Below are 57671 nucleotides of genomic sequence, written 5' to 3' on the forward strand. Positions count from 1 at the left end.
CGGGTGTGGAAGTGCGGCAACGCATGAAGCTTACCGGTACTAATAGCTCGATTGGCTTAATCGTTCTCATTGACCATGCTCATCTCCACGCAAATGCAACGCATTTGTCGTGACAGCGCAAATGCCAAAGGCATTAGTCGCGTAGATGACTTGTGTCTTCACGCTGTCGCATCCTGCGGATGCTGCGCTGCAGACGGCGCGCCTGATATCGGCGGCTCGGCTTTGCCGGCTGCTGGTGCCAAACGCGCCATCTCCAAAACATCGTGAAAACAAAAACGTGTCACAAAATCCAGCTTCTCATCGTTGCGCTTCGCCGACCTGGTGGTCATAGCGGGGTGGATGCACCCGTTCCCTTTCCGAACACGGCCGTGAAACGCCCCTGCGCCCATGGTACTCCGTCTTAAGACGCGGGAGAGTAGGTCACTGCCAGGTCTGCAAAACGCAACGCTTCTCAGCACAAACCAACCACCACTCAATTCCGCGGGGTGGAGCAGCCCGGTAGCTCGTCAGGCTCATAACCTGAAGGCCGCAGGTTCAAATCCTGCCCCCGCAACCAAAATACCAAAACCATCAAAGTCCAATAACCCCCATGAGGGGCTGAAGCCGTTTGTGCTGCGCGGGTCAAAGCTGACCTTGATCGCATTGTGTAGCGCAATGCGATCCTGACCTACTGAAACCTCAATTGAATGCTGAATTTGACGAACCTTGCTCGTTGATGCCCAATTGTTCTATTCGATCGAGTGTCTTAATACCGACGCGGAGTGAGGCCGCCGTGGCCATCACCATATGCGGCAGGACCAACCATTCGAGTGTCCAAGCTGCGCCCGAGCGTTCCTGTTCGTGTACCATTGCCTGATGTAGGCCCGAGAGCTGGACGGCATTATAGCGGGAGAGGCTTACGAGAATTTCTGCGCCAACCGGGTTCTGCTTGTGCGCCATAGCAGAGGATTTACCTCCACCGCTCGTCATGATTTCCTTTCCGGATTGAGCCATCAGGGCAAGGTCTTGCCCGATTTTTCCGGCTGCCCCCGTCACCGAAGCGAGGCGATGGCCGATCTCGGCGATGACGTCGCGTTGGTTTTGCCATTGCGGAACGTCAGCCAAACCCAGTTTTGCTGCAAGCGCTGTTCTCACGGCAGCGCCGTGTGGTCCGAGCTTGTCGAGAGTTCCAGCTGCGCCGCCGAATTGGACCGGGAACTCAAACTGCTTTAGTGCTGAAAGTTGACGCGTAAGCGGCAGTTGCCAGCTTTGAATGCGATCGTGCACGCTGATCGAAATCGCGGCCTGCATACGCGTATAGGCCATTAGCTTGTTCGATCCGAAGCGCCGATCGAGATCGTCCAGACGTTCGATGATCTGCGTTAGACGATCCAAGAGGATTGCTCGGACCGCCTTCAGCCGAAGCATCAGGCTGGTATCGATCGCGTCCTGACTTGTTGCGCCAAAGTGGACGTATTCCGCTGAGGTGCCGCCGACCGCTTGTCTGAGTTGTTTCACGAGTTCGGGTATCACCACGGAATCCTGTCCGACGGCCACCTTGAGCTTCGCGACATCTGGCTCAAACCTATCGCATGCAGCAACTATGTCCTCCGCCGCTTCTGCAGGAATAAGTCCAAGGCGCGCCTCTGCCTCTGCGAGTGCGGCTTCGAAGCGAAGCATCGCCTTGATATCCGCATCTGCTGAAAGATAGGGAGCAATTTCCTCGTCGCCCAGCAAACCAGACAGAAACGGATGCTCAAAAGGTGAAAACGCCATCATGTCTCCGTCTCAGATGCGCGCCGATTAAATATCGAGGAACACGGTTTCCTTTGGCCCCTGCAGATGGATGTCGAGCGAGTAGGTGTCCCGGTCTTTCTGCGCAATCAATGTTTCTACGCGCTCGCGGTGTTCGATCCTCAAGAGCAATGGGTCAACCGAATTCGCTTCCATCTCGTCGGAAAAATACATGCGGGTATGCAGGCCGATGTTAATCCCGCGCGCGACGATCCAGAGCGTAATATGCGGAGCCATGAGGCGGCCGTCTTTGAATGGAACCTTGCCAGGCTTGATGGTCTCGAACTTGAAATATCCATCCTCACCATTTGTCGGGCAGCGGCCCCATCCGGTAAAGTTCGGGTCGGCGGTGCCGCGCATCTCTGACGGGCTGTTGTAGAGCCCGGCGTTGTCTGCCTGCCAGATTTCCACCACGGCATCTCGAACCAGTGTATCTGCGCCGTCGAAGATGCGGCCGCACACGGTGATGCGTTCGCCAAGAGTCTGATCGTTGATCATCGAATTTCCGAGATCATGATCGTAGATCCCGGGAATATCGCAATAGTTCGGGGTCAGTCCGATATGCACGTAGGGACCGGCAGTTTGCGACGGCGTTTCCTTCAGTCTTTGGAGATCCTGGACCATCAATTGCCCTCCAGCCGGTTTTCAAAAATCGTAGAGCGGCGTCCGCGTAGAACAATATCAAATTTAAAGGCACGCGAATCCATCGGGATCGTCTGACCCCAATCGAGCGGCGCAATCAATTGTTCGATCGCTTTGCGATCCGGGATCGTATTGACGATCGGGCATTTCCAGATCATTGGGTCGCCTTCGAAATACATTTGTGTAATCAGGCGCTGGGCAAAGCCGTGTCCGAAGATCGAGAAGTGAATATGGGCCGGGCGCCAGTCGTTCACTCCGTTGGGCCAGGGATAGGCACCAGGTTTGACCGTGCGAAACGCATAGCGGCCATCATCATCGGTGATGGCACGACCGCAGCCGCCAAAATTAGGGTCGATTGCGGCCAGATAAGTTTCCTTTTTATGACGATACCGGCCGCCGGCATTGGCTTGCCAGAATTCAAGAAGGGCACCGCAAACGGGGCGTCCCTGTTCGTCGAGAACCCTTCCATGGACGATAATCCGCTCTCCGATGGCGCTTTCGCCAGGGCGGGCAAAATTGTGAATGAGATCATTGTCAAGTTCGCCCAAGATCGAATGACCGAAAACAGGACCGGTCACTTCTGAAATCGTGCCATCAAGTGATAGCAAGGCGCGCTGAGGCGAGCGCAGGACTGACGTTTTGTAGCCAGGCGTTAGGGCGGGGGAATGCCAAGCGCGGTCACGCGCAAAAAATGCCCCGGTTTCCGGCCTATGGTTAGAACTTGTGGACATCCTCAGGCCTCCTCATCCGATGTTTTATTTGCATCCAGTTGGTCATAGACGCGTTTTGCGATCTTGATTGCATGGTTTGCGGCAGGTACGCCCGCATAAATGGCGACGTGCAGCAGTGCTTCGCGCACATCTTCCCGCGACGCCCCGGTATTGGCGGTGGCCCGCACATGCATGGCGACTTCATCATCCTGACCGAGCGCCGCGAGAAGCGCGATTGTGATGATCGACCGTTCTCGAGGCGTAAAGTTCGGGCGAGACCAGACATGGCCCCACGCCGATTCCGTGATGAGCGTTTGAAATGGTGCGTCGAACTCGGTGGAGTTTGCAATCGCTCGATTAACATGGTCGTCGCCCAGGACAGAGCGTCTTGTGGCCATGCCCAATCGGTGCCGGTCACTCTCGATATCACTCATTGGCTTCTGCTTACTGCTATGGTTCTACCAAGGAAGTTCTGGATCAGACCTGTCAGTGCTTCGGGCTGTTCGACGCAGGGAATATGGCCTGTACCTTCAATGATTTCACAATGCGCACCAGGGATGAGCCCGGCCGTTCTCCTGATGAGATCGGGCGGCGTTGAACCGTCCTGATCTCCCCCAATGCAGAGCGTTGGCACGGCGATGCGTTTAGCCGCTTCGGTATAATCGGCGTCCCGGATAGAAGCACAGGTAGCTGCATAGCCTTCGTTCGACTGGCGTGCGAGCATATTACAATAACCTTGGAAGGCATGGTTGTCGGGGCTTCTAAAAGCCGGAGTGAACCATCGTTCCATGACTGCATCAACGATACTCGTAATACCGCTTTCCTCGACAGCAGCGATGCGTGCGTTCCACATTTCAGCTGAACCGATCTGGGTAGCCGTGTTGCAAAGGATAAGGGCTTTCACCAGATCGGGCCGTTTGTGGAAGACTGCCTGCGCAACAAGCCCTCCAACGGAAAGGCCGCAGACGACCGCATTTGAGACGTTGAGAAGGTCCAGAAGGCCAATGAGATCTTCTGCGTGATCCTCGATTGAGTAGGGGGTCTTGCCTATATCCGAAAGTCCGTGGCCCCGCTTGTCGTAAAGAATGACAGGATAGTCGCCGGCTAGACGCACGACGATGTCACGCCAGATACGGAAGTCCGTACCGAGCGAGTTTGCGAATACGATGACTGGTTTGTCTGGAGGACCTGCCAAGGTCTGGTAGTGGATTGTGACTTCGTTAATCCGCGCGAACTGCATTGAATTTTCTCCCTCATTTATCTTGGTATATCGATACAGTTAGGTAAAATGACTTTTTTGGTACCTTCTATAGCTTGGAGGTTATGGCTCAATGGGCGAACCAGCAATCAAATTTCGTCACCTTCACGCCTTTATAGAGGTTGCGCGGCTCAAAAGCGTCGTGAAGGCAGCTGGGTTTCTCAACGTGAGCCAACCCGCTGTCACGAAAACCATTCGCGAGCTGGAAGACGCGCTTGGCGTTACGCTGGTGGAACGTGAGGGGCGAGGGATCCGGCTGTCACGTTATGGCGAAGTATTCTTGAAGCATGCTGGGGCGGCAACCGCCGCTCTTCGCCATGGCATAGATTCCGTTTCCCATGAGCGATTGCGAGAAGCGCCTCTGATCCGGGTTGGCGCGCTTCCGACCGTGTCCAGTCGCATCATGCCGCGTGCCATGAATCTTTTTTTGAAGGAGAGAATGGGAAGCCGCGTCAAGATCGTCTCTGGTGAGAACTCAGTGCTGCTGGAGCAATTGCGGTTCGGAGAACTCGATCTCGTCGTCGGTCGGTTGGCCGATGCCGACAAAATGGCCGGGTTCACCTTTGAGCATCTTTACTCCGAACAGGTCGTGTTCGCCGTGCGGGCTAAACACCCGATTTTGTCATCGAACGACTCGCTTTTCTCGCAGCTTTCCCTTTACCCTGTCCTCATGCCAAGCACTGGTTCGATCATCCGCCCCTTCGTTGATCGGCTCCTGATCGCAAATGGCATTTCCGGTATTCCAAGCCAAATTGAGACGATTTCCGACTCCTTTGGCCGAGCTTTCGTGCTGACCAGCGACGCTATCTGGATCATCTCGTCCGGAGTGGTGTTGCGCGATATCCAGAACGGGCTGATCCAGAGATTGCCGATCGACACAAGCGACACGCAAGGACCCGTTGGCCTCACCATGCGGACTGATGTTGTTCCCTCGATTGCAATGTCGTTCTTGCTGCAAACGATCCGGGAGGCTGCAAGCCACCCCTAGCATGATGACGGCTGCCAGTCGGGGCTGCTACGAGAGCACCCCTCGAAGCTCATTGCTCACCTGCTGAAGCGGCGGAAGATAGGCCTCAATCACTGAGGGCATCGGTTCACTCGAGGCGGCAAGCCCTGTGTTCAAGGCCGCTACTACGCTGCCACGCGCGTTTTTCACCGGGACAGCGATAGATCTCAAACTCTGCTCCACCTCTTGATCAACCGCCGCGTAGCCTTGCATACGGACCCGCGCGAGTTCCGTCGTGATGGTCTGGACGTCGTGAAGGGTGCGGTCCGTTCTTCGTTGAAGCGGATGAGACTCCAGAAGTTCACGAGCCTTGTCTTCGGGAAGTGCGGCAAGCATGACACGCCCCATCGATGTGCAATAAGCAGGCAGGCGAGACCCAGGCATGAGCGCGATCGACATCACCTTTCGCTGGGCCGCTCGCGCGACATAGACAATTTCGGCACCGTCCAGAATGGCAACCGACGTGCTTTGATTGATCTTCTCAGACAAGTGATCGAGCCACGGCTGAACGATGCGTGGTAGCGGCATGGAGGCAAGGCAGCCAGTGCCGAGACGCAGGACGCGTGGCGTTACCGTAAAGAACTTCCCGTCATAGGAACAATACCCATGTTCGGCGAGCGTCAGCAGGCATCGTCGTGTGGTTGCACGGTCTAGACCAGCGATCTCTGCCGCGTCCGATATGCTCAATCGCGGTCTTTCGGCCGAAAAAGCTTCTATGACGCGAAGACCCTTCGCCAATCCACCCATCATGTCGCCTTGCTTTATCGTCATTAGGCCCAGGTTCCGATTTGTACGATAATGTAACAAATACACAATAACGCACAAAATTCTTGTGGTCGAGAGCCGCCGAGGCTAGCTTCGGATGAGCTGTAGACTTGGCAAGACCCACACGCGATCAATGGAGTTGCGGATGAATAAAACAACCGAGACCCTGGCGGCGGCTGTATCCGATATAGCGGATGGAGCGAATGTGATGATCGGCGGGTTTGGCGGATCGGGAGCGCCGATAGAGCTTATCCATGCGCTGATCGACAAAGGCCCAAAAAATCTGACGGTCATCAACAACAATGCCGGCAACGGCCGCATCGGCATCGCCGCGATGATTGACGCCGGCATGGTCAGAAAGATGATCTGCTCATTCCCCAAGTCGTCGGATCCACGCGCTTTCACGGATAAATACCTGGCCGGAGAAATTGAGCTGGAACTTGTGCCTCAAGGTACACTTGCAGAGCGTATCCGTGCTGGAGGTGCAGGGATACCGGCATTCTACACGCCGACGGCCTTTGGGACCGAGCTCGCTGTGGGCAAGCCCATTGGGGAATTCGACGGTCGCCTTTATGTTCAAGAGCGGTGGCTAAAGGCCGACTTCGCTCTGATCAAGGCCAATACCGGTGACCGTCATGGCAACCTCACCTACAATAAGGCGGCTCGAAACTTCAATCCGCTGATGTGCATGGCGGCTGCCTGCACAATCGTTCAGGTCTCGAAGATTGTCGAGGCTGGCGAGATCGATCCCGAACACGTCGTAACGCCAGGCATTTTCGTCGATCGTGTTGTCGAGGTTTCGCAGCCACGCCAGGAAGAGGAACTCATTCGAGCTGGAGTAAGCTACGTATGACCATGACCGCACATGAAGAGAAAAAGCTAAGCAACGCCCAGATCGCGTGGCGTGCGGCGCAGGACATTGCTGACGGTGCCTATGTCAATCTCGGCATCGGCTTTCCAGAAATGGTCGCCCGGTACCAGCCGCCGGGGCGCGAAGCGATTTTCCACACGGAGAATGGCATTCTCGATTTCGGTGAAGCGCCGAAAGCAGGCGAAGAGGACTGGGACCTCATCAATGCCGGAAAAAAGGCGGTCACACTGAAGCCGGGTGCCTCGTTCTTCCACCATGCGGACAGCTTCGCGATGGTCCGCGGCGGTCATCTCGATGTCGCAATCCTGGGCGCACTGCAGGTTGCGCAAAATGGGGATCTTGCAAACTGGCGGGTCGGCTCGAAGGGCGTCCCTGCCGTTGGAGGCGCGATGGATCTTGTTCACGGTGCCAAGCAGGTTTTCGTCATCACCGAGCATGTCACAAAGAACGGCGAACCGAAACTGGTTGAGACATGCACGTTTCCTCTTACTGGTGTCGGTTGCATCACGCGTGTCTATACCAGCCATGCGGTGGTCGATATTGTCGATAAACGCTTTGTGCTGCGCGAAAAACTTGCCGATCTCAGTATCGAAAATCTCCAGGCGATGACAGGCGCAAGGCTTCATATCGAGGCTTCCGTGGCCGATCTGATTGTCCCTGAACTGTGAGGAGAATATTGTGGCCGAGGCATTTATCTGCGACTACATCCGCACGCCCATTGGCCGCTTTGGCGGCTCCCTTTCGTCCGTAAGAGCCGATGATCTCGGGGCTATACCGCTCAAAGCGCTCATGGGGCGAAATAGCGGGGTAGACTGGAGCGCGGTTAGTGATGTGGTTTATGGATGCGCCAACCAAGCCGGTGAGGACAATCGCAATGTCGCGCGTATGTCGTTGCTTCTGGCTGGGCTGCCGGATTCCGTCACAGGGACGACCATCAACCGTTTGTGCGGCTCGGGCCTAGACGCAGTCATCACCGCAGCGCGCGCGATCAAAGCGGGCGAAGCTGAATTGATGATTGCCGGCGGTGTTGAAAGCATGAGCCGCGCCCCGTTCGTGATGCCGAAAGCAGAAACAGCATTTTCCCGCACGGCAGAGATTTACGATACAACGATCGGATGGCGCTTCGTCAATCCGACCATGAAGAAGCTCTATGGCGTTGATTCAATGCCCGAGACAGGTGAGAATGTAGCGGAAGACTATAAGATATCTCGTGAAGATCAGGATGCCTTTGCTCTTCGCAGTCAGACTAAAGCTGCCCTTGCCCAGGAAAATGGTCGACTCGCTCGCGAGATCACACCTGTCGCCATCCCGCAGCGTAAGGGAGACCCCGTCGTTGTTTCGGCAGACGAACATCCGAGAGCAACTTCGATCGAGGCGCTTGCAAAACTCGGCACACCTTTCAAAAAAGATGGGGGCACTGTGACAGCCGGGAATGCTTCTGGCGTGAATGACGGTGCAGCGGCGTTGATCATTGCTTCGGAGGCAGCCGCAGTCAAATATGGGCTAACACCGATAGCACGCGTTCTTGCCGGGGCGACAGCCGGTGTTCCTCCTCGTGTCATGGGAATTGGTCCCGCACCTGCGTCCAAAAAGTTGATGGCGCTACAGGGCCTGCAGCAAGATAATTTCGACGTGATCGAACTGAACGAAGCATTTGCCTCGCAGGCGCTTGCCACGTTGCGAGAACTTGGCATTGCCGATGAAGATCCTCGCGTCAATCCGAATGGCGGTGCGATCGCGCTTGGACATCCGCTGGGCATGTCAGGCGCGCGACTGGCTGGTACGGCCGCTCTTGAGCTTTCGTCCCGCAATGGCAACTATGCACTGGCCACCATGTGCATCGGTGTGGGGCAGGGCATTGCGGTTGCACTGGGGCGCGTTTGAGCATTTTTCGTCTAGTTGTATGTGAAGAGATCAGCTCGACTTGCGCAGATCTCCGCGCGTTGTGCCATCTCGATGCCGACAACAACAGGGCAAGCCGTGTTTCATCCCAATGCTGCACCGGCGGTAACCGAACAGTTGGTTGAATTCGATGCGAAATTAAATCAGATCGTCACCTGCTCGCCAAGTTCCAGAACGCGACCGGGCGGAAGTTTGAAATAGCCAGCCGGATCGATCGCAAGATCGGCGAGAACGATATAGAGACTTTCCTGCCATCGCGGCAGACCTGTATTGGGCGTTGCAATCAGTTTGCGGCGGCTCAAGTAAAACGAGGTCTGCATGATTTCGAATCTAAGGCCCTTCTTCCTGCACAAGGTTAGCGCCTTGGTAACGTTGGGCTCTTCCATGAATCCGAAGGTGATGTCGAGTTGGATGAAGTGCTTTGAAAGCACGGTGATTTCAACTCGCTCGCTATCGGCAATGCGCGGCTTGTCCTGTGTCCAGACCGTCAAGATGACATTTTGTTCGTGGATGACGCGATTGTGCCGGAGGTTGTGCAGGAGGACGGCAGGTGCATTGGCGGGAACGCTGGTGAGAAATACGGCTGTGCCCGGCACAATGGAAGGTGCCGCATCTGATTGTCGTTCAATCGAGCGTTCTAAAGACTTGATGAATGCGCTCAGCGGAGCTTCGTTCCGCGCGGCCTTCTTTTTCAGGTATCCCGTCCCCTTCGTCCAGGTCCACATGAGATGCATGATGACGATAGCCATAGCAACCGGCACCCATCCCCCATCATGGATTTTGACGAGGTTGGCCGCAAGAAATACGACTTCGATCAGTACCAGCGGGGCGAGAAGCAAGCCTGTGGTCAGGGGAGTATAGCCCCAAATTGACCGGAGGAACCAAAATGCCATGAGCGTCGTGACCAGCATGGCACCGGTGACGGAGATGCCATAAGCGGTGGAGAGTGATGATGAGTCGCGGAACGAAAAGATCAACAGGATGACGCCGGCGAACAGAATTGCGTTTATCGCTGGTACATAGATCTGACCGGTATGGGTCTCGGATGTAAAACGAATTTTCAAGCGGGGAAGAAATCCGAGGTGGACGGCCTGGCTTGCTAGAGAAAAGGCACCCGTAATGACTGCCTGGCTCGCAATGATCGTCGCGAGCATGGCGAGAATGACCATGGGAACCAAAGCCCAATTCGGGTAGAGGCGGTAGAAGGGGTTTTCGATGGCTGCCGGATCGCTAAGCACAAGTGCGCCTTGCCCGAGATAATTGATCGCAAGCGCAGGGAATACGAGGATAAACCAGGCGACGCTGATCGGCCGGCGCCCAAAGTGCCCCAGATCGGCGTAGAGGGCCTCTGCGCCGGTAACTGTCAGAAAGACGGCGCCGAGGACGATCAGACCTGCCCATCCAACATGGGTAATAAACCAGAGCGCATTGACCGGATTGAGGGCGTGAAGGATCGCCCAGTTGTCCTTGACGTGGATGATGCCTCCCCATGCCATCGCCAAGAACCAGATCGCAGTGATAGGACCGAAAAGTTTCGCGACCGCATCCGTTCCCTTAGATTGTACCGCGAACAAAACAACCATGATGACGGCGGATAGGGGCAGAATGTAAGAAGAAAATGCCGGCGTGACGAGCTTCATCCCTTCCAGCGCAGACATGACCGAGAGAGCTGGAGTAATCATGGCGTCGCCGATAAACAGGGCTGCACCGATAAGTCCTGCAAAGAACAGGACGGGCATGGAGCGACCGGTTTTCTTCATTAGAAGTGCCAGCAGGGCAAGGGTACCGCCTTCACCTTCATTGTCGGCTCGGAGCAGGAAGAGCACATATTTAAACGTTACGATGATGGTCAGCGTCCATATCATCAACGAGATCAGCCCGATGACTTGGTCGTATTGGACGCCGTTCGCTAAAAATGGGCGAAGGGACTCGCGAAAGGCGTAAAGCGGGCTCGTTCCGATATCGCCATAGACAACCCCGATGGATCCCAGAAGAAGGGCCAGAAACTTTCGTGTCTGCGTATCGCTCCCGGGGGTTATTTGATTTGTCATTCGCTCTCCGGGAACAGGTTCGGCTGCAAAGATCAAGAAGGTAGGTTGTACACAATGGAATTTAGGAATTCTAGACGTCCGGCCACGATCGGAAGTGTGACAGAAGCCGTGGCTTGAATCTCCATTTTGCCTGCGATCCAAATCGCTTCCATCCCGAACTCCCGGCGCTCGTTCCAACGCGGGATGTCTCGTTGGACGCTTGCTAGACACGCGAAGCTGTGGCCAAGTGCTGACATGCGCGTTTTTTGGGGGAGAATGATGCGGATGTGGGGCGGAGTGCTGGCAGCGATATTATTGACGGCCTCGAGCGGCATCGCCCGCGCACAAGAGGTTAGCCAAGACATTGTGGATGCGACTATCGGAGAATGGCTGATCGTGTCCGAGGACGGCAGCCTTGGGTGCCACGTTACGCTTGGCAAAGAGAAAACCATCGGCGGACGCATGGTTAAAGAAGGTAATACGTGCGGCGCTCCCTGGCACAATGAGATTGCGGCTTGGGATTTCGCAGGTCCAGGCATCGTCCTGCGCGATGCAACACGAAAAGAAGTCATCGCTTTTGGTGAGCGGGAGGTCGGCCCATGGGTTACCGATATAGAGCGGACGCCTCGCATCTATTTTCTTCCGGAGCCGGGCAACATCGATCGTGCTGCAACTGAGAAAGAAGCGCTCGGCAAATGGGTATTGACCGACAAAAAGGGTAGGGCCCTTTGCCATATCACCCTCTTGGATTCGCCCTCTAAACGCTCCGATGACAGTAAGGGCATAAGGATTGACGGCGATTGCAGCGCAAGCGTCAAAAAGAAAGTGGAGGCTTGGCAAATCGATGAGATCAAACTCGGTATCATCGGTGGCGAAGACTATTCGTATTCTATGAGCCCTGACACTGAAGGCTTCGTGACGGATGATGGTAGATTCCGTCTAAGACGGGATCAATGAGCCCTAGAGACACAGCTTTTCATTCACTGGACGTTCGAATGCTGATCGGCCACGTCATCAGCTGCCGCTTGTTTGGACAGCTCTTTTAAATGTCGTTGTACTGCATTTGATGATGCCATCTGGCTTTGACTTTTGATGGCAAATGGAATGCAGGCGAGGGCGCGAGCACGCTGCATCTAATTCGACCGTTCCAGATGTCAGCTTTTGGATCTGCAACTATATAAGGGCGGAACGAAGAAGCGACCGAGGCCTATGACTCCTATCATTTCTATCCGCAAACTCACCAAACGATATGCCAATGGCTTCGAAGCCCTGAAAGGTGTTGATCTAGACGTAGCGAAGGGAGAGATCCTTGCACTGCTGGGCCCGAACGGTGCGGGCAAAACGACGCTGATTTCCATTATCTGCGGCATTGTCAATGCGAGCAGTGGCAACGTGCAGGTCGGCGGAAATGACATCGTCAAGGACTTCCGTAAAACACGAACGATGATCGGTCTGGTTCCGCAAGAGCTGACCACCGATCAATTTGAAACGGTGTGGAATACCGTAAGCTTTTCCCGCGGCTTGCATGGCAAGAAAGCAAACCCTGGACATATTGAAAAGGTGTTGCGGGACCTCTCCCTCTGGGACAAGAAAGATAACACGCTGCGGCAACTTTCAGGCGGCATGAAGCGACGCGTTTTGATCGCCAAGGCTTTGAGCCACGAGCCTGAAGTGCTTTTTCTCGATGAGCCGACTGCAGGCGTCGATGTCACCTTGCGAAAAGATATGTGGCGCGTCGTCGAGAGGCTGCGCGAGTCCGGCGTTACGATCATTCTGACAACCCACTACATCGAAGAAGCTGAAGCGATCGCCGACAGGATTGGCGTGATCAATGGCGGTAAGCTTCTCTTGATAGAAGAGAAGGCTGCGCTGATGGCAAAGCTCGGACGTAAACAATTGATCTTGGAGCTGACTGACCCTCTTTCGACACTTCCCGAGGGGTTTGCGGCTCACGAACTGTCACTTGAAAACGACGGTTACCGGCTTGTTCATACGTTGGACAGGGATACTGAGCAAGAAAATGCCGCTCAACTTCTGATCCGTCTAACTTCAGCAGGAGTTAGATTTAAGGATCTATCGACACGCCAGAGTTCTCTTGAAGATATTTTTGTTGCTCTGGTAGGAGACGCCAAATGAATTTCGAAGCGGTCAAGTCAATCTATCTTTTCGAGATGGCGCGAACCCGTCGTACGCTGTTACAGAGCGTAGTCTCTCCCGTCATATCAACCTCTTTGTATTTCATCGTTTTTGGGGCGGCAATCGGGACCAAGATACAAACCATGGAAGGGGTCTCCTATGGCGCGTTTATAACGCCCGGTTTGATCATGCTCGCCCTCCTCGGCCAATGTATCAGCAATGGATCTTTCGGCATCTATTTCCCAAAATTCACGGGCACGATCTATGAGGTACTGTCTGCTCCTGTCGCTATGACTGAGATCCTGCTTGGTTACGTGGGAGCGGCGGCGACCAAAGGCTTGTTGATAGGAGTTATCATTTTGTTCACGGCGAGTCGTTTCGTCCCCATCCAGATCGAACATCCTCTAATGGTTGTGGTGTTTTTCCTGTTAACGGCCGTGACATTCAGTCTGTTTGGCTTCTTGATCGGGATATGGGCAGGCAATTTCGAACAACTGAACCTAATTCCGATGTTGGTAGTCCCTCCACTTACTTTCTTGGGCGGAAGTTTCTATCCGATCAGTATGCTGCCACCTTTCTGGCAGACGGTAAGTCACGCCAATCCCGTTCTCTATCTGATCAGCGGATTTCGGTGGAGTTTCTACGGAAAATCTGACGTTAATCCGCTGGTGAGCCTTGGGATGATTGCTGTATTTCTAGCACTCTGTCTTGGGGTTCTTGGTTGGATGTTCAAAACTGGACATCGATTGAGGAACTAATCCATTTGTCGGTAAGATACGGGATGTAGCGTATAACAAAGATGGGTAAGAATACCTTTTTGCCTGAACGTCTAAGGGCGCCTGGGTGGCGTTGACAGCTTGCTCCTGTTTGTTTGGTGGCAAAGAAAAAGTCGGTCAGGCTAGAAAAGAGCTTCAGCCACGCAAACGTTCATGTGAAGTTGCGGCCGGCTTACCGGTTGTCTGAGCTTGCCCCGGCTACTTAAGCTGGCCTTAACCGACGGCGACATCAGTGGACGTGCGATCCAACTCATCCTTGCGGTGAACATCCGCTCTATGGGAAGAGGCGAGAAGCCTATCAAGCTCCTCTCGGTCGGCGCCGAAACGTGCAATATATCGCAGAGCTTGTTGATGGCTGATCTGATAGCGGTCGGCAAGTCCTTCCGCTGTGTAAATTGAGCCCGTCATCACCAGTTCCTTTCTACTCACAAGAAACGAAAAGGACGTCGAAACTGTTCCTCAGAAATGGTTCTAGGCTTCGGCAAATTTCGGTTGACGAGCGCGCATCTCAACCGCCAAAACGGTTTTGACTGCGGCTTTCGAAAAGATCAACTGACGCCTGCCGACGGGAACAGAAGATCCTCGAAACCGTTCTTGCAGAACATCACAGGAATTCTCCACGCATGATTACCTGGACACGTTCCGCGCGTCTCCGACACTTGTGGATGTCGGTCCTTGCGGGCTGCATCTTCTTCAACAATTCAATGTTTGCATTTGCAGCAGAGGGAAAGACCTCAGGACCGTCTGAGGCTCTTTTTCTGATCCAGGTCGTTGTGCTGGTTGTTTTGGGACGACTGCTCGGCGAAGCAATGGTCCGGATCGGCCAACCGTCGATCATGGGCCAGATTATCGGCGGCATCCTTCTTGGGCCGTCCGTTTTCGGACTGCTCATGCCCGGTTTGCAGTCAACGCTGTTCCCTGACATTGCCACCCAAAAGGCAATGACGGATGCGGTTGCGCAACTCGGAATTCTCTTTCTGCTGCTTCTCGCCGGCATGGAAACCGATCTTGCCTTAGCCCTCCGATTGCGCCGTGCGGCGGCCGGAGTTTCCCTTAGTGGTATCGTTGTTCCTTTCGCATTCGGCTTTGGGCTTGGCGAAATCTTGCCGGCAAGTCTCCTGCCGAACCCTGATGCCCGGCTTGTAACGTCTCTCTTCATCGGAACGGCGCTCTCCATTTCCTCAGTAAAGATTGTCGCGTCCGTTGTTCGAGAAATGGACTTCATGCGAAGGAATGTCGGGCAGTTGATCGTCGCCTCGGCAATCATAGACGATACAGTTGGCTGGGTGATTATCGCGGTGACCTTCAGCCTGGCGGAAAACGGTGCCGTGGACCTGCGCACCGTTGCGGAAAGCGTCATCGGCACGATTGCGTTCATGGCGTTCAGCTTCACGATCGGTCGCCGGATTGTCTTTGAAATCATTCGCTGGACGAACGACAAATTCAAAAGCGATTTGCCTGTGCTCAGCGCCATTGTCGCAATCATGGGCGTGATGGCGATCGTGACAGATGCGATCGGGGTCCACACTGTTCTCGGTGCGTTCGTAGCGGGAATTCTGGTCGGACAATCACCAATCTTGACTCGTCAGATCGAGACCCAGTTGAGGGCACTCACCACCGCTCTCTTCATGCCGGTATTTTTTGGTTTGACCGGTCTCCACACGGACCTCAGCGTGCTTGCCGACCCGTCGATCTTGCTGCTCGCAATCGGGTTGATTGTCATTGCCAGTATTGGAAAGTTTGGCGGAGCCTTTGTCGGCGCGAAGTTCGGTGGGTTTTCCAATGCGGAGGCAATGGCGCTTGGTTGCGGCATGAATGCGCGCGGCTCGACAGAGGTCATCGTCGCGTCGATCGGTCTTTCAGTGGGGGTCCTCGATGAGAGACTGTTTTCCGTCATTGTTGCGATGGCTGTGGTGACCACCATGGCGATGCCGCCTTCACTTCGGTGGGCATTGGCGCGTCTTCCCATGCGTGCAGAGGAAAAGCATCGCTTGAAGCAAGAGGCGTTCGAGGAGCAGAGCTTTATCTCGCAACTCGAACGCATTTTGCTGGCAACCGATCATTCCGCCAGCAGCGATTTGGCCGCACGCATCTCCGGGCACTTTGCTGCGCTGCGCAAGATGCCCGTGACTGTTCTGGATATTGTTGCCGGTAACGAAAAGCAGCAGGCACCCACCGGGGATATGACGCCGCCAATCGAAAACCGTTCACAAGGCATTAGCGAGCGCGTCAGAGAGAGTGCGGAAACTGCCGTTGAGGCGCAGCAGAATGAAGAGCAAGGCAGCAATGATCCCGTCCATATCTCGGTGCGGGACAAGGATGCAAAGCTGGAGGATATTCTCACTGAAAGCGCTGAAAAAGGTCACGACATCATGTTTGTCGGGATCGAACCCACAACTGGCGAAAGAGGCCGATATAGCCGGCAGTTGACTGCCATGGTTGCCGCTTTCAAGGGCGCTACCGCGATTGTTGCGTCCCGAGGGATACTGCCCGAAGACGACAAGGATTTGAGAATTCTTGTCCCCATCAGTGGAACGGAGCGATCAATGAGGGCGGCTGAATTTGCCTTCGTGGTCGCCAAGGCTGCGGGTGCTTCGGTGACGGCCGTTTATTTCCGCGATCCGGCGCAGGCTGTGAAGCTTCCGCGGATCAGCGATGGCGGAAATGCGCATCGCGTGGCGCTCGCCCAGCTGGATGATATCGCATCATTTTACGGTGTCGATGTCTCCAAGATCGCGCCCGAGGAATCGACGCCTGAGCTGGCAATATTGAAACACGCCCGCCAGGGGCGCTTCAACTTGATCATTCTCGGCGTCAGCCGCCGCGCTGGAAAGCAACTCTCTTACGGTCGCGTTGCCGATACCCTGCTTGAGACCGCAGATCGCTCCTTCGTCTTCATAGAAACCTAACATTAGTTGAACGCTGCCGCTTCCCGGGCCTTTCGGCTCGCGCGAGTTTTGTCGTTGGACAAACATCAGATCTGTCTAACGTTCCGCGAATTACCAGCAGCTCGTGTGGACAGCTCCTTGAGAGTAACGGCAGTCGGTCCTTACGCTACACCCCTGTCTTCACGTTAATCTGGCTGATGTTAGCTCTTCAATCCATAATGTTGGAGCGTCCTGCATCTGCAGGCCTCACGTGACTATGGGATAAATCAAGTTCTTTTGATTTAGAACGTTCCAATTTTTCCCCAGTTGTAAGAAATGCTCCGACGTAATGAGTATATTAAAATAGTTATATATCAATAGCATAATGCTTTATCCTATACTTAAGCTTCAATAATAAGAATCCTCTTGTAAAATTGGAACGTTCCAAATAAGACTTCTGTTAGTGGAGACAGGAGGGTTCGTTGACGAAGGATCGGGTGACCGTCGTCGATATTGCGAAAGTGGCGGGCGTGTCAAAGTCGACCGTCTCGCTGGTCTTGCGTGGATCGCCCTTGGTGAACGAGGCTACGCGGGCAAAGGTCAATGCTGTGATGCGCGACCTTGGCTACGTTTATAATCGCGGCGCCGCTAATTTGAGGCAGTCTGGATCCAATTCAAAGATCATCGGCGTTGTGGTCAACGATCTCACCAATAGCTTTTTTGCGGAGCTTGCGGTCGGTGTCGACATCGTCGTGCAGTCAGCTGGCTTTGTTCAATTTCTTTCCAACACGAGCGAAAGTGTTGATCGCCAGCGAGAAGTCATTGCCTCCATGCGCGAGCATGGCATTTCCGGTCTGATCCTGTCGCCGGCGAGGGGCACCGAGGGCGCTGACCTCAAGCCGCTGGTATCGGCCGATATCCCCGTCGTCGTTGCGGTAAGGAACGTTCCCGGAGCCAAAGTTTCCTCGATCTGCTCCGACAATCGCGAAGGCTTATTTGCTGCCGTCCGGCATCTCGCTTCGCTAGGTCATCGGCGTATTGCTTTCCTCGGCGGATTTGGCGACACGGCCGTTTTTCAGGAGCGGGTGGACGGTTACCGTGATGCCGTTTCTGCCTGTCTGGTCGATCAGGACGATGATCTTGTTTTCGATGCGCCGCCCTCGAGAGCTGGTGGTGCGGATGCGATCGGCCGTGCCATATCACTTGTCAACAAGCCGACTGCTGCTGTTTGCTTTAACGATGCGGTTGCATTTGGAGCTTGTGACGGCCTGCGAGCGAACGGAATTGAGCCTGGCAAGGACTTCGCCGTAGTCGGTTTTGACGACGTGATTGAAGCCAAAACCGCGGTGCCTGCCCTAACGACTATTTCGGTTGACCCGCAAGGCATGGGTAGGCGGGCCGCGCAGCTTCTTCTCAAGCAAATCAGTGCTGGCAAGGCTGAGGCGGAAAGCATTGTTTCCTCTGTTCGTCTTGTCGTCCGGGAAAGCTGCGGTGCGGCTCTCGAAAGGGCCGAGGCATGATTGATCCCTGCAAATTTATCAACATTGCCGAGGCGGTCGCCGCATGCGCTGCCGTGACGTTCGAATAGGGCTGTAGACGATGAGCAAACATATCACCCCCACCGAGGCTGCAGCTTTAATCCCGGACGGCGCAATTGTTTCTGTCTCATCGTCAAGCGGGTTGGGCTGCCCGGATTTGATGTTGAAGGCGATCGGAGAGCGGTTCGACGAAACTGGACACCCGCGCGACTTGACCACGCTTCATCCCATCGCGGCGGGTGATATGAGCGGCATAAAAGGTATCGACTACATCGCCAAGAAGGGGCTTCTGAAAAAGATTATTGGCGGATCCTATCCGTCCGGGCCATCGAGTGCGGAGCCGCCGATCATCTGGCAGATGATCACGAATAACGACATCCCGGCCTACAACATTCCCTCAGGCATCATGTTCGACATCCACCGTGAAGCGGCGGCAAAAAGACCAGGCGTTCTGACAAAAGTCGGTCTCGACACCTTCGTCGACCCGCGTCGACAGGGCTGCGCCATGAATGAACTTGCCTCTCGAGAGGCGGTCGTGAAGCCTATGTCCTTCGAAGGCGATGACTATCTCTTCTTTCCGGCAATTGTGCCGAAAGTTGCAATCATCAGGGCGACGACCGCGGACGAAAGAGGAAATCTGACCTATGAGCACGAGGGTGCTTATCTGGGTGGTCTCGATCAGGCCTTAGCCGCGCGCAACAATGGCGGCATTGTCATTGCGCAGGTCAAGCGTATCACGAAAGAAGGGTCGTTGAAGCCCCACGATGTCCGGGTGCCCGGCATGCTCGTCGATTACATCATCGTCGATCCAGATCAGAAGCAGACCACGCAGACCCTCTACGATCCGGCAATTTCCGGTGAGATCATGCGACCTCTGGATAGCTTCAGGGTTCCGGAATTCAATATCCAGAAAGTGATCGCGCGCCGGGTTGCGCAAGAATTGCAGGCGGGCAGCTGTGTCAATCTTGGCTTTGGGATCTCTGCCAATGTCCCGAGAATCTTTCTGGAAGAGGGCCTTCATGGAGCCGTGACATGGGTCATTGAACAAGGTGCAGTCGGCGGTGTTCCGTTGCTTGATTTCGCGTTCGGCTGCGCCTCGAACGCAGATGCCTATATGCCGTCGCCTTACCAGTTCACCTATTTCCAGGGCGCGGGGTTTGATGCATCGCTCCTGTCGTTTCTCGAAATCGGAAAAGACGGTTCCGTCAACGTTTCGAGGCTTTCGTTTCGTCCGCACGTGACGGCGGGTGCAGGCGGATTTGTCGACATTACGGCCCGGGCAAAGAAGATCGTCTTTTCCGGCATGTTCAACGCCGGCGCCAAACTATCGATATCGAACGGAAAGCTCGTCATTGAGAAGGAAGGCAAGCTCAAGAAGCTCGTCAATGAGGTAGAGCATGTCACGTTCTCTGGTAAGCGCGCGATCCAGCAAGGACAGGATATTACCTATGTGACCGAACGAGCCGTTCTCAAGTTGACGCAGAACGGACTTGTCCTCACCGAAATCGCTCCTGGCGTCGATCTGCAAACCCAGATTCTCGATCAAGCCGACTTTCCGCTGATCGTATCCGAAGAGCTGAGGCTGATGGACGCAAGACTGTTCAGCGAGGAGCTTATAGGTCTTTCTCTTTCGACCAAGAGCCCACGCGTTCTGGAAGGCGTTCTTTGATGGCCAACGGAACAGTGAAGGTCGATGTCATCGGTCATGTCGCAGTCATGACTGTTTCTCGTCCTGAAAAGTTGAACGCTCTCGATCTCGATATGCTGAAGGCGCTTGGGGCTGCCGCCGACGAGGTGGAAGCCAACACGCAGGTGCGTGCAGCTATTCTGACAGGCGAAGGCAAGGGCTTTTCAGCAGGCGGCGATATCAGAGCATGGGGCGGCATGCGTCCGGAGGAATTCGGTCATGCCTGGGTGCGCTACGGTCATCGCGTTTTCGAGCGTTTAGCGACCCTGCGGGTTCCCCTCATTGCAGCTCTCAACGGCCACGCCCTCGGCGGAGGACTTGAGCTGGCCGGCGTTGCCGATATCCGCATTGCAGAGGAGCAAATCAAAATCGGGCTTCCCGAAACTGGTTTAGGCATGGTGCCAGGCTGGTCCGGTACGCAACGTCTGGTCAAGAGGTTCGGCCCGCAGGTCGTGCGCCGTATGGCGCTTGGCGGCGAAATCTTTACTGCACCAGAAGCACGCTCACTGGGTCTCGTAGATATTGTCACAGAAACTGGAAATGCACTCAGTTCTGCCAGGAGCTATGCCGAACGTATCGCTACGCGCGGTCCCGCTGCGTTGGAAGTTGTCAAACTCATGATCGCTGCTGCAAGCGGCGAGGATAATGGCAGCGCGGTGGAAGCGCTCGGCTCGATCCTTGTCGCGAAGACGGGCGATCTTAAGGAGGGCGTCGCATCCTTTGTCGAAAAGCGCCCCGCCACGTTCAAAGGAGAATGGTAATGACGGTTCTGGTCACGCCCAAAGCGCTCACCGATCACAAGGTTCGCGATTTTTCAATGTTGATCGACGGGAAGTGGGAGCCGGCAAATTCGCCGCCAATCGAGCGGATAGCGCCGGGCCATGGCGTCGTTGTCAGCCGTTTTCCGGCGGGAACGAGAGCTGATGCCGAGCGTGCCATAGCGGCAGCACGCAAGGCGTTCGATCAAGGTTCCTGGCCCCGGATGACCGCATCCGAACGGTCTGCTGTGCTTCTGAAGGCTGCCGACCTGATTTCAGCAAGATCGGAAGAACTGGCGCTGCTGGATGCGATCGAGGCTGGTAAGCCGATCTCACAGGTCAGGGGTGAGATCGCTGGCTCTGTCGACATCTGGCGCTATGCTGCGGCTTTGGCCCGTGATCTGCATGGCGAAAGCTATAATACATTAGGAGACGGAACTCTCGGCGTTGTCCTGCGCGAAGCAATCGGCGTCGTCTCCATTATTACGCCATGGAACTTCCCGTTTCTCATCGTCGCCCAGAAATTGCCATTTGCTCTTGCTGCTGGCTGTACTGCTGTCGTCAAGCCATCCGAGCTTACATCTGGCTCGACGGTCATTTTGGGTGAAATCCTTTTGGAAGCAGGCGTTCCCGCAGGTGTCGTCAACATCGTGACAGGGACCGGGCCCGAAGTCGGCGCAGTAATGACCTCCCATCCTGATGTGGATATGGTCTCGTTTACGGGCTCGACGGGCGTTGGCCGTCAGACGATGGTCAGCGCGGCGCAGACCCTCAAGAAGGTGTCCCTGGAGCTTGGCGGCAAGAATCCGCAGATCGTTTTTCCCGATGCCGATCTCGACTCCTTCATAGATGCCGCTGTATTTGGCGCTTACTTCAACGCCGGTGAATGCTGCAATGCCGGATCGCGGCTGATCCTCCACAAGAGCATTGCTTCAGATGTCGTACAGCGCATCGCGGATCTTGCCCGCCATGTAAAGGTCGGCGATCCGCTCGATCCTGCCACGCAGGTGGGGGCCATCATCACGCCGCAACATCTGGACAAGATCAATGCCTATGTCGCCGGCGCTCAGGCGGGCGGCGCCAAGCTTGCTTATGGGGGAGAGCCGCTCGATTTCGGCATGGGGCAATTTATGGGGCCGACCATTCTCGATGCTGTTCAACCTGAAATGGCGGTTGCCCGTGAAGAGGTGTTCGGTCCTGTCCTTTCCGTGTTGACGTTTGAAACGACGGCGCAAGCAATCGGGATCGCTAATGCCATCGACTACGGCCTGTCGGCTGGCGTTTGGAGCCGCGATTTCGATACGTGCCTAACGATTGGACGCAAGGTGAGGGCAGGCACCGTGTGGATGAACACGTTCATGGACGGGGCCAGCGAACTCCCGTTCGGGGGCTATAAGCAAAGCGGGTTAGGCCGTGAGTTGGGGCGGCATGCCGTGGAGGATTACACTGAGACGAAAACACTGAACATGCACATTGGCGGGCGCACCAACTGGTGGATGCCGCAGAATGAGAAGCTGGCATAGCCAGCCGGAATACACGCTCGAGGAGGGCGGGTACTCGATGCGGGAATGGTCTCGCATCTTCAAACTTGCGCTGGGAGATAGAGATGAGCAAGTTTTTAACGACGACTGCAATGTTGGTGCTGGCTTTGGCTGGCGCACACACGGCCGCGCGGGCTGCCGATGTCAAGGAAGTGCAAATGTTGCATTGGTGGACATCCGGTGGGGAGGCCGCGGCGCTCAATGTTTTGAAAGGTGACCTCTCCAAGGAAGGTTACGCGTGGAAAGACGTCCCCGTTGCCGGCGGCGGCGGTGACGCCGCTATGACAGCTCTGAAGGCAATGGTTGCCGCAGGCAATTATCCCACAGCCTCTCAGATGCTGGGATATACCGTACTGGACTATGCGCAGGCCGGTGTGATGGGAGACCTCACCGAGACCGCAAAGCAGGAAGGCTGGGACAAAGCCGTTCCTGCAGCTCTTCAGAAATTTTCCGTCTATGACGGAAAATGGGTTGCAGCTCCCGTCAATGTTCATTCGGTGAACTGGCTTTGGATCAACAAGTCCGTCATGGACAAGATTGGCGGCACACAGCCGAAAACCTTCGATGATCTGATCGCCCTTCTCGACAAGGCAAAGGCTGCTGGCGTCGTTCCACTGGCGCTGGGTGGGCAGAATTGGCAGGAAGCGACGATGTTCGATTCCATCGTCATGTCGACCGGCGGTCCTGACTTCTACAAGAAGGCGATGAACGACCTCGATGAAGCCTCGCTGAAGTCCGACACCATGAAGAAATCGTTCGATAATCTTGCCAAGATTGTCAAATATGTCGATCCAAACTTCTCCGGCCGCGACTGGAACCTTGCGACAGCCATGGTGATCAAGGGTGATGCCCTCGTGCAGGTCATGGGAGATTGGGCAAAAGGCGAGTTTGTCGCCGCCAAGAAGAAGCCTGACAGCGATTTCCTTTGCTATCGCTTCCCTGGCACCGAAGGCAGCGTGATCTATAACTCCGATATGTTTGGTATGTTCAACGTGCCTGCCGATCGCAAGGCTGCCCAAGTTGCCTTGGCCAAGGCAACGCTCTCGAAGAGTTTCCAGTCTGCCTTCAACGTTGTCAAAGGCTCGGTGCCCGCTCGTACGGACGTTCCCGATACGGACTTCGACGCTTGCGGCAAGAAGGGTATAGCCGATCTCAAGGCTGCCAATGCCGATGGCAAGCTCGTCGGTTCCCTGGCGCAGGGCTACGGGGCTCCGCCAGCGATCGCCAATGCCTACAAGGATGTGGTTTCCAAGTTCGTCCATGGTCAGATCAAGACCTCTGACGAAGCTGTAAGCCAACTCGTTCAGGCGATCGACGACGCTCGCTAAGACCGATCAGAAGACCTTCTCCGCCTATCGGCGGAGAAGGTTGATCGTCTACCGATCCCAGAGGACCCTATCATGAGCAGCGTCGCGACCAGCGAACCCATTTTGACGCCGGCGAAATCCGCTTCCATGCGCGCCAGATTTCAGACGATCTTGCCGCAGATCGTGTTGGCTCCAAGTTTCGCCATCACCATAATCTTCGTGTACGGTTTCATTGTGTGGACGGCGTATCTATCGTTCACGAACTCCAAGACGTTTCCGTCCTACACTTTGACGGGCACGCGGGCCTATGAACGCCTGTGGCGCTGGACTTTTGAAAGCGATCCCCCGTCGTCCTGGTACACCTCGATCACCAACATGGGAATCTTCGGCGTTCTCTACGTTTCAATATGTTTGTTGCTCGGTCTTTTTCTGGCGATCCTGCTTGATCAGAAAATTCGCGGAGAGGGCGTCTTGCGCCCGATCTTTCTCTACCCAATGGCCCTGTCGTTCATTGTGACAGGGGTTGCCTGGAAATGGTTTCTCGATCCCGGCCTCGGCCTTGAACAGACGCTTCATCATTTCGGATGGACGAGTTTTCATTTCGACTGGATCAAGAACAAGGATTTCGTGATCTACACAGTGGTAATTGCTGGTGTCTGGCAGGCCTCCGGCTTTGTCATGGCGATGTTTCTGGCCGGGCTGCGCGGCATCGATAGCGAAATCATGAAGGCGGCTCAGATCGATGGAGCTTCGACCCTGCAGCTTTATCGCCGGATCATTATACCCATGCTGCGACCGGTATTCTTGTCCGCGTTCATCGTCCTCGCCCATATGGCGATCAAATCCTACGACCTTGTTGTCGCATTGACGTCAGGTGGTCCGGGCGGATCGGCGTGGCTGCCATCCAATTTCATGTACGAATACACCTTCAAGCGCAATGAGATGGCGGTTGGCTCTGCCAGTGCAATCATAATGCTGATGACCATCTCGGCGATCATCGTTCCCTATCTTTACTCCGAACTGAGGGAGAAGGCACGATGAGCCTCGAAGCGACCTCCCAATCTGCCATGAACGGCATCTGGTTACGCCGGACAGCGATCTATGGCCTGCTGATTATCTTCGCCATTCTCTACCTCATGCCGCTCTTCGTGATGCTTGTGACCTCGTTCAAGACGATGGATGAGATTCAGAACGGCAATATGCTCGCACTGCCGCAATCACCGACATTCGAACCTTGGCTGAAGGCTTGGGGAGAGACCTGCGTCGGGCTGACCTGCGCTGGCATCAAGGGTTATTTCTGGAACTCGATCAAGATGGTCGTTCCAGCCGTGGCCATTTCCACCATACTGGGCGCTCTAAACGGATATGTGCTGACGAAGTGGCGGTTCCCCGGCCACACGCTCGTCTTCGGCCTGATGCTGTTCGCTTGCTTCATTCCATTTCAGTCTGTGCTTCTGCCGATGGCGACCATTCTTGGAAGTCTTGGGCGGTTTGGCAATTTGCTTCGCGATCAAATCGGCGTCTCGCTCGGCTTCGGCGATCCGACAGTGAACCTCGTCATCGTCCATGTGATCTATGGTCTCGGCTTCACGACGCTCTTTTTCCGAAACTACTACGAGGCATTTCCGAATGAACTCGTTCGTGCTGCGCAGGTCGATGGAGCAAGCTTTTTTCAGATCTTCCGTCGCATCATGTTGCCCAATTCTCTACCGATCATCGTGGTGACGGTGATCTACCAGTTCACGAATATCTGGAACGACTTCCTGTTTGCCTCCGCTTATGCCGGCACGGGTGATTCCATGCCGATGACGGTTGCGCTGAACAACGTCGTCAACACTTCCACCGGCGTGGTCGAATACAATGTCAACATGGCTGCGGCGATGATCGCCGCCATGCCAACGCTCCTCGTCTACATTCTCGCCGGCCGCTATTTCGTTCGCGGTCTGATGGCGGGCGCCGTGAAAGGATAAGCCCATGGCATTCTTGCAGATCGCAAACCTGAGGAAGCGGTACGGCGCCCTTGAAATCCTCAAAGGCATCAATCTTGAGCTAGAGGAGGGCGGCTTCCTGGTCCTCGTCGGACCATCCGGTTGCGGCAAATCCACACTCCTCAACACGATTGCCGGCCTTGAAGCCATTACCGAAGGCGATATCAGGGTCGATGATCGAAGCATCGCGAGCCTTCATCCGTCGAAGCGCGACATTGCGATGGTGTTCCAGAGTTATGCGCTTTATCCGAATATGACGGTTGCCGGTAATATTTCCTTCGGAATGGAGATGCGCGGCGTTCCGCCTGCCGAGCGAAAGCAGGCGATCGACAAGGTCGCCAAGGTCCTCCAGATCGGCCATCTGCTTGACCGCAAACCAAGTCAACTGTCTGGCGGACAGCGTCAGCGCGTTGCGATGGGGCGCGCACTGGTGCGCGATCCGAAGCTCTTTCTGTTCGATGAACCGTTGTCGAACCTCGATGCCAAGTTGCGTGTCGATATGCGTATCGAAATCAAGCGTCTCCATCAGTCCACCGGCAAAACGATCGTTTATGTGACGCACGATCAGATCGAAGCAATGACGCTCGCAACGAAGATCGCCGTTATGAAGGAAGGGGTCGTTCAGCAATTCGGGACGCCTGCAGAGATCTATAACAATCCAGCCAATATGTTCGTTGCCGACTTCATGGGATCGCCCGCGATGAACCTTTTGACGGGCACTGTCGAAAAGGGTCATGATGGACTGCAGGTGTTGCTATCGCGCGGTGCCGGGGATGCCATTAGATTACCGGTCCCTGAGACGCATGGCTCCCTTGCCGCCCATGCCGGCAAGAATGTGATTTTCGGCATTCGCCCGGAAGCGTTGACCGATCCTGAAGGCGCCGACCGGAATGCCCGGCTCATCTGTGAAAACGATTGTCTGATCGAGGTCGTGGAGCCGGCAGGATCCGACACGTTTGCCGTCACGAAGCTTGGCGGCAAAGAGGTTGTTGCTCGTTTGCGGGCGGATGCAAGGCTCGTTCCCGGACAGACGGCACGACTGGCCTTCAATCTGGATAAGGCAGTCTACTTCGATCCGCAAACGCAAGGTCGGATTGCGTGATTGAGGGAGGTCTTTCGTGAAAAGCAGTCCGGATATCGTCATCATCGGTTCAGGCATCGGAGGCTCTACGATTGCCGCGGGACTTGCATCCAGTGGTGCTGAAATTCTCATCCTCGAAGCGGGAGATGCGATACCAGACCTGCCCGTCAATCGAGACCAGCGCGCTATCTTTCAGCGCGGGCATTTCCGTCCGAAAGAGACTTGGTACGAGGCGAGTGGAGAAGGATTTAATCCTGGAAATTACTATAATGTAGGAGGCAATTCAAAGTTTTACGGCGCGGTTCTCATACGCTACCGCAAAGAGGATTTTGAGGTCATCGAACATCGGGAAGGCATCTCGCCAGCCTGGCCGTTCCCTTACGAAGTGTTGGAACCTTGGTACAGCAAGGCAGAGCGCCTGTATCAGGTTCGCGGGAGGCTTGGCGAAGACCCAACCGAACCTCACCATTCGAGTGGCTATGACTACCCGGCTGTTCCGGACGAACCAGCTGTCGCGACAGTAAGAGCACGCCTTCGCCAGAGGGGCCTTCACCCCGCCTCACTTCCTCTTGGCGTCGACATAGAAGCGTGGCTGTCCAAAGCAAAAACGCCTTGGGATGCCCATCCAAATGCGAGAGACGGAAAGATGGATGCGGAAACAACCGCGTTGGCGCAGGCCCTGAAGCATTCAAACGTAGCGCTGCAAACCCGTTCTCGCGTGACGACGCTTGAGACAGGCGGCAATGGTCGTATCGATCGTATCCATTATCTCAAAGATGGAGAGGCGCACACACTCTCGCCGAAGCTGGTCATTCTCTCGGCTGGCGCGGTTCAGTCTGCTGTGATCCTCTTGCGTTCCGCAAATTCCGCCTTTCCGGAAGGTCTTGCCAACTCTTCGGACCAAGTTGGGCGCAATTTCATGAACCATAATTCGTCTGCCGTGATCGGCGTTGCACCCGGATTTCGCAACGATGCGATCTATCAGAAGACCTTTGGCTTTAACGACTTCTATTTGTCGGACGGCAGCGGGGGGCCCCCGCTCGGGAATGTTCAGCTTCTCGGACGTATTTCGGAGCGCGTCCTGAAAGGCGCCCTTCCCAAGGTTCCGGAGTGGCTTTTGCGCCAGCTCACCAGCCATGCCATTGATTTTTATGCGATGAGCGAGGACATTCCAAATCCCAACAGCCGCGTGACGGTCGAAGGCGAGAGGATCGTGCTGCATTGGGAACGCACGAACTGGGATGCCCATCTCGCTTTGGTCGCAAAGCTCAAGGACGTCTTGAAGTCGGTCGGCTTTCCGATCGTACTGTCGCGGCCTTTCGATAAGAGAACGCCGTCGCACCAGTGCGGCACGGTCAGAATCGGCAGCGATCCAGCTTCCGCTCCGCTCGATATTTTCTGCCGATCCTACGACCACCAAAATCTATTCGTCGTCGACGCGAGCTTCCTACCCACTTCGGCGGCCGTCAACCCGGCGCTGACGGTTGCAAGCCAAGCATTGCGGGTCGCCGACCATATCATCGCGAAGGACCTCGCTGCATGAGACACAAAAGCCCCCGTCGCAGGTGCGAGCATTCCACCTCAAGCGAAAGCAAAGTGGCAAGCACGCATTCAAGGATGAACCGATGAGATTTGACTATATCATAACCGGTGCCGGCCCGGCCGGATGCGTCCTTGCCAACAGGCTTAGTGAGGACCCCGACATCAAGGTACTCCTGCTCGAGGCGGGCGGCACCGACTGGAACCCGCTGTTTCATATGCCTGCCGGCTTTGCCAAGATGACCAAAGGCGTTGCCAGCTGGGGTTGGAGCACGGTTCCGCAAAGACATATGAAGGGCCGAGTTCTCCGCTACACCCAAGCCAAGGTGATCGGCGGCGGCTCTTCGATCAATGCGCAACTTTACACCCGAGGGAATGCTGCCGACTACGATCTTTGGGCGAGGGAGGATGGTTGCGAAGGATGGGATTACCGTTCAGTGCTTCCCTATTTCAAACGGGCGGAAGACAATCAACGCTTTGCCGATGACTATCATTCCTATGGCGGTCCACTCGGCGTTTCGATGCCTGTGTCGGCTTTGCCGATTTGTGACGCTTACATTCGGGCCGGGCAGGAACTCGGCATTCCCTACAATCATGATTTCAATGGCAAGCAGCAGGCTGGTCTCGGCTTTTATCAGCTTACGCAGCGAAATCGGCGGCGCTCCTCAGCATCCCTGGCTTATCTTGCGCCGATCAAGGATCGCAAGAATCTCACTGTTCGCACTGGCGCGCATGTCCTGCGGATTGTTTTGGAGGGTAGCCGGGCGATCGGTGTTGAAGTTTCGACGTCTCAAGGCGTTGAGATCATTCGCGCCGAGCGCGAGGTGTTGGTTTCATCGGGTGCTATCGGATCGCCGAAACTTCTGCTGCAGTCCGGGATTGGTCCGGCTGACCATCTGAAATCCGTGGGCGTCAAGGCGCTTCACGATTTGCCGGGTGTTGGTAGCAACATGCAGGACCATCTCGATCTTTTCGTAATTTCGGAATGCACGGGTGATCATACCTATGATGGGGTCGCCAAGCTGCATCGAACCCTTTGGGCCGGCCTGGAATATGTCTTGTTTCGCAGCGGCCCGGTTGCTTCCTCCCTCTTCGAGACTGGAGGCTTCTGGTACGCCGATCCTGATGCGCGCTCGCCGGACATTCAATTTCACCTTGGGCTTGGATCGGGTATCGAGGCTGGGGTGGAGAAATTGAAGAACGCCGGGGTGACCCTGAACTCCGCCTATCTGCATCCCCGTTCAAGGGGAACGGTTCGCCTCTCGTCGCCCGACCCATCGACTGCGCCGCTGATCGACCCCAATTACTGGGAGGATCCGCACGATCGAAAGATGTCCATCGAAGGGTTGAAGATAGCACGGGAGATCATGCAGCAGTCTGCATTGAAACCTTTCGTTTTGGCAGAGCGTCTTCCCGGCCCCCGTGTCGTGACAGACGAGGACCTCTTCGAATATGGCTGCGCCAATGCCAAAACGGATCACCATCCCGTTGGCACCTGTAAAATGGGTGAAGGTCGGGACGCAGTGGTGGGGCTTGATCTTCGGGTTCACGGTTTGACGGGTCTCCGCGTTTGCGACTCTTCGGTCATGCCTCGCGTTCCCTCGTGCAACACGAATGCCCCCACGATCATGGTCGGAGAAAAGGGTGCGGATCTGATCCGCGGGATCGCGCCTCTTCCTCCAATGATCTTTTCCAACGAGCGCAACGATCTGCGGCCGAGAGCCAGAGCAGACGTTCGATAAACGACTAGGCGGCGTTTGAGCAGTCGCGCCGCTGATAACCTGATCACGAGAGCCGCCAACTTCACCGCTTGCATTTCATCACCCGAGGCCGCGAGCAGGACCAAAATTTGACGAATAACCTGATTTTCTGGACGCAAAAATGAGTATCGACGTACCTCAAGCAATTCTCGATGCCCTGACGGATGTGGATATGCCCAAACTTCCGTCCGTCCCGCTTTCGTCTGAATTCGTGACCGTGCAAGGCCTTGAGATCCCAGTCTATCGGTCTGGATGCGTTGTGATTGGTTCCGGTGCAGCTGGCCTGCGCGCGGCCGTAGAGCTTAAGCGGCGAGGCGATGAGATTTCCATCATCAGCCAGAGCGCATGGGGCGGGACATCGGCGTGCTCCGGTTCCGACAAGCAAACTCTCCATACGGCGAACACTGCAGATCAGGGCGACGATTATAAGGACATGGCCCGTGCCATCAGAGCGGGCGGCGCGATGGACGAAGACACGGCCTATGTCGAGGCGGTGGGCTCATCGCGCATGATGGCATCGCTTCAATTTCTTGGTCTTCCTCTACCTCAGGATCAGTTTGGCGGTACGCTCAGGTATCAGACGGATCACGACGAAGTCGGCCGAGCTACAAGTTGCGGACCGCGCACATCCCGCCTCATGGTCAAAGTGCTCGCGGAGGAAGCGATCCGGCTTTCGATCCCATTTTACAATCAAACCACGGCGATAAAAATTCTGCGGGAAGGCTCCGAGCCCATAGCGAGGGCCACCGGCGTGTTGGTCATGATGGGCAGTGCGCGTTCGGACAAAAATCCTTTCGGTGTTGCCATTTTCCTCTGTCATGTTCTGGTTCTAGCGGCCGGCGGTCCGGGCGAGCTTTACCGGGATAGTGTTTACCCAAACGGTTGTTTCGGTTCACTCGGGCTTGCGCTCGAGGCGGGCCTTGACCTTGTCAATCTCACGGAAAGTCAGTTCGGGATCGGCACGAGAAGGGAAGGATTTCCTTGGAATCTTTCCGGGACCTATGTGCAGGCGATACCGCATATCTACTCGATCGATGCCGATGGCAAAGAGCATCATTTTCTCGCATCCTATTACCGGACCACGCAGGAACTGGCGTCCAACGTCTTTCGCAAGGGCTATCAATGGCCATTCCATGCAATGCGGATGCTTGAGTTCGGCTCGAGCCTGGTCGATCTTGCGATACATCGCGAAACCGCCGCAGGACGCCGCGTCTTCATGGACTTCAACAGGAATCCATTGCCCGTCCCAGGCGATCAGCCATTTTCGCTGTCGCGTCTTGATGAGGACGTCAACCGCTATTTGAAGAATGCTGGCGCATCCCAGGAAGTGCCCATCGAACGGTTACGGCATATGAACCCTTTGTCGATCGAACTTTATCGTCGCTACAAGATGGACATCGCTGCCGAGCCTTTGGAGTTTGCCGTCAACAACCAGCACATGAACGGCGGAATCATGGTTGATATATGGGGGCGCAGCAGTCTCGCCGGCTGCTACGCTGTTGGCGAAGCAGCTGGCACCCATGGCGTCACCAGACCGGGCGGCGCGGCGTTGAATGCAGGCCAGGTCTTTGGAACACGGGTTGGCGAGCATATTGCAGCCAGCGGAGCGGCGCGGACCGCTGCGACTGGAGACATAGGAGAAGCGGCAAAGGCTGGGATCGCCGGTATCTTGAACCGTTTGCAACCGTCCAGCAACCTGACGATCAAAGAGGTGCGCCATGAGGTACAGGCTCGGATGAGCGATCAGGCCGGGCTGATTTGCAGCCAGGAGGGCGTGAGTACCGCATTGGCCGGAGCAAAAAATCTTGTTCGGCGGCTTGAGGCTGAGGGAATTTCGTACGAACGCCCTGCTGAGGCAGCGCGCGCACTGCAATGGTGGCAAATGGCTCTTGCCTCGCAGGCCGTTCTAGCTGCGCTTGATTTCTTTATCCAGCAGGGAGGGGGAAGCCGCGGTGCCCGAGCGATCCTTGATCCGAAAGGAGAGCTTGTTCCGGTATTGTCATCCGGCCCCCTCGAAGAATTCAGGTTCAGGCGTGACCGCGAAGAACATCGGGAAGAGCAGATCGTCGTTCGGTCCGGTGCAAGCGGGCTAACGATCGCAACGCGCCCGAACCGCAGCTTTGACGAGACGGCGAAATCATTTTTCGAGCGAGATTGGCCAGCGTGGTTGACGGCTGATATCTACGGTGTTGAGCAGCGGGGAAGCGATGGACAGGGTGATAGCTCAGGTCGCGATCACTCGTATAGATGACGACCATCCGGCTTAAAATTTTGCCGTGAAATCCGCCCTTGCGCCGCTCGATCTGCGCCCATCACCGAATTCACCGATATAGCTGAATTTCAGCTGAATTTGCTCGGTCAGCTTCGCCGTTGCGCCGGCCTCAACCACCAAAGCGTCGCGCGGCAGTGTAGCGCCCTCGATCCAGAATGGGCTGCTGCCCGAATAGGCGAAACGCGTCGCGGCGGCTTGCTCTCCAAACGCATGTTGCCAACCGATCATACCACACAAAGCGAGAGGGATTCGAGTGCCCTCAAAACTTGTCGACCATCGAAGGCCAAGGGTGGAGGTCGCAAAATTGTCGACGCTGTCGAATGAAGTCAGTGCAGCAGGTCCACCTCTTTCTTGAAAACCGTCGGTGTTGAGGTTCACATATGAAAGTGTCGCGAAAGGTCGGAATTCTGCGACACCACTGTTGACCCGGGCGGAAACGTCAAGGAATGCCTGTGTGGCTCTGCTTGCGTACGCCGCTGTTAGCCGATCCTCAAACCCGCTGAATGCAATGTTTCTCGTTGTCGAGATATCGTTGAAGGAGAAGACTGCACCACCGACGACGTCAAGAACGTTGATCTCGCCACTTGAGTAGAGACCGAGGCTGTAAGAATCCACCTTTGCGTCGCCGCCTACATCGATATGTCGATATCCAAGCACACCGCCGAGACGCAAGGATGAGGTAACCTCGCCATCCGCTCCCAACAAAACACCCGATGCCTTCGTGTCATATCCAATGGCGTTCGTAGCGTCCGAAGCACGACCTTCGATGCCAAAGCCGGAGGACCAGAGATCCGCTTCTCCGGTTTTGGACAATGTTACGTCGGCATTTGTCGCGTGATCGATGATGCTGTCTGAAAAGAAGCGGCTGCTTTGGAACAGCTCGCCTTTAACCGAAGGATGGATATCTCCGGTCAACTGAGAAAAGGCCTGCTCGGCGCTGGCCGTGTCGAGTGAGAGCACCGCATTGAAAAGCGGGTTCTTTGTATTGGCGAGGCCTTCTATACTTAATGCGGCCGCTTTCGAATTGGGTGTTGTTGCAACGCTCGCGAAGGTTTTATCATTCCTATAAAGCTGGAGATCCACATCGCTTTGGCTGTAGCTTAGCAATGGGGTGAGAAAAGCAAGACTGCTGTCGACGCCGGTGAACTGGCCCGTGATGCTCGCGGCTGTGATCAAGCGGTAACTTGTGATCGCGGCGTATTCGCCTGCACCCGGTCGCAGCTTTAGGATGCCGCCTTGGATTTCCAGCGCACCTGAGACATTCAACCGATCCGCTTGCCCGTCCGGCGTTATGTCTACGACATAGGCAGATCCCTGAAGAAAACGCGCGTTCCCGCTGACGGTTGTTGTCTCGATGCCGCTGCCGGCATCTAGAGTTCCGTCTTTGGCAATTGTCAGGCCGCCTGTGATGCCGGTTCCCCCCAAGAGACCGCCAGCAAAGACGTTGACGGCGCCAACAATCTCGCCGGTATTGGTGAGCGTGCCTGCGTAAATGGTTGCCGACCCTGTCACTGTGCCGGTGTTGGCGAAGTTTCCACCGCTTGTTTCGACCGATGCGACGACGCCGTCGTTCGATACTGTGCCTGAATTTACGATAAGGCCGGTCGTTCCGCTTCTGTTGTTGGTAAACTGACCTCCGGCGGTCACCTCAATGTCCGCGGCACTGCTGTTGTTGACGACGTTTCCGCCCGTAATCACCGTCGTGCCGGTGATCGTTCCACCTGCGTTATTGGTGAAATCACCGCGCGTATTGGTAAGCGCGGCAATGGTGCCTGCGTTGGACGAAGAGCCGGCGTTAACTATGGATCCTGCCCGCGCGCCACTGTTATTCACGAAGTTGGCTGCGGCGGAAACATCCGCATCCGTTATGACAAAATTGTTGACGACAGTTCCGCCTTGAACCAGCGTTTTACCAGTAACGGTTCCGCCGGCATTGTTTGTGAAACTTCCTGCGGTATTGGTGAGCGCCGCTACAGTGCCCGCATTGGAAGATAATCCCGCGCTGGTGACAGTCTGAACCTCAGCACCGCTATTGTTGACGAAGGTGCCGGCCGCCGAAACCTGCGTATCGGCCATGGCTGCATTGTTGATAACAGTCCCGCCCTGGATGATCGTCGTTCCAACGACGCCACCATTATTATTCGTAAAAGTGCCATCGACATTGCGCAGTGCGGCCACCGATCCCGCATTGGAACTGGTTCCAGCATTCGTTACGTTACCAGCGCGCGCACCGCTGTTATTGACGAAGACGGCAGCTGCCGCGACATCCGCATCGGTGATGACGAAATTATTGGTGACCGTTCCACCCGTGACGGTCGTCAGACCCGTTACAGTTCCGCCAGTATTATTCGTGAAGGCCCCGGCATCGTTCGACAAGCTCGAAACTGTGCCTGAATTGGAGGCGGTACCCGAATTTGTAACTGCACCTGCTGATGCACCACTGTTGTTGACGAAGGTACCGCCCGACGACACATCGACATCGCCGGTTAAGCCGTTGTTGGTAAGCGAGGTCGTTGCCGCAACACTTGCGCTTCCGAGTGAACCGTCAACCGTAACGTTTCCGTTGTTCAGCGAGAGATGACCGCTGATCGTTCCGCCAACAGCAAGGTTGCCGCCGTTTAGGTGTACGTCTGAACTTAACACCCCGCCACTGTTGACGGTCAGGCTTCCGGAGCCAATGGCGGTCCCCCCGGTCGCGGTTAGATCGCCGTGGTCGGTTATCGTCACATTGCCGCCGTTCACATCAAGCTCGGTAATGACAAAATGATCAACGACCTGAGGAGAGCCATTGTTTACCGCTGCGGTATCAGAGGCTGCGGGCGGGCCCGGCGTCCAGTTTGCACTATTGCCGAAGGAGTTATCTGATGCGCCGGTCCACACCGATTGAGCGACGCTCGGGAAAGTGGGCAGCACCGATACCAGCGCCGTCATACAGCCAAGGCGAGCGGCCCACGATTTTATGTTCCGGCTTGCTTCGCTCATAACAGGTTGAGCCATGAGACAAGGCAATCGCTAGGGATGACGAAAAACGAGATATCAGAGCAACTTACATAATTCTTTTGAAGAGTTTTGGTAAAATCGTGATCCGGACCAGACTTCAGCTTTTCGTGGCACTTAGACGCTGGCATCGTAGTTCGGTCTCTTTCCGATCTCTCCACGCCTCCACCAAGCGCGTTGTCGAATCAATTTTATCATTCTTGGGTGGCGGTACAACCGCCGCCTTTAACGAAAGATGACTGCCCAAGAAATGAGTGATGGCGTACTTGCGCATCCTGCGGTCACAGAGCAGGGGCGAAGTCATCCTGCGGAAATTGAACTTTGATCTCTGGCCTCGAATAGGAGGTTCAGCAAGTGGGCTATAGAACCTTTAAAACCTCGATCTGCTGCTTATGATTCGCTCGTGTTGGAAGTCTATGGAAACTTCGCTTTATCTCCCGGTCAAAAGCTTTCTTGAACATGCCGGCTACCGGGTCAAAGGTGAGATCGGTGGATGCGATCTTGTCGGCGTGCGTGATGATGATCCGTCGGTTGTCGTCGTTTGCGAATTGAAGATGAGTTTCAATCTTGAGCTCATCTTACAGGCCGTTGATCGTGCCCCGGTGGCCGACGAGATTTGGATCGCAGCGCGAATTTCTGCCAAAGGGAAGGGGCGGGAAGCTGACCAGCGCTATCGTAACCTCTGCCGAAGGCTGGGATTTGGTATGCTTGGCGTTTCTGATACCGGCGATATCAGCGTCATTGTCTCGTCCGTCTCTCCCATGCCACGTACCAATCCGAAGCGCCGCTCCCGACTGGTGCGTGAACATCAAAAGCGGCGCGGCGATCCCACCCTTGGCGGCAGCACAAGAGCGCCCATCATGACAGCCTATCGTCAGCAAGCACTGGATTGCGCATCAGCATTGCAGGAAGGCCCCTTGCGCGTTCGTGACATCCGGTCGAGCGCACCGGACGCAGGCAAGATCCTAATTTCCAATGTATATGGCTGGTTCGAGCGGCGCGAAAGGGGCATCTATGGTCTGACGGATGAGGGGCGCAATGCGCTGACCCGCTGGCGAGGGAACGGATCGCGCGCGTTAGAGGATACGTGATGGGGATGCCGTGCCGAAGTGGATGGACCATGTCATGGTCCCAGTCTTTCTTGATAGACGTCACTTATGATCTGAAGGCAACCAGTACGACACCGAGTGTGATCAAGATAACGCCAAGCCAATTGGCGAGGGAAAGTCGCTCCCCGAGAAACAAAACCGCAAATATGGCGACGAAGACCACAGACAGCTTATCGATAGGAGCAACGCGCGCCGCATCACCAAGCTTCAATGCGCGGAAATAACAGATCCAGGACGCGCCAGTTGCAAGGCCTGACATGACCAGAAAGAGCCAACTCCTCGGCGCGATCGATGAAGGCTGCTGCCAGTTTCCAGTGATATAAAGCATGAGCCCGGCAGCCGCCAAAATGACCACGGTGCGGAAAAAGGTCGCGAAGTCGGAATTGACGTTTTCAACTCCGATTTTTGCAAAGATAGCGGTCAAGGCAGCAAAGACTGCGGATAGAAAAGCCCAGAAAGGCCAGCTCGCAAAAAGGCTTTTCATCATCCGCTTACCACCGCCTTCCGCTCATCTATCCGAAGCGCCGAGAAAAGCTTTTTTGATAAAGCTTTTGCTCGTAATCCTTCGATTTGCCTCCCGCAACCTCGCATGTGGAGACGTCATTAAGACTGGGAGCGGCTCGCACTCGTTGCAGCAATGGCATTGAGCGTTTGAAGATCGCGTCCATAGATATCGTCGTAATAATGCACGGTTCCATCCTCCGAAGGCCATGCAGTGAAGTAGGCGACGTAAACGGCCAGAGGTTCAGGCACCGGCATATCTTTTTTCTGTCCATCACTTATTTGCTGGTTCACGAAGTCCACCGTGTTCTTCAGGACGGCAGCTGCCATTCCCCGCGGGTCTTCCAGTCTGACACAGCCGTGGCTGAACATTCTGTCCTGAGAAGCGAATTTGCCACGCGCTGGGGTGTCATGCATGTAGATGGCATGCGCGTTCGGGAACAGGATCTTCAATTGTCCGAGTGCATTGTCAGGTCCCGGCGGTTGCACGACGCCGATATTATCAAGCGGTTGCGACCAGTCGACCTTGGCGGAAGGCATTTCCTTGCCTTTCACGGTCACCACATAACCTTCTTTGTCGAGGTAGGCAGGGTCACGTTTCAAATGCGGGAGCATTTCGTTCTTAATGATTGACTGCGGCACGCCCCAATCGGGATTGAACTCCACCGTCTTGATTGTCGCATCGAAAAAGTTGGTTTGGTGATCTTGCTGACCGATAACCGCCTTGGTTGAGAAGGTCATCTGACCGTTTTCATAATAATAGGCCATGTACGCCGGCTGATTGATGAAGACGTAGCGCTGCGGAAATTCCTGCGGCATCCAACGCAGTTCTTCCATTGCAACGGTCACCTTATCGATATCTGCCTTGGCGCCACCGGCTTGATCCGATTTCTTCAGCCATTGCAGTTCTGCAGCGAGCTGTGCGAATTTCGGATTGCTCGGCATATAGTGATTGAAGACTGGCATGAGATCGGGTGCATTGGAGAGTTCCGCGATCATCGCCTTCAAATCAACTGGCTTGCGCTTGAAGTCGTAATAGTTCGACAGCTTGTTAGGGTCGATGCGCCCACGAAAATTATCCTGGAGAAACATCGCCATTTTATTGGACAGGGAGATTTCGAACTGTGCGAGCGCCGCTGCACGCTCGTCCGAGCCCTTTGGCATGTTTTCGAAGTCTGTCGGAACAATGTAATCCGCAGGATTGAGGCCCCAGCTGTCGGCCTGCTTCAATAGATCGATCGCTTGTGCTGCTTTGGCGGTATGGGCTTCCCCATCCGTCCAGATCAGTTTTGCCTTCGGCTGACTATAATAGGCTTCAATCGTCGCGGCGACATCGTCATTCATGACGAGCCTGATGCCGCTCATCTTGCTTAAGATCTTCGTCTGCCGGCTGGCTGCTGTATCGAAAAGCGTTCCAAGACCTGAGTCATCACCTCGCGGCGGCAACTGCACGGCGCGGCGTGCCGGGACTGTGTAGGCCTTATCAGCAACGCCTGCGAGCGGGTCAGCCTTTACCATCTGCGCCTGTGACACGACTGGTGCACTTAACAGCGTCATGACAACAAAGAGAGAAGCTATTCGGCATGGTGTCGATCTTATGGGCACCAAGGCCTCCTTGAAGATTGAAGGTGAGTAAAAAGAGCTTTTAAGCCAACGGCCATTTCATGCCATTGCCTGCTCTCTTGAGCATAACCTAAAGCTTACCATTCAGGCAAAAACTGGGCATGTCGCTTTTGCAATGCAGACCTGAAGAATGGGCATGAGATGAGGCGGCAAGTGTGGAAGGAAAGGCTTTCGTTGGCACGAAAACGGCAGCTTTTTCTAGTCTCGCGCATAAGGCTCATCTGACATAGGGGTAGATGCAAGCGGTAAATTGGCACGTCAGTGAAAACAAGCTGGCGATTTTTAGATGGGCACCCTTATAGTTTGGGAAGATGCCAGCAGGGATTTGGATTGTGAAAGAGACTATTTTCAAAAATGCTAAGCTGATTGACGGTCGCCATGTCGACATACGGGTGGAGGGCGCTCATGTGAACTCGATCGAGCCTGCTGCCGGAACGGATGGACCCGGCGGCGATGCGATAGATCTCGACGGCGCGCTCGTCCTGCCGGGTTTCGTTGAAGGCCATATTCATCTTGATACAAGTTTCTACGGGGACAAGTGGGTAGCGCACAGGCCCTGCACAAATGGCTTTGACGTTGAGGAACGGGTACGGTTTCAGGCTGAGAACATGGCGAAGGCCGCACCGATGGCTGAACGGGCGCGCAATCAGCTCGATCTTTGCATCGGCAATGGATCGCTTTACATGCGCAGCCACGTCATGGTGGACGGGTCGGTTGGTCTAAAATCGTTAGAAGCAATCCTTGCCGTACGTGAGGATTATCGTGATCTCATCGATATTCAGATTGTTGCCTTTCCACAAAGCGGTATTCTTAAAAGTCCAGGCACCGCAGAGCTTTTGGATGAAGCGATCAGGCTTGGCGCCGATCTCGTGGGCGGATTGGACCCTGCAAGCTTTGATCGAGACGCACAAGGTCATCTCGATGTTGTCTTCGGTGTCGCCGAAAAGCATGGGGTGGATGTCGATATCCATCTTCATGAGGCAGGCACGCTCGGTGCCTTCACCATCGAGGAGATTTGCCGGCGCACGGAAGCGCTGGGTATGCAGGGCCATGTCGCTATAAGCCATGCTTACGGGCTTGGCGATCTTGATCGGGATGGCGCGCGTCGGATCGGCGCCCTCCTGAGCCGAAGCGGCGTTGCAGTCATGACCAATGCACCCGGTGCTCATAACTTTCCTCCAATCGCCCTTCTGCGCAGCGAGGGTGTGACCGTCTTCTCGGGAAGCGACAATATCCGAGACTCCTGGTGGCCCTACGGCGACGGCGATATGTTGCGTCGTGCTGAAATCATCGGTTATCGATCCGGCTACTTTACGGATGCCGAACTGTCTTCTGCGTTCGACGTGGTCACCGTTGGAGGCGCAAAGGCGTTGCGGCTTGAGGCTTATGAGATCGAGGTGGGTGCGCCAGCAACCTTTGTTGCGCTCCAGGCTGAACATGTTCCCGAGGCAGTCGTTGCGGTGCCGAAGAAACGCCTCGTGTTCAAGAACGGCCGGTTGATTGCTGAAAATGGGCAGATCGTGCGTTGAACGATCAAGGGCGCGCTGAAACCATGAATAAAGAGAAACAGAGCCGCAATGGGATGGTGGTGGCACCACATTGGCTGGCTAGCAAAGCGGGCGCCGATGTCCTCAGGCGCGGCGGCAACGCTATCGAAGCTGTCATCGCAGCCGGTGCTGCTCTTTCGGTTGTCTATCCGCATTTTTGCGGACTAGGCGGTGATGCTGTTTGGATGACAGCTGACCCGTCAGGCAATGTGTCGTGCCTGCTCGGTATTGGTCAGGCTGCTGCATCAGCGTCGATTGACAACGCAAAGATTACGCTGCGCGGACCATCCTCTACCTGGACGACAGCCTGTCTTGTCGATAGTTGGCAGAAGCTGCTCGATCTCTCTTCGAGCCAGTGGAAAGGGCAAGAACGGCTTCACCAACTACTGGAGCCCGCAATTCATCTTGCGCAGGAAGGCTACGACGTCAGCCCCTCGCAGCGGTTCTGGTCTGAATTTCGGAAGAACGAAAGCAGCGCGTGGCCTGGATTTGAAGCGATATTTGGCGAGAGCGGGATCCAACGGCAACCGCAACTGGCCGACACTTTGAGAAGCATCGCCGATGAGGGCGCACGGGGCTTTTACGAAGGCGCGCTGGCGAGACGTGTAGCGCAGGGGCTGAAACATGCCAGCTCGCCGCTTTCTGCGTCCGATCTTGCTGCTACGCAGGCCCGCTTCGTTGAACCGCTCGGCCATGATTATCGCGATATGAGGCTTTTTGCGCCGCCGCCGCCGACCCAGGGCGTGACCACGCTCGGCATCATGGGTGTTCTTGCGCACCTCGATATGGCGGGACAGGATCCTCACAGCGCCCAATACTATCATTACCTCGTGGAAGCGGTGAAGAAAGCATTCCTCGATCGCTACCTTATCGGTGATCCTTCGGCCTGCGATTCGTGGCTGATTAGCACTCTGCTCGATGAAGAACGTCTGTCGTCTAAAGCAGAGGCGATTGATCCGGCAAAGGCAATGGAATGGCCCCATCTGCACCGAGCTGGTGACACTGCCTTTCTAGCAGCGGTCGACGCCCAGGGCCGCTGCGTTTGCGGTTTGCAGAGCCTTTATTTTGATTGGGGAAGCGGAGTCGTCGTAGGTGACACCGGTGTTCTGTGGCAAAATCGCGGGGCTGCATTTAGCCTCGACCCAGAAAGCCCAAACCGGATCGCTCCGGGGAAACTGCCTTTTTATACCCTTAACCCTGGCCTTGGATTGAGGAACGGCCGGCCGCATCTTCTCTACGGAACCCAAGGCGCAGATGGTCAGCCTCAGACGCTCGCGCTCCTCCTCAGTTTGTTGATCGACCATCAATTTGATCTGTCGGCAGCCCTTGCGCATCCGCGGTTTCTGTTGGGCAAGACCTTTTCTGACAGCCGTGATTCACTGAAGATTGAAGCGAATGCCGGGACGGATGTTTTTTCCGGCCTTGCGGCTCTCGGGCACTCGGTCTCCTCAATTGATGCCTTCAGTCCGCTTGGCGGACAGGCTGGTGTGATCCGCATCGACGATGACGGTCTTATTCACGGCTCACACGATCCAAGAAGCGATGGTGGAGCCGAAGCTCCGTGAGCTCTTACCTTTTTCATGAAAGCGGCGAAGATGTTGTATGATCTTCTCATACGGAATGTGCGCACCGAGACGAGTGCGACGCTCGTGGATATCGCGGTCAAAGATGGTCTTATTGCTGACATCGAGCCCAATTTTCGATGTGATGCCGTTACGCAAACCGATGCGGAAGGCGCGCTTGCTTTTGGGGGATTTGTTGAAAGTCATATCCATCTCGACAAAGCTGGCATTTTTAGCCGCTGTAGGATTTGCGATGGAACATTGGCGGAGGCGGTGAGGGAAACGGCGCGGGCCAAGAAAGAGTTTACGACTGAGGATGTCTATGACAGAGCCGCAAAGATTGTTCAAAAGGCCATTAGCTATGGGACGACATCGATGCGGACCTTCGTCGAAGTCGATCCGCGCGCCGGCCTACGTTCCTTCGACGCCATTCTAAGGCTGAAGGCAGATTACGCTTTCGCGATCGATATTGATATCTGCGCTTTCGCGCAGGAGGGCCTCACGCAGGAACCGGAAACGTTTGCATTGCTTGACCAGGCATTGTCGCAAGGTGCCGATCTCATTGGTGGCTGTCCATACACGGACCCTGAGCCGCGCCGGCATATCGAGATGATCTTCGAGCTCGCGCGCAAATACGACGTCGATGTTGATTTTCATCTCGATTTCGATCTCAATCCTAGCGTCACAAATCTGCCCGCCGTTATCGAGGAAACAACACGAAACGGCTGGGGCGGGCGGGTTTCGATCGGTCATGTGACAAATCTCTCAGCGCTTTCGGCCGAGGCTGTAAGGGATGTGGGCGCGCAACTTTCAGCAGCCGGCATCGCGTTGACCGTCCTGCCGGCAACCGATCTATTCCTCAATGGCCGAAGCTATGACAAACTCGTGCCGCGTGGCGTTGCGCCGGCGCATCTTCTGGCGGAATGCGGTGTCGTGACCTCAGTCGCCACCAACAATGTCAGCAATCCTTTTACCCCCTACGGCGACGCGTCTTTGATGCGCATGGCAAACCTCTATGCTAATGTTGCTCAGCTTTCCCGAAGCGAGGACCTGGAACGTGTCTTCTCAATGGTCACAAGCTCTGCCGCCAAGCTGATGCGAAAATCTTACGGCCTCTCGCCCGGCAACGACGCCACCATCGTTCTTCTCGATTGTGCCAGCAGCACCGATGCCGTGCGGGAAGTTGCCCGCGCGATCGCCGGATGGAAAAATGGCAAACAAAGCTTTTGGCACGGGCGGCCGAAACTCTTTCGTCCTTAGCCAGCGTTTGGCCAAACGTCCCCGCCAAATCAAGCATCGAGAAGACGATCGTCCTATCCGCCGGCGGAAAAGCGTGTTGAGCTTTTTGGAACATCAAAAGGATGATGGCGTTATCGAGAACTTGAAAAGGAGAAAGTGATGCCTCTGAAATACCATGTTGGCGAGCATGATGGTGGTTATGCCTACCGCGTCGGCGATGTTTGGTCAGAACCCTTCGGTGATCATGACGCTGCGATGAGAGCTGCTCGAGATGCAGCTCAACGACAGCAGTTGGGCGGTGAAGAGGTCGAAATCGCATACCAACTTGCTGACGGCAGCTGGCAGACTCAACATGTCGACGGTGGCGACCGGCCGGATACCGAAGTGGTTGACGATAGCAAAGGCTAAAAGTCTGTGACGCTGCCGCCCATCATAGTCACAGCACATGTCGTCTCTGAAGATCTGGAGTTTTTCAACGCTCTAAGGCGACGACATTTTCCTGCAGAGCGCAATTTTCTTGATGCTCATATCACGATGTTTCACCATCTTCCTGGACGTTATCTTGAGGAAATCAAAGATATTGCGACAGACGTTCTGTCGCAGTCCCAACCATTTGTTGCCGAAGTCGCTGGCGTCAGACATCTCGGATCAGGTGTAGCATTTCAAATTGCGAGCGGCATTCTCACCGAGTTACGAGCTGCGTTGAAAAACAAGCTTGGCGCTTGGCCCGGTCCCCAAGACCAACAAAAATTTCAACCCCATATCACGATCCAGAACAAGGTCGCTCGGTCCAAGGCCGATAAGCTCTTTTTCGAGCTGCGGGAATCGTATCAGCCACGCTCCATCCTCATCACTGGGATCGATCTCTGGAGCTATCTTAATGGCCCTTGGCGACATGAAGCGTTCATTGCGTCGGCCATCGCAAATCGACCTGACTTTCAGATCGCAGACACGGTCTGATGAGAATGATAAGAGAACTGTCGTTTTCGACTTGATCCTTACAGCTTGAACACCATTAGCTCGGCGTGAAAGCCTGCCGGAACGCGTTTAGTGCGTCTTCTGGAGCGCCTGAGGCCCATGACTCAAGTCCTATGCTGCCGGAAAATCCCATCGCGAGCAGGGCTCTTGCGATGCCGGGCCAATTGACCTCGCCGGTGCCTGGCTCGCGGCGGCCAGGCACATCCGCAATCTGGATCTCCCCAATCCACGGCAGGGCGCGGCGGCAAAGTTCAGTTAGATTTCCTTCGCCGATTTGCGCATGATAGAGGTCAAGGTTGAGGCGCAGCCGCGGATGATTGATGCTGGACACCAGCGCCAAGGTATCTTCTGCGCGGCCGAAGGGTACGCCGGGATGATCGACGAGAAGATTAAGATTCTCCAGAGAGAAAACTACATTCTCCTCTTCCGCCAGGTCAACGATCCGGCAAAGTGTATCGCGCGCCTTTAACCACATGGCACCAGTGACCACCTCGACAGGCTCTACCGGCAGGCCGCCCGCGCCCAGCCCCGTCCCATGCAGGTTCAGAAGTTGCACACCAAGCCGTTTGCCGATCTGCGCTGTTTGTCTTGCAGTTCGCAAAAGTTCTTTGGCACCGTCATCGTCTGCCAGACGGCCCGATGTGTAGCCATTCATGATGGTGAATGTTGCTCCGGTGGCTTCGAGCTTGTCGATGTCGAGATGGGCCCAGTTCCAAAGTCCGACACCGAAACCCAACTCGTTCAATCGGCTCGCACGCCACTCGATGGGCCGGTCAAGCCACAGCATTTCAGCGCAGGCGGCGAGTTCGAAGGGGGCAGGGCGACGACTGTTGTAATCGATCATGAAACCATTCTCTGTTGTTTGCCGGAGGCGCAGTCACGACAAGCTCGCCGCAGATCATCAATCTGCATAAAAAATTCCAACGGCGCAGTAAGGACTAGCGCGCCGTCGATGTCCTCATTCTGGTCGAGACATACCTAATGCAGCCTCATCGAGGTCAACTTTAGGCTCCGTCCTTCTTACTTCTTCGTAACGAGGCGATAGAAGACGAAGTCAGATGTGGCCCCATTGACGTAGCCAGACACATTCTTAGCAAGCGCTACCTGCGTGGCTGCCTGAAACATGATGATGATTGGCGACGTGGCCTGCACCTTTTTTTGCAGATCCACATACATTTCGTTGCGTTTTGCAGGATCGGCTTCGGCGCGGGCCGCAATGGTTTCCTTGTTCATTTCATCGGGAACGGCCCAACCGTTCCGCCAAGTCGTTGTCGACTGATAGTTTCCGTCTGAGTTATCAGCGTTGTAAGAAAAGGCTTTGGCGTTGGAATCCGGATCCATAAAATCCGGCCCCCAATAGAGTAGCATCGCTTCGTGCGTGCGCGCCCGGTATTTGGTGATCACTTGGCTTCCCGTTCCCGGGATGATTTTGAAATTTATACCGGCTTCAGCAAAGCCCGCCTGCAGCGACTGCGCCATGTCGGTAAATGGGGTTGAATTGATAACATCAAGCGTAACGTCGATCGGTGTCTTTACCCCTGCGTCAGCAAGGATCTTCTTGGCTTTTGCGGGATCGTAGCTGTAAGGATTCTCATCCAGGGAACCCGGAAAACCAGCGGGCCAGAAGGCTTGGTGGATCTGCATTTGACCCTTCAGGAAGCTGTCTGTCATTCCCCTATAATTAACGAGATAGCGCGCTGCCTCCCATATCGCTGGATTGGTGAGAGCCTGATCCTTCTGGTTGAGGCTTAGAAAGTGAACGGCGGCCTGTGGGTAGGTCTCGACGACGAACTTGCCCTTGGCCGAGATCTGAGAAATCTGGTCTGGAGACAGGTTTCTTGCGATGTCGACGTCGCCGGATTCGAGCAGGAGCTGCTGGGTTGGTGCTTCGGCGACATGACGAATGATGACCGACTTGATGGCTGGTGCGCCGCCGAAATAATTCGGGTTGGCTGACAGATTGAGGATTTCCGCTGGACGGAATGATTTCAGGATGAACGGACCGGTTCCCGCTGAATTGGCCTTGAGCCAAGCATTTCCCATGTCGCCTGACTTATCGTGTGACTGCACCGTAAGGGCATCAACCACGGAGGCCGGGCGAGCTGCCAGCACGTTCAGCACGAATGCGGAGGAGAAATCGCCGTCATATTTGACGATGACTTTGTTGCCATCGGCTTTGACCATGCTGTCGAAGTTACCGGGTGTCCAGCCGAGTTGCGTAAGGATGAAGGATGGAGCTTTGTTGAGGACAACGACACGTTTCCAGGAATAGACGACATCTTCGGCCCGCAACGGATTGCCGGAACTGAACTTGACACCGTCACGAAGGGTGAATGTGATGGTCTTGTTGGCATCATCAGCGGTCCATTCTTTGGCAAGACCGGCAACCAGCTTTTTGACATCGGGCGCGTCATATTGGATCAGGCGATCATAGGTTTGCGTGACATATTCCCCGGATGAAAATTCATAGGCTTCCGCAGGATCGATGCTGACGATGTCGTCGATGTTTTCCGCTACCACCAAGGTCGATGCGGGTGTCGCCGCGTGAGCTGAAATGAGCGGAAACGCGCCGAGTAATAGTGCAGCTGCTGTCAGTGCTGAATTGATCATTTTCATCCATCATTCTCCTCTGAATGGCTATTTGCCTGCCATATGTTTTGGTTTGTCGTTGCTATCGGGGGAGGTGGGTCGGCCTCGGAACAGCGGCAGTGTTCCCGTCCACAACACACGCGCCCAGCTTCCGGAAGAATTCCACCAGGCATGCGGACGACTACCGCGGAAATGCAAACTGTCGCCGACGTGCAAAACCACTTCATCGTCATCGAGCTTATGGGTAATTGCGCCCTCGAGAACATACAAAATCTCTTCGCCTTCGTGGCTTACTGTCTCCGAGCGGTAGCCGGCGGGAATATTCAGCACGAAAGATGAGAGGATATTGCCCGCGAAATCTGCGGCAATACGCTCATAAAGGATGGACGATCCGTCAACTGAAAACTTTTGCCGTTGGTCCTGCCGGGTGAGAGCATCTTCTGCGCTCGGCGTCGCAATGAAATAGTCCATTCCCACGTCGAGGCTACGGGCGATTTGCGCAAGCGTACCAAGCGATGGTGTCGCCTGATCACGCTCGACCTGACTGAGATAACCAACTGAAATACCGGCAGCGTCGCAAATTTCCTGGAGGGTCAGATGCAGTTGGCGGCGGCGGGCGCGGATGAGAGCGCCCAGTTTAGGTTGCCTGTTGTCAACGGGTTTTTCCGACGAGAAGGCCATTCTAGATCCCGAGTAAAATTTGTTTGATGAGAGCAAAATTATTTGTATGTTCCAAGCGAAATCTTGTAGGTCGCGCCACAAACTTGGATTTCGTCTGAGGATCGCGGGATAGAGCGCAAGGAGGGGAAGAGGATTGGCTTTCGAACCCGAGACCGTGACGACCGAGACTGGTACGCCTTTCTGGGATGGGCGCGGTCGTCGCGAGCTTCGCGTGGCAGGAAGCGTCCTCGGCTTTATCTTGTCCGTCGCCTTCACGTTTCTGGGGCTTCTTGCAATTACTTTTTTCATTGGGCGTGTCGTACCCATTGATCCGGTTCTTGCCGTGGTTGGCGATAGGGCTCCTAAGGCAGTCTACGAGGCGGCGCGTATCGACATGGGATTGGACAAGCCCGCGATCGTGCAATTTCTTCGCTATGTGGTGTCAGTGATGTCGGGCGAACTCGGGACATCCGTTTCGACCGGTCGTCCTGTACTGGAGGACCTCAAGCGGGTTTTCCCTGCAACCCTTGAGATGGCAACGCTCGGCATTATCATCGGTATGGTTTTGGGTATTCCGATGGGTGTTTATGCCGCAAGCCGCAGAGGCAGCCTCATCGATCAGGTCATTCGGGTCGTGGGCCTCTTCGGCTATGCCGTCCCAGCATTTTGGCTGGGGCTGGTCGGGCTCGCAATTTTTTATGCAAAGCTCCAATGGGTGGGTGGACCCGGGCGGCTCGATATCTTCTATGATGGGATGGTAGAGCCGGTGACGGGATTAATGCTGGTCGATTCCTTAATCGCGGGCGAAACCGAAATCTTCTTCAACGCTTTATCACATTTGGCGCTTCCTGCCTCGGTGCTCGGTTTCTTCAGCCTTGCCTATATCGCCCGTATGACACGCTCGTTCATGCTCGATCAGTTGGCGCAGGAGTATGTCACAACCGCAAGGGTGAAAGGCATTCCCGAGCGACTGGTAATCTGGCGCCATGCGTTCAGGCCAATTCTGGTACCTCTGATCACGGTTTGCGGGCTCTCTTACGCTGGCCTATTGGAGGGCTCTGTCATGATCGAGACGATTTTCTCATGGCCAGGCATTGGCAATTATCTAACCGTTGCTCTGCTGAATGCCGATATGGCGGCTGTGCTAGGCGCGACTTTGGTCGTCGGCGCCGTTTTTATCGGTATCAATAAGATCTCGGACGCACTCTACCGTCTGCTCGATCCGCGGGCCCGTTAGGAGAGACTATGTTCGCAACTCTTCATGACTGGCTTACGGATGAGAGTCCTCACTCCCGGATGCATGCGCGACTGGCGCGACTTTACCGCATTGGCACCCTTCTTGCGCATAATACGCTCGCAGTTTTGGGCATCGTCATCATTGTCATGCTGATATTGACAGCGTTCTTCGCACCGCTCATTGCGACGCACGATCCCATCCTGCAGGATCTTGGTGCGCGTCTGCTGCCTCCGAGCGGTATGCATTGGATGGGCACCGACGAACTCGGTCGCGACATCTGGTCTCGGGTTATCTTCGGTGCCCGCATTACGCTGGTGATCGTCGTGCTTGTCGCGGTTTTGGCGGCCCCTGCGGGGCTGCTGATCGGAGCGGTCGCCGGCTATTTTGGAGGCTGGATAGACCGAATCTTGATGGGGATCACCGATATCTTTCTATCCATGCCAAAGCTCATTTTGGCGCTCGCCCTCGTGGCTGCACTCGGACCTGGCATCGAGAATGCGATTATCGCGATCGCCATTACTTCATGGCCGAGCTACGCTCGAATTTCGCGCGCCGAAACACTGACGTTTCGAAATTCAGAGTTCATCGCCGCCATCCGGTTACAAGGGGCTTCCCCTTTCCGTGTCATCGTCAGCGATATCTTGCCACTTTGCCTCTCCTCAATGATTGTTCGCGTCTCTCTCGATATGGCTGGCGTCATTCTGACAGCGGCGGGGCTAGGCTTTATTGGTCTCGGTGCACAGCCGCCTCTTCCGGAATGGGGTGCGATGATTGCGCGCGGTCGCTCCTACATTCTGGATCAGTGGTGGGTTGCCACAATGCCAGGCTTTGCGATCGTTCTCGTTAGTCTTGGGTTCTGCTTTCTCGGAGATGGCTTGCGCGATGTGCTCGACCCCAAAAACGGAGGGAGCCATTGATGGAAGCGCTGCTGACTGTCGAGAATCTTCGCGTAACTTTCCCGACCTCGCGCGGACCCGTAGACGTGGTTCGTGGTATCAGCTTTTCGCTCGGGCGCGAGCGCCTGGGAATTGTGGGCGAAAGCGGCTCCGGTAAATCGATGACTGGTCGATCAATCCTTAGGTTGATCCGTCCGCCTGGTGTGGTCTCGGCGGATCGGCTGACGTTTGCTGGCACTGACCTTTTGCGCCAGTCGGAAAAGGCAATGCGCGCTATAAGGGGCGCGCGCATATCGATGGTTATGCAGGATCCGAAGTTTTCACTCAATCCTGTGATGACGGTGGGGGAACAGATTGCCGAGGCCCTCGTCGCACATCAAAAGCTGGCGCGCCGCGAAATCCGCAAGCGTGTCTACGACATGCTCGAAGCCGTTCGGATATCCGAACCCGAGCGTGTTGCTAGGCTTTACCCGCACGAGGTCTCAGGAGGGATGGGCCAACGCATCATGATCGCGATGATGTTGATCCCGGAACCTGACTTGCTTATCGCCGATGAACCCACCTCAGCGCTTGATGTTTCCGTGCAGGCGAAAGTTCTTCACATCATTGACGATCTGGTGAAGCGCAGGGGAATGGGGTTCATTTTCATCAGCCACGACCTGAATTTGATGTCGAGCTATTGCGACCGCATCCTCGTCATGAATTCTGGTCTTGTGGTTGAAGAGTGCCGCGCTGGTGAACTTAGAGATGCTCGCCATCCATACACCCGCGCTTTGATAGCTGCTGTGCCGCGAATTGATGAAAGCCGCGACGAACTTCCTGTTCTCGATCGAGCGACATGGGCCGCTCCATGAACGCACTTTCGTTACAAAACGTCGATATTTCCTATGGCCGGACGAAAGTCACCCACACGATCAATCTTGATGTTCATGCGGGCGAGAGTTTTGCTTTGGTGGGGGAAAGCGGGTCCGGCAAATCGACCGTTCTAAAGGCTATAGCCGGGTTGGCCCCGGATTGGAGTGGATCGATAACGGCATTTGGACAGGCTCGCGGTCATGGGATAGACCAACGCTTTTCGAAGATTTGCCAGATGGTTTTCCAAGACCCTTACGGATCGCTGCATCCAAGAAAAACGGTGGACGCGATCTTGAGCGAGCCCTTGTCGATCCACAAAATTGGCGATCAAAACGAGCGTGTCGAGAACGTGTTGCAATCTGTTGGTCTCGACCGGAAGTTCAGGTTTCGTTTTCCGCATCAGCTCTCCGGAGGGCAAAGGCAGCGTGTCGCAATCGCGCGCGCTCTTGTGCTTGAACCAAAGCTGCTTCTCCTCGATGAGCCGACTTCGGCCCTCGACGTATCGGTGCAGGCGGAAATCCTCAATTTGCTCAAGCGCCTTCGCCGTGAGCGCAATCTCACCTACCTGATGGTAACGCACAATCTCTCTGTTGTGGCGTTCCTCTGCGATCGCCTGGCCGTGATGAGGCATGGCCGGATCATCGAGACTGCTGATATTTCTCAGTTGAAACGCGGCGCGCTGAGCGAGCCATATTCAAGAGAACTGATGGAGATCAGCGCCTCTCATCGCGCGTGATAACCCTTAAATGAAAGTATCCGATATGACCCAGGACGACATCAATGCTGCGCTTGCGGCCTTCGACACAAGCATTGCCGAGCAAACGACACCGGAAAGTTCATGGACGGCGCTTCAGGATCTGTCGCGTAAGCTGATTGGCGCCAAGCTTTTCACCATTATGACCGTCGATATGAAGAACGAGGTCGCGCGACGCGAATATACGTCCGATGCGGAAAATTACCCTGTATCGGGCACCAAACCTATCCGCTACGATCGTTGGTTTGATATTGTGCACAAGCAACGGCAGTCTTTCGTCGCAAATACCATCTCTGAGATCGCGACGGTTTTTCCGGATTATGAAACCATCAAATCGCTTGGCTGCGGGTCAGTCATCAATATCCCGGTCGTGATCGCCGGCCAATTGCTTGGCACCGTGAACTGCCTGGATGTGGAACACCATTACGATAGTCAGAAGATTGTATTATCCCAGCATCTGGCTATTCCGGCAAAGCTCGCTTTCCTTGCCGCCTCGCGATAGGGGCGCTGAACTAATCCTTCAATCCGTTCTCGCTAAAAATCGAGGCTTGCCCGAACGACCCAGCGATTGTGAACCTGCGTCTTTGACGCAATGTCGTTGGCCTCGCTGAAAAACATGATCCTAGGTTTGCTGCAGAACCCTTAAGAAGCGCTCGCCGTAACGCGCGAGCTTCGTCTGCCCAACGCCGGAAATTTCCAGCATGTCGTTCAATCGGCGCGGACGCATGGTTGCAAAGGCAATCAGCGTCGTGTCAGGAAAAACGACATAGGGTGCAACACCAAGTTCTTTTGAGATTGTCAGGCGCTCCTGGCGAAGCGCTTCAAACACCTCACGATCCTCGGGTGAAAGGGCTGAGCGTGAAGAAAAGGATGGACCTTGAGAATTGGTTGCGGAGCGGCGAGGAAGGGCTCGCTCCCGCCGTAGCGTAATCTGCCGCTGCCTTTTGAACACAGCAGCTGCGGCATCTTCAAGCTTCAGCGCGCCAAACTCGTCATGTTCGACGCGGATGAGATTTAACGTTAGAAGTTGCCGATAAATGGATTGCCATGCTGATATATTCAGCTCTTTACCGGCTCCGAAAACAGCAAGATCGACATGACCGAATTTTCTGGTTCTCTCTGTGACCTTCCCGATCAGGACGTCGATGACTTGACCCACACCGAACCGTTCGCCGGTGCGGTAGATCGCGGCAAGCGCCTTAATGGCCGCCTCCGTTCCATCCCAGGTTTCGATAGGCTTCGTACAGGTATCGCAATTGCCACAGCGGCCTTGATGGGTCTCGCCAAAATAGTTGAGGATAGACTGACGGCGGCATGATGTGGTCTCGCAGATGCCAACCAGTGCATTGAGTTTTGCACGTTCGATCCGTTTGATCTGGTCGGTGGTGTCACCCTCCTCGATCATACGAAGCCGTTGAACGATATCCTGCATTCCATAGACCATGAATGCCTCTGCGGGCAGTCCATCACGGCCGGCGCGGCCTGTCTCCTGATAGTAGCTTTCGACGGAGGATGGTAAATCCAGATGAACGACATAGCGCACGTTCGGCTTGTTGATGCCCATGCCGAATGCGACCGTTGCAACAAGGCATAGACCTTCCTCCATGCGGAAGGAGTCCTGATTGGCTGCTTTCACCGCGGGATCGAGCTTTGCGTGATAATGCTTGGCACGGATGCCGTTTTCATTCAGCCATTCTACCGTCTCCTCCACTTTCTTCCGAGAAAGACAGTAAACGATGCCGCTGTCGCCTTCGTGGCGCTTGAGGAAATCGAGAAGCTGCCCTTTTGGATTGTTGCGGGGCATGATCTCGTAGCTGATATTCTTTCTGTCGAAACTATCGATGAAAATCTCAGCCTTCGGGATGTTCAGTAACCGGACGATATCCGCTCTTGTATGAGGATCGGCCGTGGCCGTAAGCGCAATTATGGGAACGTCTTCATACATCTCCTTCAACCGCCCGAGGAGAAGATAATCCTTTCTGAAGTTGTTGCCCCAAACGCTAATGCAATGCGCTTCGTCAATGGCGATCAGGGGAACGCTCTTGCCGCCCATCAACGCGTCTAAACCACCCGCCGCTATTCGCTCCGGCGTCACATAGATCAGCTTCAACGTACCGGCACGAAGCGATCGCTTTACTTCGACTGCGTCTTCGGGAGATTGATCGGACCAAAGTGCTCCCGCCGCGACGCCAAGCTCCTTGAGCTCTTCGACTTGATCGCGCATCAAAGCCACAAGAGGAGATACAACCACGGTCGTGCCTTCAAGGCAGAGTGCCGGTAGTTGATAGCAGAGCGATTTGCCTTTCCCGGTCGGGAACAGCACAAGTGTATCGCGTCCAGCAAGGACATTCTTCACGACATCGTGCTGAAGCCCGCGAAACTCTGCATAACCCCAAACACGCCTTAGAATCTCCTGGGTTTTGACGGAAGATGCCTTACCGGCCTGCGAGATATCCGCTTCGGCGGCAACACGTTTTATATGTCTCATTCCATTTACCTGCGACCGACGAGGTTTAAAAGAATCGCCGTCCGTCGCCGCAGCTTAACACGAAGTGATGATCCAGAGACAACGCAACTTTACCTTTAGACCAGGTCACCAAGTGCCATCTTCTTCTCTGGTTCCAGACCTGTCATAGGGATTTCAGTTTCAGCTCATTTTTAACTCAGGCAGGCATCAGATCGATCTTTTATGGCTGCGCTACCATCCCACCGGCGCGTCAGGACAGTTCGTCTCGATTCGATGCACCAGGGCCGGTCACTCGTTCAAGCAATCAAGACTGAAAAGACCAGTTACCATGGATCAATCTTTGAACTATTCGAGCGGGACGAACCGTCCTTCAAAGTGGCAGTCGAGGACGTCGGACTGGGTCATGAGAAAGGCTCTTTCGAAGATTGTGACACGCGGTCATCTGACGGTCGTGACCGCATCTGGTACTGTTTTGACTTTTGGCGATGGAAGTGGAGCGCCGGTTGCGGTGCGCTTTACAGATACGGGCGCTCAGTGGGCGTTCCTCGTTGATGCCGACGCACGTCTCGGCGAGCTTTACATGGACGGACGGTTTCTTGTCGAGCGGGGGACACTTTTCGACTTCGTTGCGATGATGCTGCGAGAGGCGCAGAATGCAACGCATCCGAAGATCGCGCGGATGATCGACGATTTCCGCACACATATGCGTGTGTTCCGGCAGCGCAACCTTCCGAGCCGCTCCCGTCAGAATGTCGCGCACCACTACGATCTAGATGGTCGTCTCTATGAGCTCTTCCTTGATGAGGGAAGGCAGTATTCCTGTGCCTATTTCGAGCATGACGATCAATCGCTTGACGATGCGCAAAAGGCTAAGAAGGAGCATCTGGCAGTCAAACTACGCGTGGGACCGGGCGACCGCGTTCTTGATATCGGATGCGGCTGGGGCGGTCTTGCGCTGCATCTGGCTTCTAAGGCAGAAAATTGCCAAGTCGTTGGGATCACCTTGTCCACCGAGCAGCTATCTTATGCACTCGCGCGGCGACAGGAGGCGGCGGATAATGGCAGGGTACCGCCGGTGGATTATCTGCTCCAAGATTATCGCTCGCTCACCGGTCGTTTTCAGCGCATTGTATCAGTTGGCATGTTCGAGCACGTTGGCCGTTCGTCCTACAGCGAGTTTTTCCGCAAGTGCGCTGAGCTTCTCGATGAAAATGGCGTTATGGTTCTGCATACAATCGGATGCTCCGCTACACCGGGATTTACAACGCCATGGCTCGATAAATACATTTTCCCAGGCGGTTATATCCCGGCTCTTTCAGAAATCGTGCCGGAGGTCGAAAAGGCTGGTCTGACGATCACCGACGTCGAAGTGTTGCGTCTGCACTATGCCAAAACACTGTCGCATTGGCGCCATCGCTTCATGCAGCGGTGGGAAGATGCCGCGCGTCTTTACGATGAACGGTTTTGCAGGATGTGGGAATACTACCTCTCAACCGCGGAAGCGGCCTTTCTTTATGAGGATCTTGTCGTTTTCCAGATTCAAATCTGCAAACGCAACAATGCACTGCCGATCACGCGTGACTACCTTGCTCATGATCCCATTAGTCGCGCCGCGGAGGCAGCTGAAGCCTAAGTCATTGAACTCGAACGTTCGAGTGAGGTGACGGGGAAAGCGGACACATTACCCGCTTTTTGATCAGCGTTTTGCACTGTGGGTCTTAAAAAGCTGAGGCATGCTTCGCGCCTCTGAATGCTGCAATGCCAGAAGAGCTTCTCCACATATCTCGCGACGGCGCTGGACACGGGAACTGAGAGCACGGGTCTTTTCCGTCTCAGACATTCGGGTTGTGTTTGAAAGCGACGCTTCGTTCTCAAGCATGTCGAGCAACAGGTTGCGCATGACGCCGTTCTCTTCTTTCAGCCTATTCAATTCGGCCGAGACGGGAGATGCGGAAAGCTTCCGCGATATCACCTCGTCTATCTTCTTCTCGATAAGGCGCGTCTTGACGAAAAAGAAGCGACTAACCGTAAAGGTCAAGAAAATGAGGGCTACGATCAGGCAGGAGTAAAGCATCTTAGGGCTCCGGTCACCCAACACAGATTGGGATGGAAGACGCAAAGTTCAATGCGCGGCGCCGGTTTCTCAGCTTTAAACCGTCATTGGAGGGCGCAAATGACGGATGATATCCATTTCAGCGAGCGCTCCCGCTGGGCGAAGGCCTTCCCTTTGGGCACAAAAGCATGACGCCGCACAAAGTTGAGGCATAACTCCCTGCGCTAATATTTCGGTCACCAGGTTCGATGGGTTTTTTGCACTTGGCACGTCGTTTGCTTAGTCCAGCGTGAGTTTGGCCGCTAGGGTTCCGGTGCGCGATGTGCATGTCTGGTCCAAGAGCAGCCACCGGGCGGAGGAGAAATTCCGCCAGGGTGCACGGCGGGATAAAAGCCCGGGAGACCTCGTTAGCCAAGGGATTGGCAGCGTTGGTTCGTGCCGATCCCTTTTTTGGATGAAAGCAAAAAGGGGAATGCCAATGCAAACCATATCAAAGCTTTTCGCCACTCTTTCCGTAGCCCTTGCGCTCGCCGCACCATTGACGGCCGAAGCTGCGCCGAAAAAGGATTTTAAAGTCGCTTGGTCGATCTATGTCGGCTGGATGCCATGGGGTTATGCAAAGGACCATGGCATCGTAAAGAAGTGGGCCGACAAATATGGCATCAACATCGACGTGACCCAGTTCAACGATTACGTCGAGTCGATGAACCAATATACGGCGGGAGCATTCGATGCCGTGACCCTGACCAATATGGATGGCCTCTCGATCCCGGCAGCGGGCGGCGTCGATACGACCGCGGTTATCGTTGGCGATTTTTCGAACGGCAATGACGCGGTCATTCTCAAAAACAAGGATAAGCTTGAAGACATCAAGGGCCAGAACGTCAATCTGGTGCAGTTTTCCGTTTCGCATTACCTCTTGGCCCGCGCCCTTGAGAGTATCGGTTTGTCGGAGCGTGACGTAAAGGTTGTCAACACCTCGGACGCCGATATGGTCGCCGCTTACAAGACCCCTGATGTTTCGGCTGTTGTGACCTGGAATCCCCTGGTTTCAACCATCTTGGAAGATCCGAGCGCAAAGAAGGTCTTCGACAGTTCCAAAATCCCGGGCGAGATCATCGATCTTATGGTCGCGAACAGCGAGGTCCTGAAGGATAATCCCGATTTTGGAAAAGCGCTCGTTGGGATCTGGTACGATACGATGAAGCTTATGGTCGCCGATACTGATGAAGGAAGAGCAGCGCGAACGGCGATGGGGACAGCGTCCGGCACGGATCTCAAGGGATTTGAATCGCAGATGGCAGCGACCAAGCTTTTCGATAAGCCTGCCGATGCCCTGGCCTTCACCACATCGCCGAGCCTTGCCAAGACTATGGATCTCGTCCGGCAATTCCTTTTCTCAAAGGGGCTGTTGGGGAGTGGTGCGCCCTCGGCAGATGTGATCGGAATTGAAATGCCTGACGGTACGGTTCTCGGAGACAAGGCGAACGTCAAGCTGCGCTTTACGGGAACATATATGAAAGCCGCTGCAGACGGCGCTCTTTGAGATGACTGCAGGGCGGGCTTGGCCCGTCCTCCCCCAAAGGGTGAGGAGACTCAATGCGCTGGATCAACGCAAAACCAGGGAACGGATCGAAGCTCACGCTTGCCGTGCTGCCATTCGCTCTATTGCTGGTCGCCTACACGATCGGCTCAGTCGAGCGCTTAGCGGCAAATCCGAATGATAAACTGTTGCCAGGTCTTTCAGGGCTCGCCGAGGCGATCAATAGAATGGCCCTGATGCCAGATACGCGTACGGGTGAAATCCTCCTGTGGTCCGACACGCTTGCGAGCTTGGAGCGGCTCGGAGCGGGTCTTGGCATTGCCACGCTGATTGCACTAATCGTCGGGCTGATCATCGGAATCTTGCCTTATGCGCGAGCGCTTCTCTCCCCGTTTGTCGCTGCAATCTCCATGGTGCCACCGCTGGCATTGCTGCCAATTCTCTTCATCGTGATGGGATTGGGCGAGGCATCGAAAATTGCGCTCATTGCCATTGGCGTCACGCCGATTATGGTCCGCGATCTGGCCTTGACCGCAACGTCTCTCCCACGCGAACAGATCGTTAAAGCCGAAACCTTATCGGCCTCGTCTTGGCAGATTGCATTGCGTGTCGTCCTGCCTCAGATCCTTCCACGCCTGATCACGACTCTGCGTCTGCAACTGGGTCCCGCTTGGTTGTTCCTTATTGCCGCTGAGGCAATATCCGCCGATAGCGGTCTCGGTTACAGGATCTTTTTGGTGCGCCGCTACCTCTCCATGGATGTCATCTTTCCCTATGTGATCTGGATCACATTGCTCGCGGTTGTTGCCGACCTCCTCCTTGATCGCTTGCGCATTGCGATCTTTCCCTGGTCC

General features: G+C 55.1%; 49 protein-coding genes, 1 tRNA gene, 1 rRNA gene and 1 riboswitch (1 of these 52 running past the window's edge). Of the genes, 35 read left to right on the plus strand and 16 right to left on the minus strand.

Going from position 1 to position 57671, the window contains the following annotated elements; all coding sequences use genetic code 11:
* The first annotated feature begins 317 nt into the window (after positions 1–317).
* Positions 318–432, plus strand: a 5S ribosomal RNA gene (rrf, locus tag VQ830_RS23870).
* A 47-nt stretch (positions 433–479) separates the two neighbouring features.
* Positions 480–556 (plus strand) — tRNA-Met (locus VQ830_RS23875).
* A gap of 122 nt (positions 557–678) precedes the next feature.
* On the opposite strand, the gene VQ830_RS23880 is transcribed toward VQ830_RS23875, so the two are convergent.
* From VQ830_RS23880 to pcaD, 5 genes are read right to left on the minus strand one after another with little or no spacing between them, the layout of a single operon-like run.
* The gene (locus VQ830_RS23880; protein WP_337270669.1) at positions 679–1755 is read right to left on the minus strand and encodes a 3-carboxy-cis,cis-muconate cycloisomerase; all 1077 of its coding nucleotides are present in this window, start codon (positions 1753–1755) and stop codon (positions 679–681) included.
* Between the two features lie 27 nt (positions 1756–1782).
* The gene (pcaG, locus tag VQ830_RS23885; protein ID WP_337270670.1) at positions 1783–2397 is read right to left on the minus strand and encodes a protocatechuate 3,4-dioxygenase subunit alpha; all 615 of its coding nucleotides are present in this window, start codon (positions 2395–2397) and stop codon (positions 1783–1785) included.
* A complete protein-coding gene (pcaH, locus tag VQ830_RS23890; protein WP_337270671.1) occupies positions 2397–3146 on the minus strand; it encodes a protocatechuate 3,4-dioxygenase subunit beta in 750 nt (249 codons plus the stop codon). The genes pcaG and pcaH overlap by 1 nt, the downstream gene beginning before the upstream one ends.
* Positions 3147–3148: 2 nt before the next feature.
* Positions 3149–3559, minus strand: coding sequence for a 4-carboxymuconolactone decarboxylase (pcaC, locus tag VQ830_RS23895; RefSeq protein ID WP_337270672.1), 411 nt, complete (start codon positions 3557–3559; stop codon positions 3149–3151).
* Complete coding sequence (gene pcaD / locus VQ830_RS23900) at positions 3556–4365, minus strand: 3-oxoadipate enol-lactonase (protein ID WP_337270673.1); 810 nt, start codon at positions 4363–4365, stop codon at positions 3556–3558. Before pcaD ends, pcaC begins: the two co-directional genes overlap by 4 nt.
* Before the next feature lie 91 nt (positions 4366–4456).
* Between pcaD and pcaQ the strand changes: the two genes are divergently transcribed.
* Complete coding sequence (pcaQ, locus tag VQ830_RS23905) at positions 4457–5371, plus strand: pca operon transcription factor PcaQ (RefSeq protein WP_337270674.1); 915 nt, start codon at positions 4457–4459, stop codon at positions 5369–5371.
* Positions 5372–5398: 27 nt separating this feature from the next.
* Here the strand turns inward: pcaQ and VQ830_RS23910 are convergent, their stop codons facing one another.
* Positions 5399–6160, minus strand: a complete 762-nt coding sequence (locus VQ830_RS23910) for an IclR family transcriptional regulator (protein ID WP_337270675.1) — start codon at positions 6158–6160, stop codon at positions 5399–5401.
* 139 nt (positions 6161–6299) lie between these two features.
* Between VQ830_RS23910 and VQ830_RS23915 the strand changes: the two genes are divergently transcribed.
* From VQ830_RS23915 to pcaF, 3 genes are read left to right on the plus strand one after another with little or no spacing between them, the layout of a single operon-like run.
* On the plus strand, positions 6300–7007 hold the full coding sequence (locus VQ830_RS23915) for a 3-oxoacid CoA-transferase subunit A (RefSeq protein WP_337270676.1): 708 nt from the start codon (positions 6300–6302) through the stop codon (positions 7005–7007).
* Entirely contained in the window at positions 7004–7693 is a 690-nt protein-coding gene (locus VQ830_RS23920) for a CoA transferase subunit B (protein ID WP_337270677.1), read from the plus strand. The genes VQ830_RS23915 and VQ830_RS23920 overlap by 4 nt, the downstream gene beginning before the upstream one ends.
* A gap of 10 nt (positions 7694–7703) precedes the next feature.
* Entirely contained in the window at positions 7704–8909 is a 1206-nt protein-coding gene (gene pcaF / locus VQ830_RS23925; RefSeq protein ID WP_337270678.1) for a 3-oxoadipyl-CoA thiolase, read from the plus strand.
* Positions 8910–9070: 161 nt separating this feature from the next.
* Here the strand turns inward: pcaF and VQ830_RS23930 are convergent, their stop codons facing one another.
* Complete coding sequence (locus VQ830_RS23930; RefSeq protein WP_337270679.1) at positions 9071–10978, minus strand: potassium transporter Kup; 1908 nt, start codon at positions 10976–10978, stop codon at positions 9071–9073.
* 258 nt (positions 10979–11236) lie between these two features.
* Between VQ830_RS23930 and VQ830_RS23935 the strand changes: the two genes are divergently transcribed.
* The 3 genes from VQ830_RS23935 to VQ830_RS23945 all read left to right on the plus strand — a co-directional run bounded on the left by VQ830_RS23935 (position 11237) and on the right by VQ830_RS23945 (position 13851).
* A complete protein-coding gene (locus VQ830_RS23935) occupies positions 11237–11914 on the plus strand; it encodes an AprI/Inh family metalloprotease inhibitor (RefSeq protein ID WP_337270680.1) in 678 nt (225 codons plus the stop codon).
* A 252-nt stretch (positions 11915–12166) separates the two neighbouring features.
* Positions 12167–13093 (plus strand): ABC transporter ATP-binding protein, encoded by a 927-nt coding sequence (locus tag VQ830_RS23940; protein ID WP_337270681.1) that lies wholly within the window; start codon positions 12167–12169, stop codon positions 13091–13093.
* Complete coding sequence (locus VQ830_RS23945) at positions 13090–13851, plus strand: ABC transporter permease (protein ID WP_337270682.1); 762 nt, start codon at positions 13090–13092, stop codon at positions 13849–13851. Before VQ830_RS23940 ends, VQ830_RS23945 begins: the two co-directional genes overlap by 4 nt.
* Positions 13852–14082: 231 nt before the next feature.
* On the opposite strand, the gene VQ830_RS23950 is transcribed toward VQ830_RS23945, so the two are convergent.
* Positions 14083–14277: a hypothetical protein gene (locus tag VQ830_RS23950; protein ID WP_337270683.1), complete on the minus strand. Its 195-nt coding sequence runs from the start codon at positions 14275–14277 to the stop codon at positions 14083–14085.
* 257 nt (positions 14278–14534) lie between these two features.
* Here VQ830_RS23950 and VQ830_RS23955 point away from each other — a divergent pair, with 257 nt between their 5' ends.
* From VQ830_RS23955 to VQ830_RS24010, 12 genes are all read left to right on the plus strand, one after another.
* Entirely contained in the window at positions 14535–16778 is a 2244-nt protein-coding gene (locus VQ830_RS23955) for a cation:proton antiporter domain-containing protein (RefSeq protein ID WP_438618617.1), read from the plus strand.
* Positions 16779–17218: 440 nt separating this feature from the next.
* Complete coding sequence (locus VQ830_RS23960; RefSeq protein ID WP_337270685.1) at positions 17219–18256, plus strand: LacI family DNA-binding transcriptional regulator; 1038 nt, start codon at positions 17219–17221, stop codon at positions 18254–18256.
* Between the two features lie 79 nt (positions 18257–18335).
* Positions 18336–19943, plus strand: a complete 1608-nt coding sequence (locus tag VQ830_RS23965; RefSeq protein WP_337270686.1) for an acyl CoA:acetate/3-ketoacid CoA transferase — start codon at positions 18336–18338, stop codon at positions 19941–19943.
* Positions 19943–20722 carry an enoyl-CoA hydratase/isomerase family protein gene (locus tag VQ830_RS23970; RefSeq protein ID WP_337270687.1) on the plus strand — a complete coding sequence of 260 codons (780 nt, stop codon included), beginning with the start codon at positions 19943–19945 and terminating at the stop codon, positions 20720–20722. The genes VQ830_RS23965 and VQ830_RS23970 overlap by 1 nt, the downstream gene beginning before the upstream one ends.
* A complete protein-coding gene (locus tag VQ830_RS23975) occupies positions 20722–22242 on the plus strand; it encodes an aldehyde dehydrogenase family protein (protein WP_337270688.1) in 1521 nt (506 codons plus the stop codon). Before VQ830_RS23970 ends, VQ830_RS23975 begins: the two co-directional genes overlap by 1 nt.
* Before the next feature lie 83 nt (positions 22243–22325).
* The gene (locus VQ830_RS23980) at positions 22326–23588 is read left to right on the plus strand and encodes an ABC transporter substrate-binding protein (protein WP_337270689.1); all 1263 of its coding nucleotides are present in this window, start codon (positions 22326–22328) and stop codon (positions 23586–23588) included.
* A 72-nt stretch (positions 23589–23660) separates the two neighbouring features.
* The gene (locus VQ830_RS23985) at positions 23661–24608 is read left to right on the plus strand and encodes a carbohydrate ABC transporter permease (protein ID WP_337270690.1); all 948 of its coding nucleotides are present in this window, start codon (positions 23661–23663) and stop codon (positions 24606–24608) included.
* Entirely contained in the window at positions 24605–25537 is a 933-nt protein-coding gene (locus VQ830_RS23990; protein ID WP_337270691.1) for a carbohydrate ABC transporter permease, read from the plus strand. Before VQ830_RS23985 ends, VQ830_RS23990 begins: the two co-directional genes overlap by 4 nt.
* A 4-nt stretch (positions 25538–25541) precedes the next feature.
* Positions 25542–26657 carry an ABC transporter ATP-binding protein gene (locus VQ830_RS23995; RefSeq protein WP_337270692.1) on the plus strand — a complete coding sequence of 372 codons (1116 nt, stop codon included), beginning with the start codon at positions 25542–25544 and terminating at the stop codon, positions 26655–26657.
* Positions 26658–26673: 16 nt separating this feature from the next.
* Entirely contained in the window at positions 26674–28179 is a 1506-nt protein-coding gene (locus VQ830_RS24000; protein WP_337270693.1) for an FAD-dependent oxidoreductase, read from the plus strand.
* Between the two features lie 82 nt (positions 28180–28261).
* Positions 28262–29917 (plus strand): GMC family oxidoreductase, encoded by a 1656-nt coding sequence (locus VQ830_RS24005; protein WP_337270694.1) that lies wholly within the window; start codon positions 28262–28264, stop codon positions 29915–29917.
* Positions 29918–30056: 139 nt separating this feature from the next.
* Entirely contained in the window at positions 30057–32186 is a 2130-nt protein-coding gene (locus VQ830_RS24010; protein ID WP_337270695.1) for an FAD-binding protein, read from the plus strand.
* Positions 32187–32198: 12 nt separating this feature from the next.
* Here VQ830_RS24010 and VQ830_RS24015 read toward each other — a convergent pair whose 3' ends face one another.
* Positions 32199–35204 (minus strand): autotransporter outer membrane beta-barrel domain-containing protein, encoded by a 3006-nt coding sequence (locus VQ830_RS24015; RefSeq protein ID WP_337270696.1) that lies wholly within the window; start codon positions 35202–35204, stop codon positions 32199–32201.
* 416 nt (positions 35205–35620) lie between these two features.
* On the opposite strand from VQ830_RS24015, the gene VQ830_RS24020 reads away from it, so the two are divergent.
* Complete coding sequence (locus VQ830_RS24020) at positions 35621–36295, plus strand: DUF2161 domain-containing phosphodiesterase (protein ID WP_337270697.1); 675 nt, start codon at positions 35621–35623, stop codon at positions 36293–36295.
* A 64-nt stretch (positions 36296–36359) separates the two neighbouring features.
* On the opposite strand, the gene VQ830_RS24025 is transcribed toward VQ830_RS24020, so the two are convergent.
* Together VQ830_RS24025 and VQ830_RS24030 are read right to left on the minus strand one after the other, a co-directional pair.
* On the minus strand, positions 36360–36797 hold the full coding sequence (locus VQ830_RS24025) for an EamA family transporter (protein ID WP_337270738.1): 438 nt from the start codon (positions 36795–36797) through the stop codon (positions 36360–36362).
* A 119-nt stretch (positions 36798–36916) separates the two neighbouring features.
* Positions 36917–38419, minus strand: coding sequence for a L,D-transpeptidase family protein (locus VQ830_RS24030; protein ID WP_337270698.1), 1503 nt, complete (start codon positions 38417–38419; stop codon positions 36917–36919).
* Between the two features lie 329 nt (positions 38420–38748).
* Between VQ830_RS24030 and VQ830_RS24035 the strand changes: the two genes are divergently transcribed.
* The 5 genes from VQ830_RS24035 to VQ830_RS24055 all read left to right on the plus strand — a co-directional run bounded on the left by VQ830_RS24035 (position 38749) and on the right by VQ830_RS24055 (position 43745).
* A complete protein-coding gene (locus tag VQ830_RS24035; protein WP_438618600.1) occupies positions 38749–39966 on the plus strand; it encodes an amidohydrolase family protein in 1218 nt (405 codons plus the stop codon).
* 23 nt (positions 39967–39989) lie between these two features.
* Complete coding sequence (locus tag VQ830_RS24040) at positions 39990–41549, plus strand: gamma-glutamyltransferase family protein (RefSeq protein ID WP_337270700.1); 1560 nt, start codon at positions 39990–39992, stop codon at positions 41547–41549.
* Between the two features lie 30 nt (positions 41550–41579).
* Positions 41580–42806, plus strand: a complete 1227-nt coding sequence (locus VQ830_RS24045) for an amidohydrolase family protein (RefSeq protein ID WP_337270701.1) — start codon at positions 41580–41582, stop codon at positions 42804–42806.
* Between the two features lie 138 nt (positions 42807–42944).
* Positions 42945–43193, plus strand: a complete 249-nt coding sequence (locus VQ830_RS24050) for a hypothetical protein (RefSeq protein WP_337270702.1) — start codon at positions 42945–42947, stop codon at positions 43191–43193.
* Positions 43194–43199: 6 nt separating this feature from the next.
* Complete coding sequence (locus VQ830_RS24055; RefSeq protein WP_337270703.1) at positions 43200–43745, plus strand: 2'-5' RNA ligase family protein; 546 nt, start codon at positions 43200–43202, stop codon at positions 43743–43745.
* 55 nt (positions 43746–43800) lie between these two features.
* Here the strand turns inward: VQ830_RS24055 and VQ830_RS24060 are convergent, their stop codons facing one another.
* The 3 genes from VQ830_RS24060 to VQ830_RS24070 form a co-directional block, all read right to left on the minus strand.
* On the minus strand, positions 43801–44607 hold the full coding sequence (locus VQ830_RS24060) for a TIM barrel protein (protein WP_337270704.1): 807 nt from the start codon (positions 44605–44607) through the stop codon (positions 43801–43803).
* A gap of 176 nt (positions 44608–44783) precedes the next feature.
* A complete protein-coding gene (locus tag VQ830_RS24065; protein WP_337270705.1) occupies positions 44784–46379 on the minus strand; it encodes an ABC transporter substrate-binding protein in 1596 nt (531 codons plus the stop codon).
* A 21-nt stretch (positions 46380–46400) separates the two neighbouring features.
* On the minus strand, positions 46401–47033 hold the full coding sequence (locus VQ830_RS24070; protein ID WP_337270706.1) for a helix-turn-helix domain-containing protein: 633 nt from the start codon (positions 47031–47033) through the stop codon (positions 46401–46403).
* Positions 47034–47166: 133 nt separating this feature from the next.
* Between VQ830_RS24070 and VQ830_RS24075 the strand changes: the two genes are divergently transcribed.
* From VQ830_RS24075 to VQ830_RS24095, 5 genes are read left to right on the plus strand one after another with little or no spacing between them, the layout of a single operon-like run.
* Positions 47167–48249 carry an ABC transporter permease gene (locus tag VQ830_RS24075; protein ID WP_438618603.1) on the plus strand — a complete coding sequence of 361 codons (1083 nt, stop codon included), beginning with the start codon at positions 47167–47169 and terminating at the stop codon, positions 48247–48249.
* Positions 48250–48257: 8 nt separating this feature from the next.
* Positions 48258–49166 (plus strand): ABC transporter permease, encoded by a 909-nt coding sequence (locus VQ830_RS24080; RefSeq protein ID WP_337270707.1) that lies wholly within the window; start codon positions 48258–48260, stop codon positions 49164–49166.
* Positions 49166–49999 (plus strand): ABC transporter ATP-binding protein, encoded by an 834-nt coding sequence (locus VQ830_RS24085; protein ID WP_438618605.1) that lies wholly within the window; start codon positions 49166–49168, stop codon positions 49997–49999. Before VQ830_RS24080 ends, VQ830_RS24085 begins: the two co-directional genes overlap by 1 nt.
* Positions 49996–50736: an ABC transporter ATP-binding protein gene (locus tag VQ830_RS24090; protein WP_337270709.1), complete on the plus strand. Its 741-nt coding sequence runs from the start codon at positions 49996–49998 to the stop codon at positions 50734–50736. The genes VQ830_RS24085 and VQ830_RS24090 overlap by 4 nt, the downstream gene beginning before the upstream one ends.
* A 10-nt stretch (positions 50737–50746) precedes the next feature.
* Positions 50747–51256, plus strand: coding sequence for a GAF domain-containing protein (locus VQ830_RS24095; protein WP_337270710.1), 510 nt, complete (start codon positions 50747–50749; stop codon positions 51254–51256).
* Between the two features lie 120 nt (positions 51257–51376).
* On the opposite strand, the gene recQ is transcribed toward VQ830_RS24095, so the two are convergent.
* Positions 51377–53242: a DNA helicase RecQ gene (gene recQ / locus VQ830_RS24100; RefSeq protein ID WP_337270711.1), complete on the minus strand. Its 1866-nt coding sequence runs from the start codon at positions 53240–53242 to the stop codon at positions 51377–51379.
* A 382-nt stretch (positions 53243–53624) separates the two neighbouring features.
* Between recQ and VQ830_RS24105 the strand changes: the two genes are divergently transcribed.
* Positions 53625–54854, plus strand: coding sequence for a class I SAM-dependent methyltransferase (locus VQ830_RS24105; RefSeq protein ID WP_337270712.1), 1230 nt, complete (start codon positions 53625–53627; stop codon positions 54852–54854).
* Positions 54855–54917: 63 nt separating this feature from the next.
* Here the strand turns inward: VQ830_RS24105 and VQ830_RS24110 are convergent, their stop codons facing one another.
* Positions 54918–55295 (minus strand): hypothetical protein, encoded by a 378-nt coding sequence (locus VQ830_RS24110; protein WP_337270713.1) that lies wholly within the window; start codon positions 55293–55295, stop codon positions 54918–54920.
* A 270-nt stretch (positions 55296–55565) separates the two neighbouring features.
* Positions 55566–55677: riboswitch (guanidine-I (ykkC/yxkD leader) on the plus strand.
* A gap of 75 nt (positions 55678–55752) precedes the next feature.
* Here VQ830_RS24110 and VQ830_RS24115 point away from each other — a divergent pair.
* Together VQ830_RS24115 and VQ830_RS24120 are read left to right on the plus strand one after the other, a co-directional pair.
* Positions 55753–56820: a putative urea ABC transporter substrate-binding protein gene (locus VQ830_RS24115; protein WP_337270714.1), complete on the plus strand. Its 1068-nt coding sequence runs from the start codon at positions 55753–55755 to the stop codon at positions 56818–56820.
* Positions 56821–56873: 53 nt separating this feature from the next.
* Positions 56874–57671, plus strand: the 5' portion of a protein-coding gene (locus tag VQ830_RS24120) for an ABC transporter permease (protein ID WP_337270715.1). 21 nt of this gene lie beyond the right edge of the window; the window shows 798 of its 819 coding nt (coding positions 1–798); it begins with the start codon at positions 56874–56876; its stop codon lies beyond the right edge, outside the window.

Origin of the sequence: Oryzifoliimicrobium ureilyticum (assembly GCF_037199735.1) — a bacterium.
Lineage (GTDB): Bacteria > Pseudomonadota > Alphaproteobacteria > Rhizobiales > Rhizobiaceae > Rhizobium > Rhizobium ureilyticus.

Coding starts and splice junctions, on each gene's coding strand:
- VQ830_RS23880 (WP_337270669.1), bottom strand. CDS start 1,755: ATGGCGTTTTCACCTTTTGAGCATCCGTTTCTGTCTGGTTTGCTGGGC.
- pcaG (WP_337270670.1), bottom strand. CDS start 2,397: ATGGTCCAGGATCTCCAAAGACTGAAGGAAACGCCGTCGCAAACTGCC.
- pcaH (WP_337270671.1), bottom strand. CDS start 3,146: ATGTCCACAAGTTCTAACCATAGGCCGGAAACCGGGGCATTTTTTGCG.
- pcaC (WP_337270672.1), bottom strand. CDS start 3,559: ATGAGTGATATCGAGAGTGACCGGCACCGATTGGGCATGGCCACAAGA.
- pcaD (WP_337270673.1), bottom strand. CDS start 4,365: ATGCAGTTCGCGCGGATTAACGAAGTCACAATCCACTACCAGACCTTG.
- pcaQ (WP_337270674.1), top strand. CDS start 4,457: ATGGGCGAACCAGCAATCAAATTTCGTCACCTTCACGCCTTTATAGAG.
- VQ830_RS23910 (WP_337270675.1), bottom strand. CDS start 6,160: ATGACGATAAAGCAAGGCGACATGATGGGTGGATTGGCGAAGGGTCTT.
- VQ830_RS23915 (WP_337270676.1), top strand. CDS start 6,300: ATGAATAAAACAACCGAGACCCTGGCGGCGGCTGTATCCGATATAGCG.
- VQ830_RS23920 (WP_337270677.1), top strand. CDS start 7,004: ATGACCATGACCGCACATGAAGAGAAAAAGCTAAGCAACGCCCAGATC.
- VQ830_RS23930 (WP_337270679.1), bottom strand. CDS start 10,978: ATGACAAATCAAATAACCCCCGGGAGCGATACGCAGACACGAAAGTTT.
- VQ830_RS23935 (WP_337270680.1), top strand. CDS start 11,237: ATGCGGATGTGGGGCGGAGTGCTGGCAGCGATATTATTGACGGCCTCG.
- VQ830_RS23940 (WP_337270681.1), top strand. CDS start 12,167: ATGACTCCTATCATTTCTATCCGCAAACTCACCAAACGATATGCCAAT.
- VQ830_RS23945 (WP_337270682.1), top strand. CDS start 13,090: ATGAATTTCGAAGCGGTCAAGTCAATCTATCTTTTCGAGATGGCGCGA.
- VQ830_RS23950 (WP_337270683.1), bottom strand. CDS start 14,277: ATGACGGGCTCAATTTACACAGCGGAAGGACTTGCCGACCGCTATCAG.
- VQ830_RS23955 (WP_438618617.1), top strand. CDS start 14,535: ATGTCGGTCCTTGCGGGCTGCATCTTCTTCAACAATTCAATGTTTGCA.
- VQ830_RS23965 (WP_337270686.1), top strand. CDS start 18,336: ATGAGCAAACATATCACCCCCACCGAGGCTGCAGCTTTAATCCCGGAC.
- VQ830_RS23970 (WP_337270687.1), top strand. CDS start 19,943: ATGGCCAACGGAACAGTGAAGGTCGATGTCATCGGTCATGTCGCAGTC.
- VQ830_RS23975 (WP_337270688.1), top strand. CDS start 20,722: ATGACGGTTCTGGTCACGCCCAAAGCGCTCACCGATCACAAGGTTCGC.
- VQ830_RS23980 (WP_337270689.1), top strand. CDS start 22,326: ATGAGCAAGTTTTTAACGACGACTGCAATGTTGGTGCTGGCTTTGGCT.
- VQ830_RS23985 (WP_337270690.1), top strand. CDS start 23,661: ATGAGCAGCGTCGCGACCAGCGAACCCATTTTGACGCCGGCGAAATCC.
- VQ830_RS23990 (WP_337270691.1), top strand. CDS start 24,605: ATGAGCCTCGAAGCGACCTCCCAATCTGCCATGAACGGCATCTGGTTA.
- VQ830_RS23995 (WP_337270692.1), top strand. CDS start 25,542: ATGGCATTCTTGCAGATCGCAAACCTGAGGAAGCGGTACGGCGCCCTT.
- VQ830_RS24005 (WP_337270694.1), top strand. CDS start 28,262: ATGAGATTTGACTATATCATAACCGGTGCCGGCCCGGCCGGATGCGTC.
- VQ830_RS24010 (WP_337270695.1), top strand. CDS start 30,057: ATGAGTATCGACGTACCTCAAGCAATTCTCGATGCCCTGACGGATGTG.
- VQ830_RS24015 (WP_337270696.1), bottom strand. CDS start 35,204: ATGGCTCAACCTGTTATGAGCGAAGCAAGCCGGAACATAAAATCGTGG.
- VQ830_RS24020 (WP_337270697.1), top strand. CDS start 35,621: ATGGAAACTTCGCTTTATCTCCCGGTCAAAAGCTTTCTTGAACATGCC.
- VQ830_RS24025 (WP_337270738.1), bottom strand. CDS start 36,797: ATGAAAAGCCTTTTTGCGAGCTGGCCTTTCTGGGCTTTTCTATCCGCA.
- VQ830_RS24035 (WP_438618600.1), top strand. CDS start 38,749: ATGCCAGCAGGGATTTGGATTGTGAAAGAGACTATTTTCAAAAATGCT.
- VQ830_RS24040 (WP_337270700.1), top strand. CDS start 39,990: ATGAATAAAGAGAAACAGAGCCGCAATGGGATGGTGGTGGCACCACAT.
- VQ830_RS24045 (WP_337270701.1), top strand. CDS start 41,580: ATGTTGTATGATCTTCTCATACGGAATGTGCGCACCGAGACGAGTGCG.
- VQ830_RS24050 (WP_337270702.1), top strand. CDS start 42,945: ATGCCTCTGAAATACCATGTTGGCGAGCATGATGGTGGTTATGCCTAC.
- VQ830_RS24060 (WP_337270704.1), bottom strand. CDS start 44,607: ATGATCGATTACAACAGTCGTCGCCCTGCCCCCTTCGAACTCGCCGCC.
- VQ830_RS24065 (WP_337270705.1), bottom strand. CDS start 46,379: ATGAAAATGATCAATTCAGCACTGACAGCAGCTGCACTATTACTCGGC.
- VQ830_RS24070 (WP_337270706.1), bottom strand. CDS start 47,033: ATGGCCTTCTCGTCGGAAAAACCCGTTGACAACAGGCAACCTAAACTG.
- VQ830_RS24080 (WP_337270707.1), top strand. CDS start 48,258: ATGTTCGCAACTCTTCATGACTGGCTTACGGATGAGAGTCCTCACTCC.
- VQ830_RS24085 (WP_438618605.1), top strand. CDS start 49,166: ATGGAAGCGCTGCTGACTGTCGAGAATCTTCGCGTAACTTTCCCGACC.
- VQ830_RS24090 (WP_337270709.1), top strand. CDS start 49,996: ATGAACGCACTTTCGTTACAAAACGTCGATATTTCCTATGGCCGGACG.
- VQ830_RS24095 (WP_337270710.1), top strand. CDS start 50,747: ATGAAAGTATCCGATATGACCCAGGACGACATCAATGCTGCGCTTGCG.
- recQ (WP_337270711.1), bottom strand. CDS start 53,242: ATGAGACATATAAAACGTGTTGCCGCCGAAGCGGATATCTCGCAGGCC.
- VQ830_RS24105 (WP_337270712.1), top strand. CDS start 53,625: ATGAGAAAGGCTCTTTCGAAGATTGTGACACGCGGTCATCTGACGGTC.
- VQ830_RS24110 (WP_337270713.1), bottom strand. CDS start 55,295: ATGCTTTACTCCTGCCTGATCGTAGCCCTCATTTTCTTGACCTTTACG.
- VQ830_RS24115 (WP_337270714.1), top strand. CDS start 55,753: ATGCAAACCATATCAAAGCTTTTCGCCACTCTTTCCGTAGCCCTTGCG.